The organism is Streptomyces sp. NPDC050997 (genome assembly GCF_040660135.1).
Taxonomy (GTDB): domain Bacteria; phylum Actinomycetota; class Actinomycetes; order Streptomycetales; family Streptomycetaceae; genus Streptomyces.
In genome coordinates this window covers 205347-262828 of the sequence record NZ_JBFAGK010000012.1, presented here as the reverse complement: position 1 = coordinate 262828, position 57482 = coordinate 205347, and the positions used below count along the sequence as shown (strand labels likewise).

Sequence of the window (57482 nt, the reverse complement as noted above, 5' to 3'; positions counted from 1 at the left end):
GGGAGGCGACCCGGCGGGAGGTAAAACCCTTAGGGCGGCGACCGGCGCGTTCGTCTGCTTCGAGGACGAAGCGGGTGTGACCGGCCGTCCGCCCAAGGGCCGCACCTGGGGCCGGCGCGGCATCACCCCGAGGGTCAAAGTCCCCGGTCGTAGCCGGGGACGGCTCTCGGTGGCCGGGCTGCTGTGCTACCGGCCCGGCCTGCCCGCCCGCCTGTGCTACCGGCTGCGCCGGCATACCGGCCGCAAGGGCGAGCGCCGCTCGCTCGGCGAGAGTGACTACATCCACCTGCTGGATGGCGCCCACCACCTGCTCAAGGCCCCGCTGATGGTGGTGTGGGACCGGCTGAGCACCCACATCTCCAAGGCGATGCAGGCGCTTGTGGCCGAGCGGGAATGGCTGACCGTGGTCCTGCTGCCCGGGTATGCGCCCGAGCTCAACCCGGTCGAGGGCCTGTGGGCGCACATCAAGCGCAGCCTGGCCAACCTCGCCGCCCGCACCCTCAGCGAGCTGGAGACTCTGCTGCGCAGGCGGCTCAATGCACTGCAGTACCGGCACAGCATCCTCGGCGGGTTCCTCGCCGGAACCGGCCTCGCCCTCGACGCATCGCCCTGACCAGTCGAAGTCGGATATTGGTGCGCACTCGGCCGGATGACAAGAGAGACTGGTGCAGTGAATCAGGTTCAGGAGATCGTGGGGCTGGTCGGCGGCGTGCTGGGCAAAGATGTGATCGGCACCTACCTCCACGGCTCCTGGGTGCTCGGTGGACTCAGGCCGGCCAGCGACGTGGACGTGCTGGTCGTCTCCCGGCGGCGAATGGACGAGCAGCATCGACGGACACTCCTCGGGGGACTGCTCCGGATCTCCGGCTCCCGAAACAAGGTACGCCCGGTCGAGCTCACCGTGGTCGTCCAGTCCGAGGTCCGGCCGTGGCGATACCCGCCGACTGGTGATTTCCTCTACGGCGAGTGGCTGCGCGCCGAGTACGAGGCCGGGGAGGTCCCCCAGCCGGAGCCGATGCCCGATCTGGCCCTGCTGATCACCATGGCGCTGACCGGCGACCACCCCCTCACTGGCCCGCGCCCGGCGCAGGTCCTGGACCCGGTTCCGCAGGCCGACCTGGTCCGGGCGAGCGTGGCGGGTATCCCCGGGCTGCTCGACGACCTGGACAGCGACACCCGCAACGTCCTGCTGACCTTCGCCCGCATCTGGACCACGCTCGCCACTGGCCAGATCAAGTCGAAGGACGCCGCCGCCGACTGGGCCCTCGCCCAGCTACCGCCCGAGCACCGCGCCGCGCTCCAGCACGCCAGGGAGCTCTATCTCAACTGCCCCTACTCCGAGGAGAGCTGGAGCAATGCATTGCAGGCGCAGGTGCGTCCGCATGTGGACCGCGTGCTCGCTGAGATCGACCGGCTGCGCACCCGAACCCCGAGGATGTGAGGGCCACGGCTTGAAGCGCCGGGAGCCAAACCTGACGGTTGCCCACCTGCGGACGGCCGAGCCCTCCAACACGGAGTGAGCCGCTCGGTGGCGACGACGTTGCACACTGCATACGACCAAGCAGGTCCATACTCAGCACAATGCGCACCTCGGCCCGGCCCTCAGCCAACCATCGTCACCCTCAAATGCCGAACTCAGTAGGTCAGCGGTCCAGTGCGGGCAGGTGGGCCAGGCCGGTGTCGAGTGCGATGAGGAACGAGCCGGAGCCGGAGCACTGTCGGTCGCTCGAACTAAGCTCCGAAGGGTGAGCACTCCCACCCCTGCCCCCCCGCCGTGAAGGACCAACGATGTGTGTTGCAGCCGTCTGCGACCCGATTAGCCAGTGGGGCGACGCCTGCGATCAGTGGTCAGCAGGTGCGCCCGACGTACCATGCGCCGCCGATTGAGCTGGCCGATCCCAGCCAGCTGACGCCAGGGCCCACGCATCGCTCGTAGTTGGGCCCCCATACCTCGACTTCGATGATCACGCGCGAGCCGTCGCTCGTGCAGTGGTTGTAGTACGCGTCACTGGAGGTCTCGTAGAACCCGCAGGGGTCGGCGGCCGCTGACGGCGCGGCGGCCGTGGACAGTCCGAGGATGAGGGTTACGGCACCGAGGACGGCCGGCAGGGAACGGCGAACGCTCATGGGGCAACTCCTTCTTGAGGACGCTATGGCCGCGCACTGGATGAGCAGCGCACACGCAGAGCGTTCCACTCCTCACCCTTGGTAGTAATTGATCTAGCTCGTACGAATGAAGGACTTCACCAGAACGGGTGCGAATGCGCCTGAGCTTGTCCTACCGTTTTAGGGCGGGCCAACTCCGGTCATTCGTAGGATCGGTGAGCCCGAGGGCTCCGGATATGGCAGTGAGCTTGTCGCCGCTTGATGGCTGAAATGACTTGGCCGCCCGGAGCCGTGACGGTCACAACCGCTCATTGGGATAAGCGACTTGATCGCTGTGCAGGACAACGTCGGCAAGGCCGTCCGCGGGATCACAGAACGAACAGCTGGCGGAGGCGACCATGTTCACGATCTGGGCCGGAGTCGACATCGGCAAAGAGCACCACCACTGCGTGGCACTCGATGCCCAAGGGGAACGACGGCTGTCGCGCCGCGTCGGCAACGACGAGCCCGCGCTGTTGGAGCTCATCCGCGATGTGCTCGCTCTCCCCGATCCGGGCGAGGTGTTGTGGGCAGTGGACACCAACCACGGCGGCGCCGCTCTGCTCATCGGGCTCCTGCTCGACCAAGGCCAGTCGATGGTCTACCTCACCGGCCTGACTGTCCACCGTGCCGCAGCCGGCTACCGCGGCCAGAGCAAGACCGACGCCAAGGACGCCCACGTCATCGCCGACCAGGCCCGCATGCGCCAGGACCTGGGACTCCTGCGGCCCGGTGACGGGGTGGCCGTCGACCTGCGCATCCTCACCAGCCGCCGCCTCGATCCCGTCAACGACCGCACTCGGCAGATCAACCGGCTGCGCGAGCAGCTCCTGGGCATCTTCCCGGCCCTGGAACGTACCTTGCCACGGAAGGGCCGGGGGTTGGTTGTGCTGCTGACCGGCTATCAGACGCCGGGCACGATCCGCCGCCTCGGTCGCTCTGGTTCCGCTTAGCAGCCGACACCGCCTACTGCTACCCGATCACGGTGGACGACGTCAGTGCTGTTGACCGTCACGCTCCGCCGCCGGTGGGTGCCGGTGTACCCGGGGGCGTGAAGGCGGCGAGCACCGTGGCGGTGATGTGGTCGGCGGCGCGGTCGGAGGTGAGGCGGCCAGCGCGGATCTCGTCCGCTGCGCTGTGCATGACCGCGTGCAGGACGTTGACCAGCCAGGCGATCGACAGGTCGGTGCGGAAGGCGCCCTCGGCGCGGCCGCGGGCGACCAGTGCCTCGACCCGGGCGGCGGGCCCGGCGTGCAGTTCGCGGATGCGTCCGGCGGAGAGTTCCCGTTGCGCGGCCGCGAGCAGTGCCCGTGCCTGGTCCACCAGGTGCCAGCCGGCCTCGATGTAGCGGGTCAGGGCGAGCCGCGGGTCACCGGTCATATCGACCGTGTCCAGGACCTCGTTGCCCCGGTCGATGGCGCGGCTCATCGCCGCGTCGACGACCTCCGCCCGGGAGGCGAAGTGCGCGTACAGCGTCACCCGGCCCACGCCCGCGGCCCGCGCGATCTCGCTCAGGCTCGCCTCCGGGTTTCGTCCGAGGCATTCGGCGGCGGCCTGCACGATCGCCTCGATGCTGCGCAGCGCGTCAGCGCGCTTGGTGGCCGTGGAGTTCTTGCTGCCCATACGCCCACGGTACCCCAGCAAGTCGTACAACACTGTTTGGCTTATACCCCCGGGGCGTATAACGTGAACACACCTGTACGACTTAACGGCGAGGGGTGAGCGTCATGAGCGACACGGAAACCACCACCACACGCGCACCGGATGGACCGCATCCGCTGCGCTGGACGGCCCTGAGCCTGCTGGGGCTGGCCCAGTTGATGCTGATCCTCGACATCACCGTCGTCGCGATCGCGCTCCCGGACATGGGCGTGGAACTGGACTTGGGCCGCGCGGCCCTGACCTGGGTGGTGAGCGGATACGCCCTCACGTTCGGGAGTCTGATGCTGCTCGGCGGCCGGGCCGCGGACCTGTTCGGGCCCAAGCGGGTCGTCCTGGCCGGGCTCGCGGTGTTCACCGTCGCGTCGCTGGCGGCCGGACTCGCGACCGGCGCCCCGCTGCTGCTCGCCGCACGCATCGCCCAGGGGGCGGGCGCCGCGATGCTCTCGCCCGCCGCACTGTCCGTGGTGGTGCGGCTGTTCGACGGCGACGAGCGCAACCGCGCGCTGGGCATCTGGTCGGCGCTCGGCGGCGGGGGCGCCGCCCTCGGGGTGCTGCTGGGCGGGCTGATCACGGCGGGTCCGGGCTGGGCCTGGGTCTTCTTCGTCAACGTCCCCGTCGGACTGGTCGTCCTCGTCGCGCTCGCCCGGATCCTGCCCGGCCTGCCGCGCGCGGCCACCGGCTCCCTCGACATACCCGGCGCCGCCCTCGTTGCCGCCGCGACCGGCGACCTCATCTACGCCCTGATCCGTGCCGGCGACCACGGCTGGCTCGACATCGTCACCGTGGCCCTGGTCGCCGCTTCGGCAGCCGGCTACGCGGTGTTCGCCCTCTGGCAACGCCGGGCGGCGGCACCGCTGATGGACCTGCGGCTGCTGGGCCGGCGCCCGGTGGTGGCGGGCACCTTCGTGATCGCTGTCACCACGGCGCTGATGGTGGGGGCCTTCTTCCTCGGCTCCTTCTACCTCCAGAACCGTCAGGGCCACGGTGCTTTGATGACCGGCGTGCTGTTCCTGCCGGTGGCGCTGCTGACCATGGCCGCCGCCGCAGCCGCCGGCCGTGTGATCGGCCGTCTGGGAGCACGGCTGCTGGCCGTGATCTCCCTGGCTGTCGCTGCCGCCGGGTTCCTCGTGCCGGTGCTGTGGTCCGGTACCGCCGTGATGGTCACCGGGGTGAGCGTCGCCGCGGCGGGACTGGGCGCTCTGTTCGTCGTCGCCTCCGCCACCGCGCTCGCCACCGTCGCACCCCACGAGGCCGGGGTGACGTCGGGGATCGTCAGCACCTTCCACGAGTTCGGCGCCTCGGCCGGTGCTGCGGCCGTCTCCAGCGCCGCCGCCACGAGCATCGCCGTCCACACCGGCGCCCGGACCGGCTCCGGCTTCGACGAGGCGTTCCTCGTCGCCACGGGCCTGGCCGCGGCCTCCGCCGTCATCGCCCTGTGGCTGATCCCCGCCAAGCAGCACTAGGACCAGGCCAGCAGAGACGGGCCGCGCCAGCACTCGACAGCCGCGGCGCAGCCGAAGCCGGAAGCCCGCCCCATGCACCCTGCCGGCCGCAGCACCGCAGCGACCCCACCCACAACACGGAGGCCCTGGATGAACTACAGCAAGCGCCGACTGCTGACGGCCGGCATCACCGCAACAGGTGTCGCAGCGGCACTGGCCGCAGCCCTCCTGCTCGGCAGCACGCAGCACGACGGAGACGACGGGCAGACCGGCCGGCAGGAAGCGGTCGCCGAACGCGGCCGGACCGTGATGCCCTTCGACCTCGAACAGACCACCCACCACTTCACCCCCACCGAGACCGGCGGCGTCCAGGACGTCGTCGCCGACCAGCCCGACGACGCCAAGCAGGTCAACCTCATACGCACCCACCTCCAACAGGAGGCCAAGGCGTTCGGCCAGGGAGACTTCGGCGACCTCGCCCAGATCCACGGCGACACCATGCCGGGCCTGGCAGAACTGGAAGGCGGCCACAAACGCATCGAGGTGCACTACCGGGAACGGCCCGACGGGGCCACCCTCACCTACACCACCGATGAGCCCGCCCTGGTCGACGCCCTGCATGACTGGTTCGAAGCACAGCTCAGCGACCACGGCGACCACGCCGAAACCGGCCACTGACCAACGAGCCGGGCACCGGAGCAGGCCGTCACCGCACATACCGCACGATCGGAAGTGGACAGCTTGAACGACCCGTACGAGTTGAGCGGGGGCGTGCCCTCCGTCGAGGTCTTCCGCCGCCTGCGCACCGACGCCGGCCTCTCGGACAAAGACCCGGAAGCGGTTGCGCTCGCCCTGCCCAACACCTGGCACGGGGTGGTCCTTCACCACGAGGGGGAGCCCATCGGCATGGGGCGCATCATCGGTGACGGCGGTACCGCGTTCCAGATCGTCGACATCTGCGTACATCCCGCGCACCAGGGGCGCGGCCTGGGCAAGCGCATCATGGCCGCGCTCACCGAGGAACTGGAGCGCCGGGCGCCCGCCACCGCCTATGTCTCGCTGATCGCGGATGGTCCCGCGCGCTTCCTCTACGAGAAGTTCGGCTTCGCCGACACCGCCGCGCACGACTCGATCGGCATGTACCGCGTGATGAACGGGCCCCCTGGGTTCAGCCGATCGCGGGCGGAGCCGTAGACGGAATTCCGCAGCCGTGACCGCGCCAAGCAAGTCGTGCGCTGCCGCCGCGCCCCAGCCACATCTTGCCGTCGCCGGACACGACTCCTCTCCTTCTCTGCGGTGGGTGCGGGTACACACCCCCACCCACTATCCATGGTTTCCTGAATTCATGATTCGCTGTACTGTCATGGGGTGCTGACCGTTGCCTCCGACATCGACGTGCTGGCCCGCTTCGGCCGCGCGCTCGCCGATCCCATCCGCTGCCGGATCCTGCTCGCCCTGCGCCAGGCCCCTGCCTACCCGGCCGACCTCGCCGACCAGCTCGGCATCTCCCGCACCCGGCTGTCCAACCACCTGGCCTGTCTTCGCGACTGCGGCCTGGTCGTCACCGTGCCCGACGGGCGCCGCACCCGCTACGAACTCGCCGACGAACGCCTCGGCCACGCCCTCGACGACCTGCGCGCCGCAGTGGTCGCGGTGGAGGCGGACAGGACGTGCCCGGACGCGGAGTCGAAGGGCTGCTGCTGATGACCGCGATATCCCTCGGGCCCTCCCCGAACCGCCGCGAGGCGCTCGCCCGCCGGATACGGCTGCTGGTCGCCGCGACGATCACCTACAACGTCATCGAGGCCATCGCGGCCCTGACCGCGGGCACGATCGCCTCGTCCACCGCACTGATCGGCTTCGGCCTTGACTCCGTCATCGAGGTCTCCTCCGCCGCCGCGGTCGCCTGGCAGTTCTCCACCCGAGATCATGCCGTCCGGGAAGCCCGGGAGCACAGGACGCTGCGGATCATCTCTCTCTCGTTCTTCGCGCTCGCCGCGTACGTGACCATCGACGCCGTCCGCGCCCTGGCCGGCACCGGCGAGGCGGACCGTTCCCTGCCGGGCATCGCGCTCGCCGCCCTCTCCCTGGCGGTGATGCCGTTCCTGTCCGCCGCCCAGCGGCGCGCCGGACACGAACTCGGCTCCGCCTCCGCGGTCGCCGACTCCAAACAGACCCTGCTGTGCACCTACCTCTCGGCCGTGCTCCTGGCCGGCCTGGTCCTCGACGCCGCCCTCGGCTGGTCCTGGGCCGACCCCGTCGCCGCCCTCGCCATCGCCGCCATCGCCGTCAAGGAAGGCCGCGACGCCTGGCAGGGCAAAGGCTGCTGCGCACCGACAACCGCCCCCACAGCTGCCCCGTTGAAGGACGACGCGGACGCGTGCGGCTGCCGGCCCGGCTGCGCCTGCTGCTCATGAACATCTCGTTGCAGGCCGTCACCACCACCGTCCGAGGCCCTGATACTGACCAGGCGATCGACAAGCGGGGGCAATGGTGGGCTGGACATTGGCGGGAGGGCTGGTTGCCGGCCTGCTGATCGCGACCGTGACCGCCCCGGTAGGCGTGTCCGGAGCCGTGTTCCTCCTCCCCATCCAGATGAGCGTCTTCGGCGTACCCAGTCCGGCCATCACCCCGACCAATCTGCTCTTCAACGTCGTCGCCGGACCCGGCGCCCTGTGGCGCTACCGCCGCGACGGCGCCCTGCGCGGCGACCTCGCCCGGCGCCTGATGCTGGGCACGCTGCCGGGCGTCGTCCTCGGCGCCGCCGTCCGCGTCTTCGCCCTCCCCGGCCCGGACGTCTTCCGGCTCCTGATCGCCGTCCTGCTGCTGCCGCTCGGCCTGTGGCTGTGCCTGCACGCCCTCACGGCGGCACACCACCGACCGCCACCCGCAGGAGAGTTGCCGCCGCGCACGCTCACCGGCCTCGCCCTGGCGGTCGGCGTCGTCGGCGGCATCGGCGGCGGCTCCCTGCTCGGCCCGATCCTCGTCGGGCGCGGCCTGCCCGTCGCCCGCGTCGCCCCGGCCGCGCTCGCCGCCACCTTCGCCACCTCCTTTGTCGGCGCCGCCGCCTACACGCTGCTGTCGCTCGCGAGCACCGGAGACGTCGCCCCCGACTGGTGGCTCGGCCTCGCCCGCGGCACCGGCGGACTGATCGGCGGTTACCTCGGCGCCCACCTCCAACCCCGCCTGCCCGAACGAGCCCTACGCCTCCTGCTCGGCACGCTCGCCGCGGCCCTCGGCGCCCTGTACGCAGCCCAGACCCTGACGTGAACCGGAGCGGTGCCTTCCTGCTGTGGAGCATTCTTGTCGGCGAGGCAGGCCCTCCCACCTGGTTTCCGGCTCGCCAGGCTCACGACGCCGTACGTGCCGACGCCGTCGAAGCTGCCGTACGCCCTGCGAGTTGGTCGGCCGACTCGTCGGCGACGTGTCGAAAGACCGGGATGCCGAGATCCACGGCGGTACTACGGCGGGTCTCATCCTGGCTCACGTCCACACCGACCACCGCTGCCGCTACGCCACCGTCCTCGCGCCCGACTGGCACCCCGATCAGGCAACCGAGTTCAACGGTGCCGTCTGGCCCTGCCTGAGCTCCGCCCTCTGGGCCCTGCGCACCACCACCAGCTTCGAAGACGCGATACGTGCGGCGATCGACCTCGGCGGTGACACGGACACCGTCGCCGCGGTGACCGGAGGCCTCGCGGGGGCGTACTACGGGCTGCATGCAATCCCCGCCCACTGGACCCAGCCACTCCATGCCCCCCTCCCAGGATTCAACGGACGCGTGCTGCACCTGGCAGATCTGCTCCACCTTGCACACCGCCTCGAAGAGGGCTGTTGATGAGACAGATGTGGCAGCCCGCATAAACGGCGAGCTGGTGGTGTGGGAGCGAGACCGGCTGGCGTTCGAGCGGCTTCAGCAGCCGCTCGCCCGACGCGGGGCCGGTGCGGTCGAGGCGCCGCGCCAGTGACCGGCTCACTACGTGGTCTTCGGCCTGGTCCACGCGAGGACGACTTGACCGGCTGGGCGTACGAGCAGCGGCTCAAGACGTCCGTCCGTGAAAAAGGCCCTCACCCCCTCCTCAACCGCCCAGCCGGCGGAACTACAGCTTCCCGGCAGAAGGTGCGGCGCCCTGGTTCACTGTCGCAGTTCGGACACGCCGCTCCCGGACAGTGCCGCACTCGCGGAGCTGGAGGTCGAATGGGCGTGACACCACGGCTTGCAGGTCGTTGAACCGATCGGACACACCAGTGCACAAAGAGACCCCGGAGTCATGGCCCGGGGTCTCGCACTGTGGGCGGTAGAAGACGTCCAACATGGTGCCCTGTCGGGCGCCTGTGGCCACCGCTTGATCTTCGTTTGTCCAGACAGCACGCGATGATCACCGGGTGGTCGTACCTGCCCCCGCACCGCCCCGGATCGGCACGATGGCTGGGATACATAGGGCAATGCGGTGGTCGATCCCGACACCTTCGATGGCAGAATGTCCGCTATGACGCACGATGGCAGGCTGAGGCTGCATCTGCAGCGTGTACTACCCGCACCGCGCCCGGTCGTATTCCGCGCGTTGACCGAGCCGCAGGAATTGGCCAAGTGGTGGGGCCCTGACGGGTTCACCACCCCGAGGGTGGAAAGCGACCTTCGGCCAGGAGGTGGCTACCGGATCGCGATGCAGCCTCCGGAAGGCGCCCTCTTCTACCTCGTGGGGGAATTCCTTGAGGTCGACCCTCCGGAACGCCTGTCCTACACCTTCCGGTGGGAGGATCCCGATCCCGACGATCGGGAGACAGTGGTAACGCTGTCGCTTCAAGATATCGGCGGTGCGTCGGCCGAGCTGGTCTGCGACCAGGGCGACTTCGCCACTGAGCCGCGCCAAGCTCTTCACGAGGAGGGCTGGACACAGGGGCTCAACAAGCTGGAGGAACTGATGTCGTCGGCTACCTCGGCCTGAGACCCGTGCCGTGGGAGGGGCCCTGCCGCCGACAGTGCTCGAATGACTCCGCGACACAACATCAGGTGCCCTCAACAGACCGTTTACGCAGAGCCTTCCCATGAGCCCGGTGCCCCGCCGCCTGGGGCCGAGGACCAGCAGTAACGGCAACACCGATGAAGTGGAGGGAATCGCCGCTATTTTCGCGACGTCTTCGGTGCAGTTGCCGGCCTCGATGAACAGCAGCGGCAGCCCGGCCTCCGGGGACGATGTCCGCCCACGCACCTCCCACGCCAGGGTTCTTCCACGTGCCCGTCGCCGGAAGGGCGACCTCAGTGGCGTAGGAGGTGATGGTGCCAATCCCGTCGGGTGCGTCGACACAGGCCTGGGCGGCGGCGACGGCTTCGGCCGGCTCACCGGACACCAGGTCCAGGTCGGGCTTCGGGCGGATCATCGCGATGACCGTCTCGTTGACAGCCATCGCGTGCGAGGCACCCGAGCGGCCCGCGCTCTTGGGCATGTCGCCCATCTCCTCCGGCCCCCGGTCCAACTCGAGTCCGGCGGCGGCCAGCCCGTCCTTGGTGAGCAGGCGCACCTCCTCTCCGCCTCGGGTGCGGCCGCCGTCGACGGACAGGCCGTGCCTGCGCAGATCGTTGAGCGCGCCGCGGTGGGAGCCCGTGCGCGCCTCCTTCCGCACAGCCGCCGTCTTCTTCGTGGTGTGCCGGTACGTCAGGTGCGGTGAGGACAACCGCTGGATCTGATCCGCCGTCGCAGCCTTGAGCACCCCGAGCACGCGAAGCACATCGGCGCGATGCCTGGTCGACGATCCCGCCTCGTTCGTCTTGCGCTTCGCCATCAGATGCGCCCTCCCGTGCGTCGCGACCGGCCACCGGCCGGGCGCCGGCCCCCGGCCGCAGAGGGCACCAGGCGCGCCCTGAACCCGATGATCGTCTCCACCACTGACACCCCACCCCCCACCTATTTCCCAGGGCTTGGTCAGTGAGAGGAGGAGAGAAGAGGGTTGTGACGACGCGCCACAGTCCCGAAAAGCCGTGGTGTGCAGGGCAAATAGGGCCAGCTCTCGTGCCGGGCACGGAAGTGGGTACGGCAGTGGGATCGCAAGCGCTGGCGGCAGGAGACTGCGGCGGCTCGCCCGGCCGACCAGCCCTGCCGGCGCTGGGCGTGCGACTGGCCGTTCGGCGGTGCGGGCAGGGTACGGCGGGCGCCTGTGGTCGGTCATCATCCGGTCTCTCCCTTGTGCGTTGGCGTCCTTCACCGGCCCTGTGAGGCCGGTGGCATGCCGTGCCCGCACGAGGGAGAGCCGCCCCGATGGCTCGGTGGCCGCTGCATGCCCCTCCTGCGAGCGCGTGACGGCCATCGTGAACGCCCACCCCTTGTCCGCGACCTGTTGGCGGGCGGTAGCGAGGTCGGTCTAGACATCTCAGGGGGCTAGGAGGTCAAGCTGGCTCCTCGGCAGTCGGCTTGTAGGCCAGGAAACTGGCGAACTTCCAGTTCAGTTTCTCGTCGGGTTCCTGTACCAGCTGAGCGGTGATGGTGAATTCGGCCTGGTTCAGCAGCTCAGCGAGCTGGTGTGTGGGCAGCCGATACGACGCGCAGGACACGGGGTGGCCGCCATAGGCGTGTGTCGGACGGCGGTGCTCACCGGTGCCTACGTGGCCAGCGAGGAGGAGATGTCCGCCGGGTGCCAGGGTGCGGTGGAACTCGGCGAACACGACCGGCAGCAGCTCCGGAGGTGTGTGGTGGGTGGAGTAGTACGCCAGGATGCCGCCGAGCGTGTCGTCTTCGATCTCCAGCGCGGTCATGGAGCCCACGGAGAAGCGCAGGTCCGGATAGGCGCTTCGGGCCAGTTCGATCACCTTGGGGGACACATCGATGCCGAACGCAGAAACCCCGAGTCCGGCCATGTGCGCCGTCACTCTTCCGGGTCCGCAGCCCGGGTCCGCGACCGGTCCTCGGCCGGATGCCTGCACCAGCTCGGCGAAGGCGGTCAGTATCGAGCGTGACAGGGGGTCCAGCTCAGACGGGGTCTTGACGAGGGAGGCGTAGTCGTCGGCCACGGTGTCGTATGACTCCCGGACCGCGGCAAGGTAGGAAGGCTCAGTCACGCGGTGAATCTAGACGGGTGCACTGACAGCGCCTGCGACCGATGGCCGGCTCACGCAGGTTCTTGAGGGAGTGGGCGAAGGCGTGTTGTTCGTCGAAGTACTGTCGGGTCTGGAGGCAGTGGTGGAGCTGGCCGAGGAAGCGGTTGAGCAGGTGGCGCTGGGCGGCGGCGTGCCAGTCTCCGTGCTCACGTCGGCGCCGGTAGTGGGCGTTGGCTCCGGGTGAGACCTGGAGGGCGGCGAAAGCCCAGAGGAAACCGGCGTTCATGAGGCGGTTGTTCTTGATAAAACGGCGGCCGCCGTAGCGTTTCTTGCCGGAGGCGCGGGTGATCGGTGCGGAGCCGGCGTAGGCCTTGAGGGCTCTGGCCTCGGCGAAACGGCTCCGGTCGTCGCCGATCTCGGCGAGGACGCGGGCGCCGAGCAGGGGGCCCAGGCCAGGGAAGCTGAGCAGGATCTCGCTGTCGGCGTGCTGGTGAAAGTCCTCCTCGACTGCCGCCGCGAGGTCGTCCGCGGCGTGGCAGGCGGCGTCCAGCTGCTTGAGCAGAGCCAGGAGCTGGTGGCCGAAGGCGTCCTCGACGGCCGGGAGATGGCGGGCGTACTCGGAGCGGAAGATGCCCCGCAGCCGCTCGGTTTCGGAGTCGAACGCGCGGGTGCGGCCGCTGCGCTTGAGGGCGGCGCGCAGCTGGGCGAGAGTAAGCTTCGCGGCCTTCGCCGGAGTCGGGGCCAGCGTGAGGATGCCGCGGGCGTCGGGCCGGGTCAGTCCGCCGTCCTTGCCCTGGAAGGCGTGCAGGGCGGCGGGGTAGTACTCGCGCAGCAGCGAGCGGACCTGATTGGCGACCTGCTGCCGGTTCCAGACAGCGTCCTGCTGGGCTCGGGCAAGCACGGTGATGGCCTGGGCGAGTTCGGAGTCGGTCGGCAGCGGCCGGTGGGCGTGCATGTCAGTGCGCAGGATGTTTGCCAGGACCAGGGCGTCGCCGGGGTCGGACTTCTTGCGGCTGACGCCGTGGCGGTCGCGGTAGCGGGCGGCGGCGAGCGGGTTGATCGCGAAGACCTTGCGGCTGCCGGTGCGCAGGACCGCGACCAGCAGGCCGTGGTTGGTCTCGATGGCCACCGGTATGGGGGTCTCGGGGCTGTCACCGTGTTCGGCCAGGAGGTCCAGCAGCTTCTTGTAGCCGGCCGCGTCGTCGCTGATGCGAGCTTTGGCGAGCAGGGTGCCGGTGTCGTCGACGAGGGCCATGTCGTGGTGGCGTTCCGCCCAGTCGATGCCGCAGAACACAGTCAAGCTGTCCTCCCAGATCCGTTCATTCATGCAGGTCACGAGCACATGCGGGTCACGCGGCGCCCTAATCCAAGGACTCGTCGGTCCGCCATCTCAGTAGCCGTTCGCGACACCAGCGCACCCCAGGGGCTCGATCTGTCGGCAGAACTCGCAGGCTCGCGGATGAAACAAGAGGGAGACCCTGGGGCGGGCTCGCACCGTGACGATCAACGTTCAGCCGGTCGCCGTGAGTTTCGCGGTGACCACGGAGGTACCGGGTGTGCCGCTCTAGACCGAGGCCTGCAACGGCCGGGGAAAACAACGGCATCAGCCCGGTACCCGCGTCACCACCACGAGGATCGCGGCGTGCGGTGGTTCCGTGGCGGCGCGAAGGCACCGGGCCTCGCCGCTCTAACGGGAGGCCTCGCGGGCCAGGCTGACTCCAGGCGTTGCCCGACGCCCACGTCACCGCCACGGAACCGCAGGCGGACAGCGACGCCGGTCTCAGAGCGGGCCTCAAGGACCGGAGAGGGCCAAGGCGTACTGCTGTCCGTTGCGAGCCGCCCTCCAGCCCCTTGCGGGGGGGGCCGGACCGAGCTGCTTACACCCTGGATTAGGAGAAACGCTCGCCCCTGGCGGCCCGCGCCAACTTGGACAAGGGGTACGTGGTCGCCCCAACCATGCCCCCTTGTCGAGCCGTGGTCGGGCTCGTGGTCTGGGTTCTAGTGGTCGTTGCAACACCTCAGCTCAGAGGTGGCAATGGACTTCGAGATTCGTGGTGGCCGGGGGCCTCAGGGGAACAGGCCGCTGGTCCGGGAATGGGAGGCATACTTCCCTCTTGTGGATCAAGGAATGGGGTATGCCGAGGCCGCCACGGCTCACGGCACGTCACGCGAATGGGTGCGCCTAAGCATGTCGGCGGTGTGCAGCAGTGTTGAACTTCTTATGGCAGACGCCCGTCTGCCATAGGGATCACAAAATCCCTCTCCGCCAACATCCTGGTGGTAGGCATGAAGCAAGAAATCGAACCGGTCCGCCTTGCTCCGGACGAGCTCAAGAGAGCGCAAGCGAGCGCGAAGGCGTCGCTCGTGCAACTCGAGTACATCGGCCAGCTCGTTTTCGAGAAGTTGGGGCGCCGAGCCGTGACGCTCGGGGAGAACGAGATCACTCAGATCCGTATCGACCCGAACTCCGGTGTCATCGCGTTCAGCACCGATGGCGACAGCACATTGGGATGCGTCCAGTACCGGGACCCGCCTGGTGTCTGTGAGCCCTGTCCTAAGTAGCTCAGGCCTCGCCCCGCTAGATCATTTAGCGGGGCGAAGTACTGTGCGGCGTTCGGTGCGCACCACCACCAGATCTGGTGCGCATGTACGCGCTGGTAACCGCGCCTCGGTGCGCACCAGATGCGCTCATGGCCGCGCGTTGGGGCTCTGGCCGGGGCCGGGCTGGTGCGGTTGGTGAGCGCGCTGGTCGTCCTCGCGCTCCGGGTGCGGTCCGCCGGTGTCCTCGCGGTCGGCGTAGCGGTCCATGGTGGCGCGGGCTCGGTCGGCTGCCGCGGTGAAGGCGTCCTGGAGGTGGCGTAGCCGTTCGGCAGTGAGATCGAGTGCTTCCACGTCCGTGCGGGACTCCTTCAGGGTCCGCAGCGCCGTCATGTCGAGCGCCCACCGGGGCTTGGAGTCGGCGTCGGTGTCCGGGAAGGGGATGAGGAGTTGCTCGGGCATCGCGGCCTGCTGGTGCGCCACGACGTCGTCGTACAGGGCGCGGCCGGTGCGGCGCGCGGCGCGCAGCCGGGTGCTGAGAACGGTGGAGGCGATGACCGCGCGCTGGTAGAGCAGCGGGACGCGCGAGATGTCCCACTCCCCCGGCTCCAGGGGCAGGCGGGGCGTGTCCTGGTCGCCGGGGTCGGCCAGGGGCCGGGGGCTCGGATCGGGTCGGCGTCCGGTGGGCGGCGGCGGGTGGGCAGGTCGGCCAGTAGCCAGCGAGCGGTGTAGAAGCGGTAGGCCGGCATGTGGCCGCGCAGCGTCTTCGGCTCGCTGATGTCCAGGCAGTGCGCGCCGATGGCGGCGTCCACGATTTTCTCGTCCAGGCCCGGCTCGCGGCGGCGTCCGCGCAGGACGAGAGCGAGATGACGATGGGCTTCGGAGAGCAGATGCCGGCGGTGGAAGAAGCCGTCCTTGTCCATCACGAACACCATCGCGGTGACGTCGACGGCCGCCAGGCCGACGTCGACCACAGCGGCGACCCGAGCCCGGATCGCCGCCGCCGCAGCACGGGCGCGCTCGAGGAGCGAGGTCACCACGTCGACGCCGACGGCCCGGATCGCGCTCGCCTTCCAGTCGGCGCGCAGCCGGGCGAGCGAGCGGGCGCGCGGCTTGGGCGGGCGGGTCTTCTTCGCCGCGATGCCGTTCAGGACGTCGCGGGTCCGTCCCGCGGCAGGTTTGTTGTCCGCGGACAACAAAGGCGGCGACAGGCATGCTGTCGCGGTGCGCGGTCTGGGCGGGTTCGGCGAGGACGCGCAGGCTATGGGGCTCGCCGACCTTGCCGTGCTTGCTGCACATCACCTGGCTGAGTGGACTGAGGCCGGTGTGTGGCCCCAACTGCACGCGGCCCTCCTGGCACGAACGTCGATGCCGTGCACACCGGTGAGTGCTGGGCGGCGGCCGGTGCCGTCCGGTGACACGGCAGCAGGCGCTGGAGGCGCTGTGACAGCAGGTGCCCGCCTGCGTCTGCTGCCGACCGGACACGGCCCTCGGCATCCTGGCTAGTAGCTGTCGTAGCTGGGCTTGCCGTTCGGCCGGTAGACGCCGACGATGGTGCCGCCCTTCGTCGTCGAGACGCTGACCGGCTCCAGCGCAGTGGGGATCGCTCCGTCGGCGAACAGCCGCTTGCCGGTGCCGATGATCACCGGATGGATGGTCAGCCGGTACTCGTCGACGAGGCCGTGCCGCATGAGGGTCTGGGCGAGGTCGCCGCTGCCGACGACGTTGATCTTGCCGCCGTCGGACGCCTTCAGCTTGCGTACGGCATCGACGATGTCGCCCTCCAGCACCGTGGAGTTCTGCCAGTCGACGGACGTCAGGGTCCGAGACGCCACGTACTTGTGCATGCTGTTCATACGATGGGTGAATGGGTTGTCGGGATCGGCGGTCGGCCAGTACGACGCGAAGATCTCGTACGTCTTGCGGCCGAGCAGCATCGCGTCGGAGTGCTCGTACCAACCGGCGATGGCCGTGCCGACCTCGTCGTCGGCCACCGGCTTCTGCCAGCCGCCGTGCTCAAAGCCGCTCTCAGCGTCCTCGTCCGGGCCGCCCGGCGCCTGCATGACGCCGTCCAGCGTCAGGAACGTGCAAACGGTGATCTCGCGCATGGTGCGCTCCTTTCGTTGACGGGTAGACCGCGCAACCGCCAAAAACTCATCGGCGGAACTTCCGCGGCGCAGCACTGGAGCGGCCTGTCCCCCCGGCCGAGAGCATGTCGCCCGTGGCGTTGAGGTACTGACGTCATGGGGGCTTCGGGCCGAGGTGGGTGAGCACGTCTTTGACCGATGGGGGTATATGGCCGGTCGGGATGAGGATCGCGTGTTCGACCTGAACTCCGCGTTCGGTGACCCGGGGGTCCGCGCTGTGTTTGCCGCCATGGGCGGCAAGGGCACCTACCGCATCGTCGACGACCTCGATACCGACGCGTTGCGCCGTGACCCGAAACCGGTGGTCGGCTTCAGCGACATCACCCACCTCCACCTCGCCCTATGGGCTCGATGCCGCTTGGCCTGCCTGCACGGCCCCTTCCCCAACGCGAGCGACGAATGGTGCGGGCCGGCATCGGCCGAGGCCGTTCGCCGCGCGCTGATGACCACTGATCCCGTCGTCATCCACCGGGACACCAGCCAGGCCAGTGCGGCCGTCACCGTCGAGGGCACCGCGAGCGGTGTCCTGGTCGGCGGCAACCTTGGCGCGATCAGCACCGAGGCCGGCGCCGGTCTGCCGAGCCTGAAGGGGGCGATCCTCTTTCTGGAACACCAGCGAGGCACAGGGTTGGGGGAGGTCGACCGCGCGCTGACCCAGCTGACCCGGACCGGGGCTCTGGACGGGTTGCACGGGGTCGCGCTCGGCCAGTTCCTCGGCTTCGACCGGGATGCCGATGACCCGGCCCTGGGGGGCTGGGGCATCGCCGACGTCCTGCGTGACCGGCTGACTCGCCTGGGCGTTCCTGTCCTCGGCGGGCTCCCTGCCGGACACGGCTCACACCCTCCCACCATCCCGCTCGGCACTCAGGCCACCATCAGCACAGCCGAAGGAACCCTGACAGTTCAGCCGGCCGTCGCCTGACCGTCGGCTGCCTTACCCGGCAGGACCGTGTGGTCGCCGGGGGCTCGTCGGCTCCGGAGCCGCCACTCTCAGTGACGAGGTGGGTGGTGGTCCCTGGTCCATCTGTCCCAGGGGACCGGTCTGTGCCGTTGTCCTTCCGCGATAGCGCCGGGTCACACTGGGCCGAGACGAAGGCTCACGTGACTCCCGAACTCATCGACGTTGATCATGCAAGGGAGCCTTGCAGCGGCTCCCGAAGTCGCGTCGGAACGACTCCAGGACTACAAGACTCGGCACGCGGTCGAGTGCGGCATCAATCGTCTGAAAAGGGCACCGCGCCGTGGCCACGAGGTACAGCAACTCGCGGTCCGCTACGAGTAGACCGTCCTCGTAGCGGCCCTCAAACGAGTCGCTGTGACCAGCACATTCGCTACACGCTCCAGGCCTCGGTGCCGAGGGTTCTTCCGGGTCCGCAACGGCGAACGCCTCCACGCGGTCTTCAACGAGCTCAAGCCCCAGCGCCGGCTGTCCCCCGCTGCGGATGAAATTCGCCAGTCTGTTGCGCGATCACCGGAAACACCCCGTTGAAGCCGGGTGGTCTGCAGTGGTCTGCAGTGGAAGGCGCTCCCCCATAGGACCAGCGTGCGTCAGGCGTACGGAGCGGGCGAGGCGGCCGGGCGGAGCAGCGGCGTCGGCCCTCGGTCCTCGTTCCGGCCGGGGGCGGCAGGTTGTATATGTGTCGACTTCTTCACAGCCCAAAGGGTTGGCCTGAAACCGCCTGCTCGCTATCGTTCACGGACTTCACTCAATCGTTCAGTGAACGAATAGCGACAGGGAAGGTCGGTTCATGTCCGACATCCACCAGCCGGGGCGCCGCTCGGTGCTCGCCGCGGGCACCGCCGGTGCGGCCTCGCTCGGCGCGTCCTGGCTGCTGTCCGGCTGTTCGGGCGCCACCGCCGCCCCCGCCCTGCCGACCGCCGCCCTGCCCGGTCTGCCCGACCGCGGCGGCACCCTGCGGATCGCCCGTCCGCCCGCCTCCGACGCCGAGACCCTCGACCCGGCAAGCTCCCTGTCCGCCTACGAGTACCTGGGCGCCCTCTACAACCGGCTGGTCCGCATCGGCCCGGACGGCCGGCCGGCTCCCGACCTCGCCGAGTCCTGGGAACCGGACAGCACCGCGCGCACCTGGACCTTCCGGCTCCGCAAGGGCGTCACCTTCCACAACGGCCGGGCCTTCACCTCCGCCGACGCCGCCTACACGCTGCGTCACATCCTCGACAAGGCGACGGCATCACCGCAGGCCGGCGTCCTCGCCCCGCTCGTCGACCCCGGGCGGCTGCGCACGCCCGACTCCCACACCCTCGTGGTGCCGCTGAAGACCGCGAACGCCGAGTTCCCGAGCCTGCTCACGCACTACAACTGCTACGTCGTCCCCGAGGGCAGCGGGAAGTCGATCGGCCGCACCGGCATCGGCACCGGCCCCTTCAGGCTGGAGTCCTTCGCACCGGCCGGCCCCGGACGCGTCACCGCGTACAAGGACCACTGGGCGGGCCGCCCCGTGCTCGACGCGATCGCCTTCTACTCGGTCGCGGACATGTCCGCCCGCTCGGGCGCCCTGCTCGCCGGGCAGGTCGACCTGCTGTCGCAGACCAACCTGGACTTCGCCACCGCCCGCGTCGTGGCCGCCTCCGACCGCGCCACCATCGCCCGGGTGAAGAACGGCCAGTGGTACGTGCTGCCGATGCTCACCACCGACAAGCCCTTCACCGACGTCCGCGTCCGTCGGGCCATGAAGCTCGCCTACGACCCCGAACACGTCGTGAAGGCCGCACTGCAGGGCGCGGGCACGGCCGGCTGGGACAACCCGGTCCCGCCGGACGACCCGGCGCACATCCCCGCACACCCCGCACACGATCCCGAGCAGGCGCGGTACCTGCTGAAGAAGGCGGGCCACGAGCACCTGGCCGTCGACCTCTACACCTCCGCGTACGACCCCCTGTTCACCCCCATGGCGCTCGCCTACCAGGAGTCGGCGAAGCGGGCGGGCATCCGGATCCGCGTCAAGACGGCGTCGGCGGACTCGTACTACACACAGATCTGGATGAAGCAGCCGCTGATGGCCACCTACTGGTACACCGGCCGGCCCGTCGATCAGCTCTTCAACCAGATCTTCCGCAGCGGCTCCTCGTACAACGAGACCGCCTGGTCCGACAAGGGCTTCGACGCCCTGCTCGACCGGGCGCGTGCCGAGACCGACGACACCAGGCGCCGTGAGCTGTACGGACAGGCGCAGACCTGGGTGATCGACAAGGGCGGCGCGATGACCCCGATGTTCGCCGACCGGCTCGTGGGCATCTCGCGCAAGGTGCGCGGGTACGCCGAGCACGGCTTCGAGTTCGACTACCTCGGCATCGGCCTGAAGGGGGCCTGACCATGCTCTCCTTCATCGCCCGCCGGACCGTGGCAGCGCTCGGCACGCTGCTGCTCTCCTCGCTGCTGGTCTTCCTCGCCGTCCAGGCCCTGCCCGGCGACGTCGCCACCCAGGTCCTCGGCAAGGACGCGACCCCGCAGGCGGTGGCCGAACTGCGCGGCAGTCTCGGCCTCGACCGGCCCGCCTGGGAACGCTATGCCGACTGGATCCGGGGCGCCCTGCACGGCGACTTCGGCACGTCCCTCGTCTCCGGGAAGTCGGTCGGCGGTGAAGTCGCCCAGTACCTGGGCAACTCCGCGCTGATCGCCCTGATCACGATCCTGTTCGCGGTGACCGGTTCGCTGCTGCTGGGCATCGTCGCCGGGCTCTACCGCGACCGCTGGCCCGACCACCTCATCTCGACGGTCAGCCTCGTCGGCATGAGCGTCCCCGAGTTCGTCGTGGCCACCGTCCTCGTGCTGTGCTTCTCGGTCGCGCTGCCGTGGTTCCCCGCGGTCGTCCTCTACGGCCCCGACGCCACGGTGGGCCAGCTCCTGCCCGCCGTCTGGCTCCCGGCCCTCGCCCTGGCGGTGGTGATGGCCGCCTACATCGTCCGCATGGCCCGCACCTCGGTGATCGACGTGATGGCGAGCGAGTACGTCACAACCGCCCGCCTCAAGGGCCTGTCCACCTGGCGGGTCGTCACCCGGCACGCCCTGCCGAGCGCCCTGCTGCCGGTCCTGCACGTGATCGCGCTCAATGTGGCGTGGCTGCTGGGCGGGGTCGCCGTCGTGGAGAACGTCTTCAACTATCCGGGCATCGGCAAGCTGATGCTCTCCTCGGTGCAGAACCGGGACCTGCCCGTCATCCAGGCCATCGCCATGATCAGCGCCGTCGTCTACGTCGTGTGCAACCTCGCCGCCGACCTCGGCGCCATGGCCCTCAACCCCAGGCTCCGCACCCGAGGGAGGACCCGATGACCACGCTCGACACCGCCCGGGCCGACGCCCCGGCCCCGCGCGCCGCCCGTGCGTGGCGCACCCTGCGCTCCTCGCGTACGGCCGTCGTCGGGCTCGCGATCGTCGCCGTCCACGTCGTGATCGCGCTGCTGGCCCCGCTGCTCACCTCCTACGACCCGATCGCGGGCAACGCCTCGCAGGCCTTGCTCGGTCCGGGCGGGGCGCACTGGGCGGGCAGCGACCAGTACGGCCGCGACGTCCTCGCGCGCGTCCTGTACGGCGGCCGGTACGCGCTCGGGGTGTCCGTCGCCGCCACCGTGGTGAGCGTCGCCCTCGGCACGGTCATCGGCTGCGCGACCGCCCTGCGCGGCGGCTGGTTCGACGACCTGATCGGGCGGGTGCTGGACGCCGTGCTGGCCATTCCGGCGGTGCTGGCGCTGCTCGTTGTCGTGACCGCGCTCGGCACCGGCCCTGCGGTCATCGTTCTCGCCGTCGCCGTCGTCTTCGTCCCGCAGGTGGTGCGGGTCGTGCGCGGGGCCGCCCTCGCGGTGGTGCCGGCCGACTACGTGACCGCCGCCCGGGCCCGCGGGGAAGGCACCTGGCCGATCCTGCGGCGGGAGGTCCTGCCGAACATCGTCGACGTGGTGTGCGTCGAGTTCGCGATGCGTGCCTCCTGGGTCGTGCTGCTGATCTCCTCGCTGTCCTTCCTCGGCTTCGGCGCCGACCCGCCGACGCCCGACTGGGGCCTGATGGTCGCCGAGAACCGCACCGCCATCACCGTCGTGCCGATGGCGAGCGTGGCGCCGATCATCGCCCTGGCCACGCTCGTGATCGGACTCAACCTCGCGGCCGACGGCCTCTCCAAAGCCTGGGGCGTCGACCGGATCAGGGAGGGCTTGTGATGACCCCGCTCGTCCGCGTCAACTCCCTGTCCGTGGCCTACCGCTCCGGCGCTCGCCGGATACCCGTGGTGCACGAGGTGTCGCTTCAGGCCGCCGCGGGGCAGACACTGGCGCTGGTCGGCGAGTCCGGCAGCGGCAAGTCGACCCTCGCCGCGGCCCTGCTCGGGCATCTGCGGCACGGCTCCCACGTCACCGGCGGTTCGGTGACAGTGGACGGCCGGGACGTCTTCGACCTGTCCGCACCCGAGCTGCGGCGGCTGCGCGGCCGGACGGTCGCCATGGTCGCCCAGAACGCGGGCCAGGCACTGACCCCCTCCATGCGCGTCGGCCGGCAGATCGCCGAGGCGGGCGGCGACATCCCCGTCACCGACCTGCTCGACCAGGTCCGGCTGCCGCGCCCCGCCGAGCTGGCCCGCCGCTATCCGCACGAGCTGTCCGGCGGCCAGCAGCAGCGCGTCGCCCTCGCCATGGCCATCGCCGCCCGCCCCAAGGTGCTGGTCCTCGACGAGCCGACGACCGGCCTTGACGTCGTCACCCAGCGGGGCGTGCTGGACCTGATCGCCGCCCTGCGCGACGAACTCGGCCTGGCCGCCGTGCTGGTGAGCCACGACCTGGGCGTCGTCGCACACCTGGCCGACGACGTGTGTGTGCTCAAGTCGGGCCGCGTGGTGGAGTCGGCGCCCACCCGGCAGTTGTTCGCGCTGCCCGAACAGCCGTACACGAAGCGGCTGTTGGCGAGCGTGCCCCGGCTGGACGACGCCGGTCTCGCTCTCGTGCGGGAGACCGGCGAGCGCGAGATCCGCCCCAGGGCCGTCGTGCCCGAGGACGCGCCGGTCGCCGTCTCGGCCCGTGACGTCACCGTCGACTACGGCAGCTCCCGTGCCGTGCACGGTGTCTCCTTCGAGGTCCGGCGCGGTGAGGTCCTCGCCCTCGTCGGCGAGTCCGGCAGCGGCAAGTCCACGCTGGCCTGGACCCTGGCAGGGCTGCGCACACCGTCCGGCGGCACCATGACCCACGAGTCGGGCGACCTGGCCCGGCCCGCGCAGCGGCGGCCGATGTCCCTGCGGCGGCGGGTGCAGCTCGTCTTCCAGAACGCGGACACCTCGCTCAACCCCCGGCGCTCGGTCGGCGACGCCATCCGGCGCCCGCTGCGGTACTTCGGCACCGCCGGCGGCCGGGCCGAGTCGGCCGAGCGCGCCCGGCGGCTCATCGCCGACGTACGCCTGGACCCGGACCTCGCCGACCGGCTGCCCGCCCAGCTCTCCGGCGGCCAGCGGCAGCGCATCGGCATCGCACGGGCGCTGGCGGGCGAACCGGACGTCCTCATCGCCGACGAGATCACCACCGCGCTGGATGTCTCCGTCCAGGCCGACGTGCTGCACCTGGTCGACGACCTGCGCCGGGAACGCGACCTGGCCTGCCTGTTCATCAGCCACGACCTGGCCGTCGTCCGCGGCATCGCGGACCGCGTCGTCGTCCTGCGCGACGGTGTCGTGGTCGAGGAGGGCCCGACCCAAGCCGTCTTCTCGGACCCCCGGCACCCCTACACGCGCCAGCTGATGGCGGCCGCCCTCGAACCCGACCCCGACGCACAGCCTCCCGTGGAGGCAGCCCCCGACTGGACCGACGCCGCCCAGGAGGGCGAGGTGTGGACCGACCACGCAGACGGCCACCGGACGCGCCGCTGGCGGCCCGCCGACACCACCCGGGACACCCCGGACTCCCCCTCCGCTCCGATCGCCGAGGGAGTTACGTGAAGTACCGCGACCGGTTCGAGCACCAGGTCGTCCGCGAGGACGTGTGGATCCCCACCCGGGACGGCACGACCCGCCTGCACGCCCGTATCTGGCGCCCGGCCGACGCCGACGCGTCCCCCGTGCCCGCACTGCTCGAGTACCTGCCGTACCGCAAGAGCGACTGGACCGCCCCGCGCGACGCCCAGCGCCACCCCTGGTACGCCGGTCACGGCTACGCCTCGGTCCGGGTCGACATCCGCGGCCACGGCGACAGCGAGGGCACACCCGGCGACGAGTACGACGCCCAGGAACTCGCCGACGGCGTCGACGTCGTCAACTGGCTTGCCGCACAACCCTGGTGCACCGGCAAGGTCGGCATGTTCGGCATCTCCTGGGGCGGCTTCAACTCCCTCCAGATCGCCGCGCTGGCCCCCGAACCGCTCAAGGCGATCGTCACCGTCTGCTCCACCGACGACCGCTACGACAACGACGTCCACTACACGGGCGGTGCCGTCCTCGGCATCGACATGCTCGCGTGGGCCGGCACCATGCTCGCCTTCACCGCGCGCCCGCCGGACCCCGCGAACGTCGGCGCCAACCGCTGGCTGCCCCTGTGGCGCGAGCGCCTCGACGCGCTCGAACCCTTCCTGCACACCTGGCTGGAGCACCAGCAGCGGGACGACTACTGGCGGCACGGCAGCGTCTGCGAGGACTACGGCGCGATCGACGCGGCCGTGCTCGCGGTCGGCGGCTGGAACGACCCGTACCGGGACACCGTGCTGCGGCTCGTGGAGCACCTCCCCGCCGAACAGGTGCGGGGCATCATCGGCCCCTGGTCGCACCAGTACCCCGACCGCGGACTGCCGCCCGGCCCGGCCATCGGGTTCCTGCAGGAGACACTGCGCTGGTGGGACCAGCACCTCAAGGGCATCGACACCGGGGTCATGACGGAGCCGCTGCTGCGCGCCTGGCTGAGCGACCCCGTACCGCCCGCCCCGTCCCACGAGGAGCTGCCCGGCCGCTGGGTGAGCGACACCAAGTGGCCCAGCCCGGACGTCACATGGGACACCCGCCCGCTCGGCACCGGCCGTGACCCGGTCCTCGTACGCTCTCCGCAGCACACCGGCCTCGACGCCGGCCGCTTCTTCCCGTTCGGCAACGCCGCCGACCTGCCGCCCGACCAGCGCGAGGAGGACGGCCGTTCGGTCTGCTTCGACTCCGCGCCCCTCGACCGGCGCGTCGAGATCCTCGGCCGCCCACGCGTCCGCCTCCGCCTCGACAGCGCCACCCCCCGGGCCCATGTCATCGCCCGCCTGTGCGACGTCGCTCCCGACGGCTCGTCCACACTCGTCACCCGGGGCGTGCTCAACCTGCTCAGCAGGCAGGGCCGTGAACACGCCGTCGAGTGGACTCCGGGGACGTACGAGGACGTCGAGTTGGAGCTCAACGGCATCGGCTACGCCTTCCCGCCCGGCCACCGCATCCGCGTCGCCGTCTCCGACACGTACTGGCCCTGGGTGTGGCCGCACGGCGAACGTGGGGCGCTGCACGTCGTCCCGGCCGACAGCGCCGTCCTGCTGCCCGTGCGCGAGGCCGCCGACCAGGCCCGCGTCCGCTTCGAGGAACCGGAGCAGGCGCCGCCGCTGCCCATCAGCCACGACACACCCGCGCACCCCCGCCCCGAGCGGCTGGTCACCCACGACGTGGCCAAGGGCGAGTGGACCCTGGACGTCGACCCCGGATACGGGGGCTCCCGCACGTACCCGGACGGGCTGCGCTACGAGGAGAGCGCCCGCGAGACCTACACCATCCGCACCGACGACCCGCTGTCGGCGCGTGCCGTCTCCGAATGGCACATCCGGCTGCGACGCGGGGACGACTGGGACGCTGAGATCATGACGCGGACAGAGCTGCGCGCCACGGCCGCCGAGTTCATCATGGACAGCCGTATCGAAGCGCGGGGGAACGGAGAGACAGTGGCCGAGCGCGCATGGCACCGCACCACCCCGAGGACCTCGGGATGACCGCCGCCGAGCAGCCGCGGTCCGGCGCGAAAGGCCCCCGCCGGGCCGTCGCCGCCCGCGACCGGACCCGGCAGCCCACCGAGGTACGCCGACGCCTCATCATCGACGCGGCCGTCCCACTGATCGCGGAACGCGGCTACACCTCGGTCGGCGTGCGCGACGTGGCAGCGGCCGCCGGAGTGTCCGTCGGCACCGTCACCTACCACTTCGACAGCGTGCAGGAGATCCTCTCCGAGGCCATGGTGCTGCACATCGAGCGCTACTACACGGCGCTCAGCGAAGCCGCCGAACACGCGACCAGCGGCGCCGAGGCACTCAGACTGCTCATCGACGCACTGTTCACCGACGACACCGACCGCCACTGGCGGATGTGGTTCGAATACTGGCACGCCGGCGAGCAGGGCACCGACGCAGCCTTCACACGAGGACAGGCCGACCGGTACACGGCCTGGCACAGGCAGATCCACGCCCTCGCCGAACGAGGCCAGGCCGACGGCGAGTTCAGCTGCGACGACCTCGACGGCTTCACAGCCCGCTTCGCCGCCCTCGCCGACGGCCTCGCCCTGCAACGACTACGCCAGGCACCTCCGCTGACCACACAAGAAGCACGGCACCACCTCAACCAGTTCATCCAGCGGGAACTCGTTCCGCGACCACCCGCAAGATGACGCCCGCGGCCGTGGCGGTGCGGTCGAGGCCGTGCGCTCGAGGCGCGGACGACGAGCTCGACCGGCGGCCCTCCCCAGCGACCGCCGAAGGACCGGCACACCGGCGGCATCACAGCCAGCCGCGTCACCAACCTGTCCGGTCAGCACACCTGGGGCCTGTCCTGTAGGTCGGTCGGGCGGTCCGCCGTGACCAGCCACGACGTGCTGAGCAGCCGGACTGTGCCGTCCGCTGCCTCCTGGGCGCGCAGATGGTCCGTCAGGGTGCGGCGGGCGCGGGATCGCGTGGCCGCGTCGGCCTGTTCCATCAGGTGGCGGCCGGGGCCGGTGCCCAGCAGGAACGCCGCCGCGTCCTCGGCTCCGTGTCCCCATGTCCCGTACACCTGCGCCTGGTTGATGCTGATGCCGGTGAATCCGGCCGCGGCGAGCACTTCGCGGATGCGGTCCGGGGCGGCCAGGGAGAACATGCCGGGCAGCCCCGGCCGCCCGAAGTCGCCGACAGGCAGGAAGTCGCGCAGCGACGCCATCGCCGCAACCCAGCCGTTGAGGGTGGCATCGGCCGGGCAGACGAACGCCAGGTGCCCGCCGGGCCGCAGTGCCCGGCCGACGTTGCCGAAGGCCGCTTCCGGGTCGGCGAAGAACATCACCCCGAAGCGGCTGACCGCCGCGTCGAACGAGCCCTCCTCGAAGGGGTACACCTGGGTGTCGCCTTGCACGAAGGAGGCGTTCGTGACGCCCTCCCGCTCCGCGCGGGCCCGCGCCTCGGCCAGCATCGGGCCGGACAGATCGAGGCCGAGCGCGTTGCCGCGGGGCACTCTGAGCGCGGCGAGGCGCGTGGTCTGCCCTGAGCCGCAGCCAAGGTCGAGGACTCGGTGGCCCCCTGTGATCCCGGCGGCATCGAGCAGTGGCTCGTCGAAGCCCTCGTTCACGGCGTTCCAGCGGTCCTGGTTGCGGGCCCAGTGGGAGCCTTCTGGGCCGTTCCATGCCTGTGCCTGCTCGGTGTTGACAACGTCCGGCACGGGGCCTCCTGTGGTGAGCAACGGATAATGGGCATGCGCCCAAACAGTATGGGCGCATGCCCAAACTGGCAATCCCCGCTACCATCAACGGAGTTGTGCCCCTTGAGGGCGACACAGGCAGAACGGAAGAGAGGCCCATGTCACCGCGCGGAGTGGCGACGCCGGACGTACGCGAGCGGCTGTTCGCGGCGGCCGAGCGCGTCGTGGAGAGGGACGGGCCCGGCGCGCTCACCAGCCGGGCCGTCACCACCGAGGCGGGCTGCGCAAAGGGACTGTTGCACGCGCACTTCGCGGGGCTCGACGAGTTCGTGGCCGAGCTCTGCCTTGACCGGTTCGCGCGGACGGCGGCGAAGGCGCAGGCGCTGTCGCGGCTCGCCGGGCATGGCACGGTGGCGGGGAACCTCGACGCCGTCACCCTCGCGCTGTTCGACTCCGCCGGCCCGGCTCTCTCGGGCCTGGCGATGAGCCGACCGGCCACCACGCGGCGAATCCGTGAGGCCCTGGAAGGCGGGGCGCCCGGCCTCACCGTGATCGAGGAGGCCATCGCCCTCTATCTGGCGGCCGAACAGAGGCTCGGCCGGGTGGCGGAGACCGTCGACCCGAGCATTGCGGCCCTTGCCATCGTCGGCACCGCCCACCACCTCCTGATGACCAGCTGGCCGGGCACACCTGACCCACGGCCCCCCATGACGCGCCTGGTGGCCACGATGGTGGGCGGCTGAGGACTGCCGGGCCGGTCCTCATCGGAGCCACGGCGGACACGTGTCGTGTCACGGGCCGGTGGTGCCAGGCGTCTTCACTCCCGCCCTGGGGCACGTCATCCGCCCGCGGCGTCCTCGGCCTCCTCGGCCTCCCAGCGCAGCAGGTCGCCCGGCTGGCACCTGAGCACCTCGCAGAGCGCGGCGAGCGTCGCGAAGCGCACCGCCTTGGCGCGGCCGTTCTTGAGTACCGCGAGGTTGGCGGGCGTGATCCCTACGCGGTCCGCGAGCTCGCCCACGGACATCTTCCGCCGGGCCAGCATCACGTCGATGTCGACGGCGATCGGCATCAGATCACCTCGTCCAACTCTGCCTGCATCTGCGCCGCTTCGACGTCGCGCGCGACGGCCTGGACGAGCAGCATCCGCAGCACGAGCACGATGAGCGCGACCCCCAGGATGGCCACGCCAACCCCGCCCATGATGACGGTGACGCCCGGGTCCTCCCGCTGGCCCGGCGCATTGATGACCGTCACCGCGAACCACACGAGGGCAGCCGCCACGAACGCGCCGATCACGCCGTCCACGTACCGGAAGGCGGCGTGGGAGAACACGGTTCCGCGTCGCACCATCGTCACCAGCCGCCATACGCAGACCAGGGCGACCTGGACCGACACCATGCCCAGGATCGTGATCACGCGCAGCGGGGTCAGCGGGAGCGACCCGTCCTCCGGGTCACTCCCGCTGACCAACGCCCACACCATCAACGCCTGCACGAACACCGTGCCGGCGAGCACCACCACGAGCACGGCGCGCAGCGCACGCACTGTCAGCTTTCCCACGACCCATCCTTCCATCGAGTTACGATGGGAATCTATCGAAATTCGATAGGCTGGACAAGAGCTGGGATGCCCCCCAGGGCATGGCGATTAAACGAACCGCCTTGGGGTGTTCCGACCCTGCGCCGATCGGGCTCTTCGTAGATCAGCCTGGGTCGGCTCGCCTGTCGGCGTGCGGGGCTGTCGCGGGTAGTTCCACAGTGATGCGGATCCCGCCGGCAGAGCGCGGGGTGAGGGTGAGTTCTCCGTCGTGCGCGTGGGTGATGGTCTTGACGATTGCCAGGCCGAGCCCGACGCCTGCGTGGTCGGCGTGTATGCGCTCGGTGCCGCGCTGGAATGGTTCGGTGAGTGTCGAGGCCAGCTCCGGAGTGAGCTGCTCGCCGGTGTTCTCGACAGTGAGCACCACAGTCTTGGGGCAGACGTCGGTATTGACCCATACGGTGCCCTGTTCAGGCAGGTTGTGGACGATCGCGTTGTGCACGAGGTTAGTGGTCAGCTGCAGCAGGAGCGCCTGCGATCCGAACGTGGGAGTGATGTCGCCGGAGGTCTCGATGGTGACGCCGTGCTTTTCCGCGAGGGGCAGAAGTGTTTCGGTGGCGTCTTCTACGAGAAGGGACAGGTCGACAGGTTCCCGGGTGAAAGACCTCTGGTTGGCGTGGCTGAGCAGGAGCAGTGCTTCAGTGAGGTTGATCGCTCGGGTGTTGACGGCGTGGAGGCGGTCGATGACTTCGCCGGCGTGGTGGTTCGGATCGGTGCGGGCCACGTCGAGAAGCGTCTTCGAGATCGCCAGCGGGGTGCGCAACTCGTGAGAGGCGTTGGCTGCGAATCTCTGCTGTTCGGCGACGTGTGCTTCCAGCCGTGCGAGCATCGTGTCGAAGGCGTCGGCGAGTTCGCGGAACTCATCTTTGCGGCCTGGTATCCGGATTCGGTGGGACAATGATCCGTTCGTGGCCATGCGGGTGGCGTCCGTGATCCGAGTCAGCGGGGCGAGCATGCGGCCGGCGAGGATCCATCCCCCCAGGAGACCGAATCCCAGCAGGAACGCCATTGCCGCGACTGCCGCTGGGGCGAAGGTGCGCAGGAGGAGTTGGCGGTTGGGATTCTCGTGGAGAAGTCGACGGTCCCAATCGTCGGGTACGTATTGCAGGAGGAACACCCACACGGCGGCGAGCAGCAAGGTACCCGCAAGCATGAGGAACCCGGCGTAGCTGAGGGTGAGTTTGAGGCGAACGCTCAACCCGGGCGCCCTATCCACGCCGGCCTCTCTCGTGTCCGGCCTCTGGTCGCGTGTCGATGCGGTAGCCGACGCCTGGCACGGTGGCGATGATCCAGGGTTCGCCGAGGCGTTTGCGCAGTGCCGAGACGGTGATGCGCACGGCGTTGGTGAACGGGTCGGCGTTCTCATCCCACGCCCGTTCCAGGAGTTCCTCGGCGCTGACGACACCGCCATCGGCGGCGACGAGGACTTCGAGCACGGCGAACTGCTTCCTGGTCAGCGCGACGTAGCGGCAGTCCCGGTAGACCTCGCGGCGGAACGGATCCAGACGCAGGCCTGCGATCTCTCGCACGGGTGGCCTGTTGTGGGCGCGCCTGCGGTCGAGTGCTCTGAGCCTGAGCACAAGCTCCCGGAGCTCGAACGGCTTCGTCAGGTAGTCGTCGGCGCCGAGTTCGAACCCGGAGACCTTGTCGTCGAGACGGTCGGCCGCGGTGAGCATGAGGATCGGCATGCCGCTGCCGGAGTCGACGATGCGTTTGGCGATCTCGTCACCGGACGGTCCGGGGACGTCGCGGTCGAGGACGGCGACGTCGTAGGCGTTGATGCTCAGCACTTCCAGAGCGGTGTCACCGTCACCGGCGATATCGGCCGCGATCGCTTCCAGCCGTAGGCCATCGCGGATGGCTTCTGCCAGATAGGGCTCGTCCTCGACGATCAGCACACGCATGCTCCGAGGCTACGAGCCGACGCATATCGCCGGCATATCGAAAACCAGATACGTGCCGGCAACACCGCGCTGCCTTGACTGGCGGTATGACTCGAACCCCACCATTGTCACGAGCACCGACCCGCCGGCATCGGCACGAACACCGACCCGCCGGATTCGCCGGCTCCTCGTCGTCGTCGGCCTGCTGGTCGTCCCGGCAGTGATCACCGCAGCCCTCGGCCACCAGGTGGCGAAGTCCTCGTCCTCCTCGGCCGCATTACGTCCCCGACGGCGTGACGGTCTTCGATGACGCGATTCCGGCTGTGGCCAAGCTCGATCCAGGTCTGCTCAAGGCCCTCCGCCAGGCTGCAACGGCTGCCGCCGGCGGCGGAGTCGAGTTCTACGTCACCAGCAGCCGGCGTTCCCCGGCGTACCAGAATCAGCTTCTTCGCCAGGCAGTCTCCACGTACGGATCCGAACATGCGGCCGCCCGATGGGTGGCCAGCGCGGCGACGTCTCCTCACGTGTCGGGGGACGCAGTCGACATCGAGCACTCCGATGCGACGGCGTGGCTGCCCAACCACGTTGCCGAGTACGGGCTGTGCCAGATCTACCGCAACGAACCCTGGCACTACGAACTGCGCACCCATGCGACCGATCGTCGCTGCCCGCGTACGTATGCCGACCCCACCCATGACCCGAGGATGCAGCAGTGACCAGCAGCGAGCGAGGCCAGACGATGGCGCAGGTCGACACAGCGGAGACCGGACAGGCCGGCGCCGGCCGCCAGGACACCGGCGCCGATACCCAGCCCGCGGGCATCCGCCGGGACACCGGCGCCCGGAGCTGGAGCGCGAGCATCCGCCGGGCGATCCGCGTCGGCTCCCGGCCCGGGCCCTGGAAGCGCGGCCTGGTGCTCGCGGCGCTGGCGCTGCTGCTCGGCCTGCTCATGCTGCTGCACGCGAAGATCCCGAACCGGACCACGAACCTCGGCAGCCTGGTGGAGACCTTCCTGCCGTGGTTCGGCCTGTTCATCCCGGTGCTGCTGGCCGGGGCGCTCTGGCGCCGCTCCGCCTCCGCGGTGGCCGCGCTGCTGCTGCCGGTCACGGTGTGGCTGAACCTCTTCGGCGGGCTGCTCATCGACAAGTCCCACCCGGGCAGCGACCTCACCGTGGCCAGCCACAACGTCGGCGCCGACAACCCCGACCCGGTCGGCACCGCCCACGACCTGGCCGCCTCCGGTGCGGATGTGCTGGCACTGGAGGAGCTGGCCCAGCAGGCCAGGGGCATGTACGAGAAGGAGTTGGCGAAGGCGTATCCGTACCACACGGTCCAGGGCACGGTGGGGCTGTGGAGCAAGCTGCCGCTGTCGGACACCCGGCCGGTCGACATCGCGACGGACTACGGGCCGCTGGCGGACACCAAGCCGGTCGACGTCAAGATGGCCTACAACCGCGCGCTGCGCACCACGGTGGCCACGGACCACGGGCCGTTGGCGGTGTATGTGGCCCACCTGGGGTCCGCACGAGTGAACCTCAGGGCGGGCTTTTGGACGGACTCGCGGGACAGAAACGCGCAGGCGCTCGGCAAGGCCATCGCCGCCGAGCAGAATGAGCGGGTGGTGCTGCTCGGGGACCTGAACGGCGCCATGGACGACCGCGCGTTCGCCGACATTACCTCGCAGCTGCGCTCGGCCCAGGACGCGGCCGGGAACGGCTTCGGCTTCAGCTGGCCGGCAAAGTTTCCAGTGGTGCGGATCGACCAGATCCTGGTCCGCGGCGTGAAGCCGGAGAGCTCGTGGTCGCTGCCGGCCACGGGCAGTGACCACCTGCCGGTGGCGGCCGGAATCAGCTGGTGAACACCGCACAAAGGCTGGCGCTCCACCTGCCGCATATGCCACTTGTCGTCAACACGCCGGTGATCCACGACATACCTGCCGAGCCCAACTGGGCGGACGTCCTCACCGACGCATTGGTGGAGTGTCGGTATTCGAGAGTTGCAGTATTCGGCCGCGCAGGGCGAGTAGCCCCGCACTTGGCCGACTTGGTTACGTCAGCGGTGACAAGGCGTACAGCTCTCGCCGCAACGGGCACTGTCCGCGCGAAGACGCCGTGTGCGGTGGCTCGCCGGGTTGCCGCGCCGGCGTGCACGTGATCGCCATCGCCTCGCCCCGGCACCAGGACCCGCTGCGGGTCCAGGTTGGGGCCGTCGTCCACTTCGGCGAAGGCGTCGAAGCCGGTTTCAGGGGGGGCCGTCGGGACGCCGGCGGTGTTCCTCGACTTGCACGGAGGGGACTACGTGCGCCTTGCTGTTGGCCTCGGGGTTTCCTCGGGGCGGATCAACACCATCGACTACGAGGCCGCCGCCGCACACGGGACGCGGTCTGACGCGAGTGCTGAGGGCTCCACGCAACCGTGTGCACTTGGACCTGCTCACCGCGGACTCGGAGGCCGAGATCCGGCGGCTGACCGCGTTGGGCGCGACCGTTCAGGCCAGACATACGGACAATGTCGTGCTGACCGACCCCGAGGACAACGGATTCTGCCTGTCCGCGACAGACCTAGGCAGCCGCTGGATATAGGGACTGGTCACGCCCGCAGCCCGTCCACCGCCGTGTCGATCGCAGCCAGCGCCGCGCTCTGATCGAGACCCGCCCTCGATACGAGCGACAGGCCCTGGACGATGTAGAGCAGGAGCTGTGCCTGGGCCTCGGGGGAGGAGTTGGCCGTGACCTCGCCGGCGGTCTGGGCACGGCGGAGCGCGTCGGTGACGATCTCGGTGAAGCGGCGGTACGAGCGGGTCACGACCTCCGTGGCCTCACTGTCCTGGGGGACGAGTTCGGCAGTGGTGTTGCCAACCAGGCAGCCCTGCGGCACGCCCACGTCGGAGATCAGTTCGTCCAGCCGCGCCGGGTGGGTCAGGATCTCGCGCAGGGCCGGCAGGAGCGGGGCGGTGTCGAGCGCGGTGGTCAGGTGCCGCTCGTACACCTCCCAGTAGAGCCTGACGGCATCCAGGTAGAAGCGGCGCTTGTCACCGAACGCTCCATAGAGGCTGCCGCGCTCGACGGCCAACGCGTCGACCAGGTCCTGGACCGACGTCGCCCCGTATCCCCGGGACCAGAACAGTTCGAGTGCGCGCGCCAGCGTCTGTTCCTTGTCGAACTCGCGGGGGCGTCCGGTTCGTGCCACGCGACCAAGACTACGACTTCTTGACTCAGCGTTCAAGAAGTCGTAACTTCTGCTGCGTTACTTCTTGAACAGATGCACAGAAGTCGCTCGGCCAACGGCCGGCGTGAAGGGCGAAGAAATGGAATTCGCAGGCAAGACGGCACTCGTCACCGGGTCCGGCGCCATCGGCGGGCTGGGGCACGCGACGGCCGAGGTGCTGGCCGCGGGCGGGGCCGATCTGATCCTCACCGGCAGCGACGCCGAGCGCGGTGCCCAGGTGGTGGCGGACATACGCGCGGCCGGTGGCGGCTCCTTGGCCGGAACCGTGCGGTTCGTCGTCGCCGACCTGTCCGACCCCGCGGCTGTGCGGCAACTGGCCGACAGCGCCGGAACCGTCGACATCCTGATCAACAACGCGAGTGTGATGACGTTCGCCCCGACCCTCGGGCAGGACCTCGCGAACTACGACGCCGCCTTCGCCGTAAACGTGCGCGCGCCGTTCCTGCTCACCGCGCTGTTCGCGGAGAAGATGGCGGCGGGCGGCGGCGGCAGCATCGTCAACATCAGCTCCACCGCGGCCGGCCTCGGCATGCCGGGCATGGCCGTCTACGGCGCCACCAAGGCGGCGCTCGAATCGCTGACCCGTACCTGGGCGGCGGAGTTCGCCGAGTCGAACGTGCGGGTCAACGCCGTGGCCCCAGGACCGATGCGCACTTCCAAGGTGGTCGCGGCGATGGGCCCGGACATGGGCGGCATGGGTCTGACCACCGCGCTCAAGCGCACGTCGGACCCGGCCGAAGTGGCCCAGGTGGTCGCCTTCCTGGCCGGTGACCGCGCCAGCTACGTAACCGGAGCGATCGTGGCCGCCGATGGCGGCCGGACCGCGATCTGAGGAGATCAGAACAGTGAATCGTCTTGCAGGGAAGCACGCACTGATCACCGGAGGAACGAGCGGCATCGGCCTGGAAACGGCCCGCCAGTTCCTCGCCGAAGGCGCGACCGTCGCCATCACCGGCCGCTCCCGGGAAAGGCTGGACGAGGCAGCCCGCCAACTGGAAGGCCCGCTGCTGACCATCGCCAGCGACGCCGGCGACGTACCAGGCCAGGCAGCACTCGCGGCACGGCTGCGGGCGGAGTGGCCGAAGCTCGACATCCTGATGAGCAACGCCGCCGACGTCACCCACCTACCACTCGACGCATGGACCGAGGAAGCGTTCGACAGGCTCGTCGCGACCAATCTCAAGTCGCCGTTCTTCCTGATCAGGGACCTGCTGCCACTCTTCTCGCAGCAGTCCTCGGTTATCCTCGTCGGTTCGGTCTCCGCGTACATAGGACACGAGAACGCGACGGTCTACGGCGCGGCCAAGGCGGGGCTGCTCTCCTACACGCGCGGTCTGACCTACGAGCTGAAGGACCGGGGCATCCGCGTCAACGGGCTGAGCCCGGGGCCGACCGTCACCAACGCGTTCGCCTCCCTCGGCCCCGAACGCCAGGCCGCCCTCTATGAGGAACTCCGGCAGACCGTACCCCTCCACCGCCTGGGTACCGCCACGGAGCTGGCGAAGGCGGCCGTGTACCTCGCCTCGGATGAGTCCGCTTACACCGCGGGCACGGTGCTGCGGGTTGATGGGGGGATCGGGGAGCTGGCGTATTGAGCAGCCTGAACAGCCCCGGTTCGAGTGATCCGCCGGGCACACTGCCTAGCCCCGCGGGGCGGCCCGTCGCGCAGCCAAGTAGTCGGACCAGTTCCCGCCGGCGAGGGTGGCCCAGCGTTCGGCTGTCTTGGGGTGGATGCCGAGCAGGTCGGCGATGACCATGGGCGGCAGGTCCACCAGAGCTTCCATCATGGCGGTGTTCCGTGCTGCGCGGGCGGGCAGACCGTGGTGTCTCAGGGTGTCGGCGAGGCCGAGGGGGTTGCGCGGGCGTCCAGGGCTGTGACCGGGCAAGAGGTATCTGCACCCGGCCGGGTTGCTGTGTCGGGGGCTGTGCTGGAGCTGATCGTCAATGAGGCGGGCGAGCTTCGGCGGGAGCACGAAGGGGTGGTGGTTGACCGTCAGGTAGGTATGTCTCTGGTCGTGGCGAAGGTGGTCGTCGGTGAGTTCGACGATGCGGGTCACGGGGAGGGCGTAGAGGCGAACGAGAGCAGCCGCGACGCGGACCTCCAGGGGCAACGCCGTGTCGTTGAAGCAGCGCAGCAGCTCTTTTCGGTGTAGGAAGCCGGCCGGTGGGGCGAGGATACGGTCGTATCTGCGGCGTAGCGAGCCGCGGAAGCGGTGCGGCACCGGGTCGTCCAGCGGCTCGGCGTCCCGGACGATGCCGTGGACGTCGCCGACCGGGAGCGTGGCGGCCACGCCTCGAACCCGGCCGGGTCGGTGGGCGGGTGGTCGCCGAGCATCCCGGCGAGGGTGACGTGCCAGCGGTCGCCCTCCAGGGTGATCGCACCGCCGCCGCGCCGGCCGGGCATGGTGGAGACAACGACCGCGAGGTCACCGTCGAGGTGGTCCGGGCGGCGGCGCTAGGTGCGGGAGGCGTAACCGAGGTCGACGTCGACGCGCTCCTCCGCGGGCCGCTGGTGGCCGAGCTCGGCCAGCCAGTCGGGGGCCCGGGAGGCGCGTACCGTCGCGTCCACGACCAGGTCGGCGTGGAGCGCCTCGCCCCCGTCGGCGGCCGTCTCGGCGCGCTCGGCGCGCTCGGCGCGCTCGGCGCGCTCGGCGCAAAGGCGTACGCCGGTGATCCGGCGGGCTTCGGCCGGATCGTCCGCCAGCAGGCCGGTCGCCGCGCGGCCGGTGAGCAGCTCGACGCCCGGCAGGGCGACGGTGCGTTCGCGGATCGCGTTCTCCAGCAGGGGCCTGCCTGCCGGCGAGCAGCGTGGTCAGCCCGGTGGACATCGGGTGGACGCGCAGCCCTGAGAGGTACCAGCGCGACTCGCGCAGCACCTCGGTGGTGGGCGCGCCCGCCGCCGCGAGCTGCTCGGTCAGCCCCGGGTAGAGCTCCTCCATGATCTGCCGGCCGCGCTCCATCAGCCCGTGCAGATGCCTGCCCTGGGGAGCGCCCCTGCGCTGGCCGGTGCCTGAGATGTCGTCACGTTCGACGAGTACGACCCGGTCGAAGGAGGCCGCGAGCACCCGGGTGGCCAGCAGCCCGGCGATACTCGCGCCGATCACGACCGCACGGCGTTCCGACATGCTCCGCCCTTTCTCTCTCGCAGAAGTCCGGTGTGGGGGCAGGACCAAATCTCGCCGGACGTGCGGCGGAGAAGCAATGTGCTCGGGGCTTTGCCTATCGCGTCATTGGCAGGTGGGCACGAAACTGTTTTGTCGGCACGGATTCAGGGCGAATTCATCTGGCGCCAGGATGGTGACCCGCATCGATCGGCCCGGGGTTCCCCGGATCCCCAGGCTTTCGCGGCAACCGGCGGGAGATGACTCCTGAAGTGAACACTGCGACCGACAGCGACGAAATGCCGGGCCGGCCCTCCGCGACCGATGTCGCGATGGCCGAGCTCTTTCTTCCCACTCATCGTGCCGACCCTTATACGCCGGCCCGGAAACTGCGGGAGGCCGGTCCGGTGCACCGCACCCCGCTGGGTCTGCACCTGCTGACGCGCTACGCGGAGTGCGCCTCGGTCCTCCCGAGCAACGACTGGAGCCACGCCGACGAGGCGGGGTCAGCTGCACCCGAGCGTCTCGGCCGAGGAGGCGGCTCAGGAACTGCCCACCTCGTTCCTGTGGATGGCCCCGCCGGACCACACGCGGCTGCGCACACTGGTGTCCAAGGCGTTCACCCCGCGCACCGTGGCGAGCCTGCGCCCGCGGATCGAGCAGTTGGTCACCGACCTGGTCGACGCGGCTCTCGAGGCCGGGGAGTTCGACCTGTTCGACCTGATCGCCTACCCGCTCCCGCTCACGGTGGTGTGCGAGCTCGTCGGAGTGCCGGCGGCGGACCACAAGGCGGCGCAGAAGTGGTCGCAGGACCTCGCCCGCGGCTTCGCCCCGGACGTCCTGATGACCCCGCAGACGCAGGCCGCGCGCAGCACCGCGTCGCGCGAGTTCATGCGCTACTTCCGCGAGCTGATCGACAAGCGTCGCACCGCGCCCGCGGACGACCTGCTCAGCGCGCTGGCCGCGGTGGAGGACCGCGGTGATGTGCTGACCGAGACGGAGCTGCTCACCACGTGTGTCACCACGCTGGTGGCCGGGCACGAGACGACCGTCAATCTGGTCGGCAGCGGCCTGCTGGCGCTGATGCGCGACCCGGGCGAGATGGCGCGCCTGCGCGAGCACCCGGAGTACGTGCCCAGCGCGGTGGACGAGCTGCTGCGGTACGAGCCTCCGGTGCAGCTGACCACCCGGTCCGCCAAGCGGGCGATGACGCTCGGGGGGCAGCGGATCGAGGAGGGCGTCCGCTCGGTCGCGCTGGACGACGGCGAGCTGCGCTGCGAGGCGAGCACCGTGCACGTGGGGCGGCGTACCGCGACCGCACAGGCGCACGTCTACAACGCCGAGGACAAGCTGGTCGCGCACGGCACCTGCACCTGCCTGGTGCAGTCCTTCGACTGAGGAAGAGGGGCTGATGTCCGAAGTCACCATGGTATGGGCCGACTTCGGCGGAGTGCTCACCCCGCCGGTCGACACCGCGCTGCGGCACGTGGCCGACGCGGCCGGGATGCCGGTGAGCGAACTACTGGCCGGAATTCGCCGGTTGGCGGACCGGGACGGAGTGGATCTGCTGGAGCTGCTCGAACGGGGCCGGATCTCACAGCGCGAGTGGGGCCGCCGGCTGACGGCCGAGCTTGCTCCGGCGTGGGTTCCGCGCATCGATCTGGGGGATTTCGGCGACTACTGGTACGCGGACCGGCCGCTCAACAGGCCGCTCTACGAGACGCTGACCGGGCTGCGCCGACGGGGGTTCCGGCTCGGCATGCTGACCAACAGCGTGCGCGAATGGGAGGTGCACCGGGCCGCGATGATCCCTGATCAGACGGTGTTCGACAGGGTGATCAAGTCGCATGAGACCGGCCTGCGCAAGCCGGATCCGGAGATCTACCGGCTCGCGGAGGAGGCGTTCGGCGTCGCCCCGCGGGAGTGCCTGCTCATCGACGACACGGAGATCAACTGCGCGGCCGCGGCCGACCGCGGCTGGCGGACCGTACGTCACGTGGACAACGGCACGACCCTGGCGGTGCTGGGCGAGCTGCTCGGCTGAACCATCCAGGGGCTGAAGGGGGCCGGGGGGTGGCACCCGGTGCCAGGTTGCCCGGCTCCATCCAGGTGCGATTCACCGCAGGTTTGCCCGGGTCCGTGAGCATGTCGGCCATACCTGGCGTGCGGAGGCCCGCGATGGAATTCAGACACCTTGTGTCCTTCCTGGCGATCGCTGAGGAGCTGCACTTCGGCCGTGCGGCCACGAAGCTTCACCTGACCCAACCCTCACTCAGCCAACAGCTCCAGCGACTGGAGAAAACCCTAGGGGTGGAGCTGGTGGCCCGGACGTCGCACGAAGTGCGGCTGACCCAGGCCGGACGGGCATTCGAGATGCAGGCCCGGACGATCGTCGCCCAAGTCGACAAGGCGGCCCTGACCGCACGCGAAGCCGCGGCCGGGCGGACCGGCACGATCAACGTCGGCTACAACTTCCCGGCCGGGCAGCACGTTCTGCCCACGACACTGGCGAAGATGAGCGCCGACTTCCCTGATGTCACCGTCGGGATGTGCGAGAAGCGGACCGGTCCGCAGCTGCACGCGCTCGCGGCGGGCGCCCTGGACATCGCGTTGGTGTACGGACACCCGGTCACCTCCGAGTTCCGCTACCGGCGGCTGCTCCAGGTGCCGCTGGTCGCGGTGGTCGGCCAGGGGCACCGGTGGGCCGGACGCCCCGGCGTGCCGTTCGCCGAGGTGGCACACCATCCGTGCATCCTCTTCGCCCGCGACCAGTGCCCCGCCATGTACGACGCGATCCTGGCGTCGGCCCAGCGCTGCGGGATCTCGCTCAACGTCGCACACACGCTGAACGACCCGGGCGCGACGGCGATCGTGGTGTCCATCAAGCCGCTGGTCGGTTTCGCCTCGATGTCCCGCGGGCTGTCCGTCGGTTCGAACGCGGGCGGGACGCGCCCGGCCGTGGTGCAGCTGTACGACCCGGTGCCGATGATCGACCTGTGCGCGGTCTGGCGGGCCTCGGACGAGAGCCCGTTGGTCGAGGCCTTTCTGGACTGCATGGAGGCGGTCAGACCGTTCGACTGCCCCGCCCCCGCCGCCCGGGCCGAATCGAAGCTGCTGCGATAGGCAGCGCCAACCGTCCGTTCAGAAATTACCCGTTGCCGGTCCCCGGCGGGTAGTCGAGTATTTTTCCATGTGACGACAGTTTCTTATTCCAAGAATGGTCTCGATCTCCCCGACGAACATGGCCTGTTCCACGTTCTCGACCGTGCGGCAACCGCGGACCCGGATCGTATCGCGTTGGCCACAAAGAATGAAACCGGCTGGCAACACATCAGTATCCGCGAATTCACGGAACAGGTGAATTCTGTGGCCCGCGCGCTGCTGGCGCACGGCGTGGAGTTCGGCGACCGCGTCGCGGTGCTCGGCCGCAACTCCTACGAGTGGGTGCTCGCCGACTTCGCCGTCCTCAGCATCGGGGCGGTCACCGTCCCGGTCTACCCCACCGCCTCCGAGTACCAGATGCGGCACGTGCTCACCGACTCGGGGGCGTCCTGGTACTTCGCCGAGACGCCTCAGGACCGGGACCGGCTCGAGGCCGCCGGCGCCACCGGGGTGTGGCTGATGGCCGAGGTGCACCAGTGGGAGGTCGCCGGACGCGAGAACGAGCTCCGGGAGAGCCGGCACCGGGTCCGCGCCGACGACCTGGCGACGATCGTCTACACCAGCGGCACCACCGGGCCGCCCAAGGGCTGCATGCTCACCCACCGCAATATGTACGCGTCCTCCGCCAACACCGTGGAGCAGACCGGGTGGCTGTTTCGCCGCGCCGCCGAGGACCCGTCGGCGGGCCAGGCGTCCACGCTGCTCGCCCTGCCGCTGGCCCACGTCTTCGGCCGGACCATCCTGCTGTCCTGCCTGTGCGGCGGCACCCGCACCGGCCTGGTGCCCGGGATCCCCGAACTGCTCGCCGAACTACCGGTCTTCAAGCCTTCCTTCCTGGCCCTGGTGCCCTACGCGCTGGAGAAGATCCGCAAGCGCAGCCGCGCCCTGGTCGACCCCGCCGCGGAGGAGACCGCCATCGCGGTGGGCCTCGCCGACGCCCACGGGACGAGCGTCGACGCCGCGGTCGCCGAGGCGTACCAGGCCCTGGACCGGGACACGTTCGAGCGGCTGCGGGAGAGCTTCGGCGGAGCTTTCCGCTACGTCATCGCGGGCGGGGCGTCGCTCGACGAGACCACCGCGGCCTTCTACGAAGGAGTCGGCGTGACCATACTCAACTGCTACGGGCTGACCGAGGCGGCGACCGCGGTCACCGTCAACGCGCCGGGCACCAACCGGATGGGCACGGTCGGCAGGCCGATCCCGGGCACCGCCGTCGGCATAGCCGAGGACGGGGAGGTGCTCGTGCGCGGCGGCAACGTCTCGCCCGGCTACTGGCCGTCGGAGCGGCAGAAGGCCACCGGCGCCGCGGCGACCGAGCAGCCGTGGCTGCACACCGGCGACCTCGGCCGGCTCGACGAGGACGGCTATCTGGTCATCACCGGGCGGGCCAAGGAAATCCTGGTGACCAGTGGCGGAAAGAACATCTCCCCCACCCCGCTCGAGGACCGGATCCGGCTGCACCCGCTGGTGAGCAACTGCATGGTCGTCGGGGAGAACCGCAGCTATGTGACCGCGCTGGTCACCGTGGACCGCACGGCGATGGCGAAGTGGAACGCCGACCACGGCCTCGACCTCGACGGGGCCGGGTGGACCGAGCACCCCGCGCTGCTCGCGGAGATCGAGACGGCGATCGAGGACGCCAACTCCCTGGTGTCCCGCGCCGAGTCCATCCGGCGCTTCAGGGTCGTCGAGGGCGACTTCACGGTGGAGTCCGGACTGCTGACCCCTTCGATGAAACTACGCAGGGCGGCCATCGAGAAATCATTCGCGGCCGATGTCACCGCGCTCTACTGACCGGCGATTCGGGACCGATCTGGCCATCCGGTAAACCGCACCGCAACACCAGGCCACCGGATCAACCCCTTTAATTTCAGGGGCGTTTCCTATTCCCGTCTTCATTGCTCCGGCTAATCGAATGATGGGTTTCCATTGTTGATGTTGACCGCATTTTGCGGCGGTCGACAGAATCGCTTGTGCCGACTTCATCTCAGGAGCGAGATCACATGTATGACGTCATTGTCGTGGGTGCCCGCTGCGCCGGTTCACCACTGGCCATGCTGCTCGCCCGCCAGGGTCACCGCGTCCTGGTACTGGACCGGTCCACGTTCCCCAGCGACACCATCTCCACCCACTACATCCACCAGGCGGGGCTCTCCCGGCTTCAGGCATGGGGTCTGCTCGACCGTGTGATCGCCAGCGGCGTGCCGCCGATCCGGGAGCTCAACTTCTCGTACACCGGGATCGACATCGTCGGGTTCGCCGACCCGATCGACGGCATCGACGCCGTCTACTGCCCGCGGCGCACGGTACTCGACGCCATCCTGGTCGACGCCGCCCGCGAGGCGGGTGCCGAGGTGATCGAGGGGTTCACCGTCACCGACGTGCTGTTCGCCGACGACCGTGTGGTCGGCGTCAAGGCCCGCGAGAACGACGGCCCCGAGCGCGAGTTCCACGCCTCCTTCGTGGTCGGCGCCGACGGCCGCAACTCCGTCGTCGCGGACAAGGTGGGCGCCGAGATCTACCGCAGCGTCCCCGCCGCCTGCTTCGTCTACTACTCGTACTTCGAGGGTCTCGACTGGGGCATGCACCACAACACCTCCTTCGCCGAGCAGCAGATCGGCACCTGGCCGACCAACGACGGGCGGAACCTGCTGGCCGTCATGCGGAAGAACGACCGCTTCCGCGACTTCCGGCGCGATGTGGAAGGCAGCTTCCAGGAGGTCTACGACCAGGTCGCCCCTCAGCTCGGCGAGCAGCTGCGGGACAGCGGCGCGCGCACCGAGAACTTCCGGCCGATGCGCTACCCGGACAACTACTACCGCACCTCACACGGCCCGGGCTGGGCGCTGGTCGGCGACGCCGGTTACCACAAGGACCCGTTCACCGGCTGGGGCATCACCGACGCGTTCAAGTACGGCGAGCTGCTCGCCGAGCAGCTGCACCTCGGGCTGTCCGGTCAGCGGTCGACGGATGACGCGGTCGCTGAGTACGCCAAGTTGCGCGACGTGCAGAGCAACGGCACGTTCGAGCTGACCTGCACGCTGTCCGAACTGTCCCTGACCCCGTACTACGACTCGGTGTTCCGCGCGGCCGCCCAGAGCCCCAAGTACTCCGCGCAGTTCCTCGGCCTCATCGCGGGCGGGGTCCACGGCGACGAGTTCTTCTCCACCGCCAACCTCGAAGCACTCTACGAGGAAGTCGGCTTCCCGCAGGACAAGCGCCTGCTCACCCAGAGCTGACGGGCACCTCCACCCACCTGGCCGGGTTCCCGGCCGGACGATCGAGAGGACATCCCATGCCGGCGATCCGGTTCACCGTGCTCGGCGACAGCTTCGTGGAAGGCAGAGGAGATCCCGCGCCCGGTGACGGGTTCCGCGGCTGGGTCTCCCGGTTCGCCGACTGGCTGAACCTGCCGCGCGCAGCCCTGCTCAACCTCGGCGTGCACGGCGCGACCACGCAGGATGTGGTGGACGGCCAGCTGCGCCGCGCGCTGGTCAACAAGGCCCCGGTGACCGGGGTCATCGTCGGGGTGAACGACCTGATCGGCGACTACGACCAGGTGCGCTTCCGGCGCAATCTGCACACCGTCTTCAGCTCGCTGGCAGGCGCGGACACCACCGTGCTGACCGCCGGCTACCCGGACATCCCCGGGAACCTTCAGCTCCCGGACCTTTTCCGCAACCAGATGCGCGAGCGCTTCGCCGAGGCGAACGCGGCACTGTACGAGGTCACTCGGGCCACCGGCACCCTCTGCCTGGGCCTGGACCGGCTGCCGGAGTGGCGCGAGCCCGCGCTCTGGTCCGAGGACGGCCTGCACCCCAGCCCGCTCGGCCACCAGCGCTTCGCCGATTCCATGGCCGACCTGTTCTCCCGCGCCACCGGCATGACCGCCCTGAACGCCGCCTGATCACGGCCGTAACGCACTTTTCTCGGAAGGAAAGACATGAGCGAGGAGTTGGCCGACCGGAGGCTGGCCCGCACCCCGATCGCCATCGTCGGCACATCGGGGCTCTTCCCGATGGCGCGCAACCATCACGAGTACTGGCAGAACGTCGTCGACGGGACCGACTGCACCCAGGAGGTGCCGGAATCGCGCTGGCGTCTGGACGACTACTACGACGCCGACCCTGACGCACCGGACAAGACCTACTCGCGGCGCGGCGCGTTCCTGCCGGACGTGGACTTCAACCCGCTGGAGTTCGGGCTGCCGCCCAACCAGCTCGAAGTCACCAGCACCATGCAGACCCTCAGCCTCGGCGTGGCGCGCGACCTGCTGCGCGACGCGGGCGCCTCGGAGTCCAGCTGGTACGACGCCTCCCGGACCGGCGTGGTGCTGGGCACCACGGGCCCGGTGCCGCTGATGCACCCGCTCGCCGCGCGGCTGTCCACCCCGGTGCTCAAGGAGGTGGTGCGCAGCTGTGGGCTGACCGCACAGGATGCCTCCGAGATCGCCGAGAAGTACGTCAAGGCGTTCGCGCCGTGGCAGGAGAACTCCTTCCCCGGCCTGTTGGCGAACGTTGTCGCCGGGCGGGTGGCGAACCGCCTCGGCCTCGGCGGCATGAACACCACGGTCGACGCGGCGTGCGCCGCCTCGCTGGCGGCGATCCGGCTCTCGGTGGCCGAACTGGTCGACGGCCGGGCCGACATGATGCTCACCGGCGGGGTGGACACCGAGAACACCATCTTCATCTACATGTGTTTCTCCAAGGTCGGGGCGCTGTCGAAGAGCGACCGGATCAGCCCGTTCTCCGACGAGGCGGACGGCACCCTGCTCGGCGAGGGCATCGGGATGGTCGCCCTGCGCCGCCTGGACGACGCCGTGCGGGACGAAAACCGGATCTACGCGGTGATCCGGGGCATCGGCTCGTCCAGCGACGGCCGGTCGAAGAGCATCTACGCCCCGCGGGCCGAGGGCCAGCGGGTCGCTCTGGACCGCGCGTACGCCGACGCCGAGTGCTCCCCCGCGTCGGTCGAGCTGTTCGAGGCGCACGCCACCGGCACCTCCGTCGGCGACCGCACCGAGCTGAGCGCCCTGAGCGACCTGCTGCGCGACGCCTCCGAGGAGCAGCACTTCGCCGCGCTGGGCAGTGTGAAGTCGCAGATCGGGCACACCAAGGGCGCGGCCGGCACGGCGAGCCTGATGAAGCTCGCCTTCGCGCTGCATCACAAGGTGTTGCCGAGCACCATCAACGTCGACGAGCCGAACAAGGCCGTCGACTTCCGCCGCCGGGCCGCGCCCGATGTGAAGGTCGGCCGCGCTGTTCGCCGGGCAGGGCAGCCAGTATCTCGACATGGGGCTCGACGCGGCGCTGAACATCCCTGTCGTCGCGGGCGCCTTCGACGAGGCCAACGCGTGCTTCTCCGGCGCGGAGACCAGGCTCGGCAAGGTGGTCTTCCCGCCGCCCGTGTTCGACGCCGAGCTGCGCCAGCGTCAGGAGGCGTCGCTGCGCCGCACCGAGCACGCCCAGCCCGCGATCGGCGCGCTGTCGGCCGGTCAGTTCCGCTACCTCGGCGAACTCGGCCTGTCCTGCTCGGCGTTCGCCGGGCACAGCTTCGGCGAACTGACCGCGCTGTGGGCCTCCGCTGCGCTGTCCGACGAGGACTACTTCACGCTCGCCCGGGCGCGCGGCGCTGCCATGGCTCCGGTGGGCGACGAGGACAGCGGCACGATGGCGGCTGTGCAGCTCGGCCGCGAGCAGGTCAGCGAGCTGCTCAAGGACTTCCCCGACGTGGTGATCTGCAACAACAACGCCCCCGACCAGGTGGTCGTCGGCGGTCCCACCGAGGATGTCGAGCGGCTGGTCGAGGCCTGCGCCGGCCAGGAGGTCACCGCGCGGCTGCTGCCGGTCTCCGCGGCGTTCCACACCCACTATGTCGGGCACGCGGTGGACGCGTTCCGACCGGCCGTGGAGGCCGCGCGCGTCGGCGAGCCGACCGTGCCGGTGCACGCCACCACCCCCGGTGCCGCGTACGGCGCGGACGCCGAGGCCAACGCGGAGACTCTGGTCCGGCAGCTGCTGGAGCCGGTGGACTTCGTGGCCGCGCTGCGGTCGATGCGCGAGGCCGGGGTCAACGTCTTCGTCGAGTTCGGGCCCAAGCAGGTGCTGACCCAGCTGGTGCGCCGCACCCTCGGCGACGAGGTGCACGCCTTCGCCACCGACGGCGGTCCGCTCGGCGACAGCGACACGGCGCTGAAGCAGGCCGCGGTGCGGCTCGCGGTGCTCGGCGTCCCGCTGTCCGAGATCAACCGGTACGCCGAGCCGCCGGCCGAGCCCGCCGCGCCCGGCGGCATGACCATCTCTCTGTCGGCGCCCGAGTACGTACCCGAGGAGCGCGCCACTGCGTACCGGGAGTCGCTGGAGAGCGGCTACCGGGTTCCGGCCCCGATGGCCGAGCCGTCCGTCACGGCCGCTGTTGAACCGTCACCGGCCGACGGGGCGCCGGTGTCGAACGGGGACGCGCGACCGCTGCCCGCGAGCAGCGCGTCGAGCACCCGTGTGTCCGTCCCCGTCACACCTACCGTCGCGTCAGTGGAGACCACCGTGCACAGCCCAGTCGAACAGCATCTCGCGCTGCACACCCTTTACCTCGAAAGCCAGTTGCAGGTGGCGGACCAGGTGGCCGGCGCGTTGCGGCAGCCCGCCCAGCCGCACACCTCGGAGGCCATCACCGCCGTCGCCCAGCAGAGCGTCGCCATCGGCCGGGCCCACGCCCGGGCGAGCGAGATCCTGGCCACCCTGGCGGAGCTGGACGCCGGAGTACCCAACGGCGCGTACGCTGCCGCGCCGCGGGCCGTGCCGGCCGGCGCCGTCGACGCGGAGTTCCCCGAGCTGCTCGGCGCGCCCACGCCGCCCGAGCTCGCCGTCGCCGCCCCGGCCCCCGTCCCTACTCCTGCTCCGGTCCCTGCTCCGGTGCCTGCTCCGGCTCCGGCCCCCGCTCCGGTCGCCTTCCCCGAGCCCGCACCGGCCCCCGTTCCGGCCGCTGCCGAACTGTCGGTGAATGGCGGCTCCGTCGGCATCGATGACGTACGCACCGTGCTCGTCGACGTGATCGCGCAGAAGACCGGCTACCCGGCGAACATGATCGACCCGACCATGGACCTCGAAGCCGACCTCGGCGTCGACTCCATCAAGCGGGTCCAGGTGCTGGGCTCCATCCAGGAGCGGATCCCGGGCGTGCCGGAGATCCGGCTGGAACAGCTCGGGGAGTTGCGAACAGTCGATCAGATCGCCGACTACCTGGCCGGAGCGGGTGATGTCGACCCAAAAGGCCGTGACGCCGGGGCGCGCGCGCCCCGGCACGTCGTCGAACTCGTGGGCCTGCCCGCGGTCGACGTGATCGAGCGGCCCTACCCGGCGGAGCCGGTCGCGGTCCTCTTCGACGAAGGGGGTGCCGACGGCGACGCGCTGGCCGCCGCCCTGGAGGACCAGGGCTGGACGGTCCGCAGGGCGGCACCGACCGCCGCAGCCGCCGCCGACGCGCTGGCGGACCGCGTCGACCTGTGCGTCACGCTGGTCGACGCGGCCGAGGACTGGGAGGCGGCGCGGCGGCGGCTGACCGGCGCGATCCTGATCGCCGGTCGCGCCGCCGACGCGCTGAACCCCGCTGAGGGACGGGCCGGGTTCGTCACCGTCACCCGGCTCGACGGCGGTCTCGGCCTGCACGGGCGGCGCGGCGCGGTCGCGTCCCTGGTGGGCGGTGTCGGCGGGGTCGTGAAGACCCTGGCGGCCGAGCGGCCCGCGCTGTTCTGCCGGGCGATCGACATCGACCCGGCCCGGTCCGAGGCCGAGTTCACCGCCGCGGCGCTCACCGAGATCCGCGACGCGGCCCGGGACACCCTCGAGGTGGGAGTCGACGAGCGCGGGGCCCGCTGGACGGTGGTGCCCGGCAGGCACGGCGAGGCTCGCCGCGTCAGCACGGTGGACTCAGGCGGCGACCTCGGGGCCACCGCGCTGACCGCGGCGGATCTGCTGTTGGTCACCGGCGGCGCCCGGGGCGTGACCGCCGAGTGCGTCCGCGCGCTCGCCGAGCACGCGCCCGCCCGCTTCCTGCTGCTCGGCCGCACCGGGCTGGAGCCCGAGCCGGACTGGGCTGCCGGTGTCGCCGACGCCGACCTCAAGCCCGCGGTGATCGCCGCTCTCGCCGCGGAAGGCGGCCGGCCCGCCCCGCGCGAGGTGCAGCGGGCGCACGGCGGGCTGCTCGCCCAGCGGGAGATCCGCGCCACGCTGGCCGCTTTGGGCGACCGCGGTGAGTACCTCGCCGTCGACACCACCGACCAGGCTGCCGTCCGCACGGCGCTGGAGGGGCACCGAGACCGGATCACGGGCGTGGTGCACGGCGCCGGTGTGCTCGCCGACGCGCTGCTGCCCGACAAGACGCCGGAGCAGATCGAGCGGGTTCTCGCGCCCAAGCTCGACGGGCTGCGCCATGTGCTCGACGCTCTGGACGGCGCCACTCTGCGCCACCTGGTGCTGTTCACCTCGGTGGCGGGCCTGCTCGGCAACCCGGGACAGGCCGACTACGCCGCGGCGAACGAGGCGCTGTGCCGGTTCGCGGCCGGGTGGCGGCACGCGCATCCCGAGGCGCGGGTCACCGCCGTCGACTGGGGCGCCTGGGACGCGGGGATGGTCACTCCCGATCTGCGCGAGCTGTTCACCGCCCGGGGCATCCCGCTGCTCGACCCCCGGGTCGGCGCGCGGGCGTTCGTCGAGGAGTTCACCGAGCCGCCCTCCGCGGAGGTGTGCGTGCTGGTCGGTGAGAACACCGCCCTCGGCGGCCGGCAGTCCGTCGCCGCCCCGGCGTTCGCCGCCCACCGGGACATCGCCGGCATCGAAGCCGACGAGGTCATCCAGGCGCACCGGATCGGCGGCCGGCCGGTACTCCCCGCCACCTTCGGGCTCGGCTGGCTGATCGGCGTCGTGGAGCGGGCCCACCCGGGCCTGCGGGTCGTGCGGGCCCTGGACTTCCAGGTGCACAAGGGCATCGTCTTCGACGGGGCGCAGCACGGCGGTTACCGCGTCGAGGCCGAGGCCGGGGCCCCGGACGGCGACGAGGTGCTCGTACGGGCCGCGGTGCGCGGCCGGTCGGCCGCCGGCCCCCTGGTCTCGCACTACGCGGGGACGTTCCTGCTCTCGGCCCGGACGCCGAAGGCGCCGGTCATCGACGTCCCGCCGGTCACCGAGGGGCCCGAGGACGCTCTGGAGATCTACCGCGAGGCCACCCAGTTCCACGCGCCGCGCCTCCAGGGCATGCGCCGGGTGCTCGACCGCTCGGCGGACCGCATGGTGCTGCTGTGCCGCCTCGCCGACGCGGACGTGGCCGGCGGGGCGTACCACGGGCGGCTGCACAGCCCGGTCCTCGCGGACGTCCTGCTCCAGGGCCCGCCGGTGCTGGGCAAGGAGCTGCTCGGCGGCGCCTGTCTGCCGCTGGGCATCGGCCGGGCCGAGTGGTTCGCACCGCTGCCCGACGACGAGCCGTTCGTCCTGGTGCTGGACGAGGCGCGGCAGGCGGCCGGCGCGGTCACGGTGACCGCCACCGCGGCCACGGCTGACGGCCGGGAGCTGTGTCGCTTCGCCGACGTCACCGTCGTGTCCACCAGGGACATGACGGACAAGTTCCGTGAGTCGGTACGGCTGTGGCACCAGCCGGCCGGCCGGGAGGAGACGAGCGCGTCATGACCGAAGTCCTGGAGTTCGTGGGCGAGCCGTTCGACGCGGTCGCCTGGACCACTCCCCCGCCCGAGCCCGGCCCCGCGGCCCTGCTCGAACCGGCTTCACCCCGCCCCCACGAGGTGGCCCTGCGGGCCGTCCCGGCCCCGGCGCAGGGCGCGCCGCCGGCGGCCTCCACCCTCGCCGAGCTGCGAACGGCGCTGGTCAGTGCCCACTCGGGCGCGCTTCGCGCGCAGGCTGCGCTCCAGCGCCGGCTGCTGCGCCTGCCCGGCGGGTATGCCACTTCCGGGGTGCTGGTCCGGGTGTCCGACGAGGCGGCGTTCAAGCCCCTGGCCCGTTCCGCGGTCACCCGGCTGGGCACAACGGAGCTGCGACGGCTGGCCGTCGGCGACATCGCGGGTGTCTTCGGCGCCCGGTACGACCAGGAGGACTGCAACCCCGATGTCCGCCTGGCGGCCGGTGCGGAGCTCGCGCTGGCCGAGGTGACGGCTCTTCAGCTGCGCGGCGGCGCGGGCAGCCGCGGCCGCGTACTGGCGCGCCGCGTTCCGGGCGCCGATCCGGTCGACGCGGCCGTGCAGGCGGCCCAGGTGTTCGCCCTGTACACCGGTTTGCATCTGTGCCTCGCAGACGCACGGTTCGTCCGCGTCGACCCGCAGGTCACGCGGATCGAGCAGTCGGCGCAAGCGGACGGCGACGACGTCGTCGAGGTCGAGGTGGAGTGGATCGACCTGGTGCCCAGGCCCGGCCTGCGGGTGCGCGCCCGCTGCGGCGGGACGCTGATGACCGACGTCGCCCTCGCCCTGCACGAGAGGCCCGGGGTGCCGGTCGGCCCCGAGCGCGGCGGCGTCCCCGCCAGATGGCTGGGCCGCACCAGCTCCCTCGGCGAGCATGTGCTGCTGAGCGAGTTCCAGCTCGCCCACCTCGCCCGGGGCGACCAGGGCATCGCGCTCGGCCCTGAGTTCGCCCACTACTCCGGCATCAAGGCGACCCGGATTCCCACCGGCGGGCTGCTGCTCGTCGACCGGGTCGTCGCTCTCCAGGGCGAGCGCGGCAAGCTCGACAGCGCGACGTACCAGACCGAGTACGACTCCCCCGCCGACTCCTGGTACTACGCGGACACCGCCAACGCGTCCATGCCGAACTGCGTCTACATGGAGACCTCCCTCCAGTCGGCGCTGCTGATCGGCTACCACCTCGGCGCCACGCTGAGCAGGCCGGACGAGACACAGAGCCTGCGCAACCTCGGCGGCACGGCCACCGTGCTGCGCGAGGTCGACCTGCGGGACACCACCATCCGGCAGGACTCGGCGCTGTTGGGCACCACCGACATGCCCGGCTCGACGCTCCAGAGCTTCACCTACACGCTCACCGCGGACGGCGAGCCGTTCTATGCCGGGGAGACCCTGTTCGGCTACTTCAGCGAACAGGCGCTGGCGAACCAGACCGGTCTCGACGCGGGCCGCTCGGTGCCCACCTGGCTGGAGCAGAACCCCGGTCCCGAGGTGCGCACCATCGACGTGGCCGCCCGGCGCGCCGCCCCGGCCGCACCGCTCTGCTCCCGCGACCACCTCTCGCTGCTGGACGAATTGACCGTGGTGGACGGCGGCGGTCAGTACGGCAAGGGCTATCTGCACGCCGAGCGGACGATCGACCCGCAGGACTGGTTCTTCGCCCGCCACTTCCACCTGGACCCGGTGATCCCCGGCTCGCTCGGGGTCGAGACGGTCATCCAGGCGATGCAGGAGTGGCTGCTGGACTCCGGGCTCGCCGAGGGCATGCGCGACCCGGGCTTCGTACTGCCGGTCGGTGTGCCGTTCACCTGGAAGTACCGGGGCCAGTTCCTGCCCACCGACGGCAGTTCCACGCTGGAGGTGCACGTCAAGGAGGTCCAGCGCAAGTCCGGGCGGCTGCGCCTCACCGCGGACGCCAGCATGTGGAAGCCGGGGCTGCGCATCTACGAACTCACCGACATCGCCATCGAACTGCGCGAGAACGGAGCGGCACCGTGGTGACACCGACCGACCGGGAGACGGGCACCGCCCGGGACTCCGAGGCGATCTACCGCGAGCTGAATCTGCTGGACCGTCCGGTCTTCGTCGTGCGCGACGAGCTGGGCGTCGGTGTCACCACCGACGCCCGGCTCGCCCGCCGGGCACAGGTGCTGGCCTCCGTGCCGGCCCTGCCGCCTCAGGCGCTCGGCGACCCGGCGTTCCGCGCCGCGCACGGGGTCGGCCAGGCCTACCACGGCGGCGCCATGGCCAATGGCATCGCGTCGGCCGACATGGTGATCGCCCTGGCCAGGGCCGGTTTCCTCGGCTCGTTCGGCGCGGCCGGGGTGCTGACCGACAAGGTCGACACGGCGCTCGGCCGGATCGCAGAGGCGGTGCCGGGCGCCCCGTACGCCGTCAACCTGATCCACAGCCCGAGCGAGCCGGCCATGGAGCGGGCCGTGGTGGAGCTGTGCCTGCGTCACCAGGTGCGCTGTGTAGAGGCGTCGGCGTTCCTCGATCTGACGCCGCACGTGGTGCACTACCGCGCCGCCGGTCTTTCCCTGGACGCGGAGGGCCGGGTGGTGGCCGCCAACCGGATCATCGCCAAGGTCTCCAGGGCCGAGGTGGCCGAGCGGTTCCTGCGCCCGGCGCCCGAGGGTATGGTGCGTTCCCTCGCTGAGTCCGGCGCGATCACTGCGGACCAGGCCGAACTGGCTCTGCGGGTGCCGATGGCGGACGACATCACCGCCGAGGCGGACTCCGGCGGCCACACCGACCGGCGCCCGCTGGTGGTGCTGCTGCCGGAGATCATCGCGCTGCGCGACCGGATCCAGCGCGAGCTGGCCTACCCGCGCCCGGTGCGCATCGGTGCGGCGGGCGGCATCGGCACTCCGGCCGCGGCCGCGGCCGCGTTCGCGCTCGGCGCCGCGTATGTCGTCACCGGCTCGGTCAACCAGGCCTGCGTCGAGACCGACCAGTCCCCGGCGGCGAAGGACCTGCTCGCCGCCGCCGGGGTGGCGGACTGCGTCATGGCCCCGTCCGCCGACATGTTCGAGATGGGGGTGGACGTCCAGGTGCTCCAGCGGGGCACGATGTTCCCCGGCCGGGCGCGCAGGCTGTACGAGGCGTACCGGACGCACGACTCGATCGAGTCCATCGCGGAGAGCGAGCGGGCCGATCTGGAGAAGCGGGTCTTCCAGCGACCGCTGGACGAGGTGTGGGAGGACTGCACGCGGTTCTTCACCGAGCGCGACCCGGAGCAGATCGAGCGTGCGCGGTGCAACCCCAAGCGCCGCATGGCGCTGGTGTTCCGCTGGTACCTGGGGCTGTCCTCGGGGTGGAGCATCCGCGGTGTGCCCGAGCGGATGGCGGACTATCAGATCTGGTGCGGGCCCGCCATGGGCGCGTTCAACCAGTGGGTAGCGGACACGCACCTCGCCGCGCCCGCCAACCGCGCCGTCGCCGAGGTCGCCACGCACCTCATGCGCGGCGCCGCCTTCACGGCCCGGGCGGGCCAGCTGCGCCTGGCCGGCGTACGGCTGCCGGCCGACTGTGCGACGTATGTGCCGGCGCCCCTGTCCGACGGCGACCAGGAGGACCTGCGATGACGGCGACCCTCTCGGCCGGGCCCGCGGCCTGGCTGGTGTGCGGCCGGTGCTCGGCGATGCTGTACGGCAAGCGGTACGCGCGCGGTGCGCGGGTCTGCCCGGAGTGCGGCTGGCACGGTCCGCTCACCGCCGCCGAGCGCCTCGAACAGCTGCTGGATCCGGAGTCGACGCGCCTGCTGGACACCGCCGTGTCCGACAGCGACCCGCTGGAGTTCACGGACAGCCGCCCGTACGCGGACCGGCTGCGGGACGCCCGGGCGAAAACCGGCATGCCGGACGCGGTGCTGTGCGCCCGGGGCCTCGTCGAGGGCAACCCCGTGGTGGTCGCGGCGATGGACTTCCGCTTCCTCGGCGGCAGCCTGGGCGCCAACGTAGGCGAGGCGGTCACCCAGGCGTGCGAGATCGCCCTGCGCGAGCGTACGCCGCTGCTCCTGGTGACTGCCTCTGGCGGGGCCCGGATGCAGGAGGGCATCGTCTCGCTGATGCAGATGGCCAAGACCAGCCAGGCGCTGGGCCAGCTGGACGAGGCGGGGATCCTGACCATCACGCTGATCAGCGATCCGACGTTCGGCGGCGTGGCCGCGTCGTACGCGACGCTGACCGACGTCATCGTGGCCGAGCCGGGCGCCCGGCTCGGCTTCGCCGGGCCCCGGGTGATCGAGCAGACCATCCGTCAGACGCTGCCGCCCGGCTTCCAGACCGCCGAGTTCCTGCTGGAGCACGGCGTGGTCGACATGATCGTGCCGAGGGTGGAGCTGCGCTCCGCCCTCGGACAGCTGCTGTCGGTCGCGAGCCGACAGCCCGACGGCGTACCGCACGAGCGGTCGGCCGAGCGGATCGCGGTGATCCGCGACCCGGCCATGCTGCCGGAGCGCGACCCGTGGGAATGCGTGCAGGCGGCCCGGCGGCTGGGGCGCCCCACCACCCTGGACTACATCGGGCTGCTGCTGGCGGACTTCACCGAGCTGCACGGCGACCGCGCCTACGCCGACTGTCCCGCGCTGGTGGCCGGTCTCGGCCGCCTCGAGGGGACGTCGGTCGTCGTCATCGGCACGCAGAAGGGGCACAACGCGCGGGATCTGGCCGCGCGCAACTACGGCATGCCGACCCCGGCGGGCTATCGCAAGGCCGCACGTGTCATGCGGCTCGCCGCCAAGCTCGGACTCCCGGTGGTCACCTTCGTCGACACCGCGGGGGCCTATCCCGGCATCGAGGCGGAGGAGCACGGCCAGTCGGTGGCCATCGCGGAGAACCTCAAGCTGATGGCAGGGCTGCCGGTTCCGGTGGTGGCCGTGGTGACCGGCGAGGGCGGCAGCGGTGGCGCGCTGGCGCTGGCCTTCGCCGACCGCGTGCTGATGTGCGCCAACGCGGTCTACTCGGTGATCAGCGCCGAGGGCTGCGCCTCGATCCTGTGGAAGGACCCCGCGGCGGCGCCTCAGGCCGCCGCCGCGCTGCGGGTGGACGCCCGTTCCCTGCTGGCCCTGGGCATCGTGGACGGCGTGGTCCGCGAGCCCGGCGACGGCGCGGAGACCGATCACCTGGCCGCCGCCGGCGCCTTGCGTGACGCGCTGGCCGACGGCCTGGCCGGGCTGCTCCCGCTGGACCAGATGACCCTGGTGACCGCTCGGCGCGCCCGGTTCCGCCGGTTCGGCGCCGACACATCGGTAGTGCTGGACGAGGATCCCGTCGAGAAGGAGGACGCACGATGAGCGTGGCGACCAACGGCGGCGAGGGCGGCACCGCCTTCGTCACGGCACAGGATGTGGACCGGGTGGTCGGTGTGCTGTGCGAGCAGGCGGTGGCACTGTCCGCGCGGGAGGCCCGGGCACCCAGTCTGGTGCGGGTCACCGCGGGCGATCTGTCCGTGCAGGTGGAGTGGCGGGAGGCGGCCTCGTCGTCAGCTGTGACCTCCGTCGTGCCCGCCGTGGTGCCCGCCGTGGTGCTGCCACCCGCCGCCCCGGCGGCCGCGGTGGAGGAGGAACTGCCCACGGCGCCACGGCAGGACGACGGCCACCGGGTGTGCGCCCACACCGTCGGGGTGTTCTACCACGCCGCCGAACCGGGGGCGGAGCCCTTCGTCGTGGAGGGCGATGTGGTGGAGCCCGGCCGCCAGGTGGGCCTCATCGAGGCGATGAAGCTGATGATCCCCGTGGAGGCCGACCAGGGCGGCCGCGTCGCCGCGATCCTGGTGACGGACGGCGCGGCGGTCGAGCACGGCCAGCCGCTGATCGTGCTCGAGCCGCAGTCATGATCAAGAAGGTGCTGATCGCCAACCGGGGCGAGATCGCGCTCCGGATCGCCCGCACCTGCCGCGAGATGGGCATCGGCACGGTGGCGGCGCACTCGGCGGCCGACCGCGACTCCGCGGTCGTGCGGTTCGCCGACCAGTCCGTGCAGATCGGCCCCGGCCCGGCGAAGACGAGCTATCTGTACATACCCGCGGTGATCGAGGCGGCCAGGACCACCGGGGCGGACGCCGTCCACCCCGGGTACGGCTTCCTCTCCGAGAACCCGGACTTCGCCGAGGTGTGCGAGGCGGAGGGAATCACCTTTGTCGGCGCTCCGGCCACGGTCATGGAGCAGTTGGGCGACAAGGCGAGCGCACGGGCCATCATGACCGAGGCAGGTCTGCCGCTGCTCCCCGGCAGCCGCCGGCCACTGGAGGGTGACGAGGCGTCGGAGCTCGCCGACCGCATCGGCTATCCCGTCATCCTCAAGGCGGTGGCGGGCGGCGGAGGCCGGGGGATCAGTGTGGTCCGCGACCCCGCCGACTTCGCCGAGGCGTGGCTGCGGACAAGGGCCGGCGCCCAGGCCGTGTTCGGCGACGGCCGCCTGTACGTCGAGCGGTTCCTGGACTCGGCGCGGCATGTGGAGATCCAGGTGCTGGCCGACACCCACGGCAATGTGGTGCATCTCGGCGCCCGCGACTGCTCGTTGCAGCGGCGTCAGCAGAAGCTCGTCGAGGAGTCCCCGGCGCCCGGGCTGCCCGCCGAACTGCTGGACGAGATGGCCGCCGCGGCGGTGCGTGGTGCCCGCGCCGCGGGGTACGTCGGCGCGGGCACCTTCGAGTTCCTCGTCGACCCGGCGGGCGGGTTCTACTTCATGGAGGTCAACTGCCGGTTGCAGGTCGAACATCCGGTGACCGAGATGGTCACCGGGGTGGACCTGGTCGCCGAGCAGCTGCGTGTCGCGGCGGGCGAGCCGCTCGGCTTCGGGCAGGAGGACGTCATGCCGCGCGGCGTGTCGATCGAGTGCCGGATCAACGCCGAGGACCCGGCGCGGGACTTCGCGCCGACCCCGGGACGGCTCGCCGAGTGCGTGCTGCCCTCGGGCCCGTTCGTCCGTGTCGACACGCATGTGGGGCCCGGCTACCAGGTTCCGCCGCTGTACGACTCACTGCTGGCGAAGGTGATCGTCTGGGCCCCGGACCGGGACACGGCGATCGCGCGCATGCGCCGGGCGCTCGCCGAGACCCGCGTCGGGGGCCCCGGCGTGGCCACCACCACGGAGTTCCTCTCCGATGTCCTGGACCACCCGCGCTTCCGCGCGGTCGAGCACGACACCCGGTTCCTCGAGACGCTGACGCTCTGAAGCCCACAATGCCGACGGGGCGGGAGCTACGCCGCGCGTAGCTCCCGCCCCCCCGGCAATGTGGGCGAACATGTGTGACGAGCGGTCGAACACG

The 57482-nt window shown here is 70.7% G+C and carries 50 protein-coding genes and 5 pseudogenes (2 of these 55 cut by a window edge); 40 read left to right on the top strand and 15 right to left on the bottom strand.

Annotation, left to right across the window (positions count from 1 at the left end; translation table 11 throughout):
• Positions 1 to 80, top strand: partial view of a winged helix-turn-helix domain-containing protein gene (locus tag AB0H86_RS27040; RefSeq protein WP_362443889.1) — the final stretch only. The gene continues 142 nt to the left of window position 1, outside the view; only the last 80 of its 222 coding nucleotides appear in the window; its start codon lies beyond the left edge, outside the window; the stop codon is at positions 78 to 80.
• Positions 1 to 613 carry the 3' portion of a transposase gene (locus tag AB0H86_RS27035; RefSeq protein ID WP_362443886.1) on the top strand. It extends 5 nt beyond the left edge of the window, so only the last 613 of its 618 coding nucleotides appear in the window; its start codon lies off the left edge, out of view; it ends in the stop codon at positions 611 to 613. Before AB0H86_RS27040 ends, AB0H86_RS27035 begins: the two co-directional genes overlap by 85 nt.
• A 57-nt stretch (positions 614 to 670) precedes the next feature.
• Entirely contained in the window at positions 671 to 1441 is a 771-nt protein-coding gene (locus AB0H86_RS27030) for an aminoglycoside adenylyltransferase family protein (protein ID WP_362443883.1), read from the top strand.
• 407 nt (positions 1442 to 1848) lie between these two features.
• Here the strand turns inward: AB0H86_RS27030 and AB0H86_RS27025 are convergent, their stop codons facing one another.
• On the bottom strand, positions 1849 to 2127 hold the full coding sequence (locus AB0H86_RS27025; RefSeq protein WP_362443880.1) for a DUF6355 family natural product biosynthesis protein: 279 nt from the start codon (positions 2125 to 2127) through the stop codon (positions 1849 to 1851).
• Positions 2128 to 2504: 377 nt separating this feature from the next.
• Between AB0H86_RS27025 and AB0H86_RS27020 the strand changes: the two are divergent.
• Positions 2505 to 3080 (top strand): annotated as a pseudogene (locus AB0H86_RS27020) (IS110 family transposase); the annotation flags it as partial.
• Between the two features lie 76 nt (positions 3081 to 3156).
• Here AB0H86_RS27020 and AB0H86_RS27015 read toward each other — a convergent pair.
• Complete coding sequence (locus AB0H86_RS27015; protein ID WP_362443877.1) at positions 3157 to 3768, bottom strand: TetR/AcrR family transcriptional regulator; 612 nt, start codon at positions 3766 to 3768, stop codon at positions 3157 to 3159.
• Between the two features lie 104 nt (positions 3769 to 3872).
• Here AB0H86_RS27015 and AB0H86_RS27010 point away from each other — a divergent pair, with 104 nt between their 5' ends.
• The 8 genes and pseudogenes from AB0H86_RS27010 to AB0H86_RS26975 all read left to right on the top strand — a co-directional run bounded on the left by AB0H86_RS27010 (position 3873) and on the right by AB0H86_RS26975 (position 10198).
• Positions 3873 to 5270: an MFS transporter gene (locus tag AB0H86_RS27010; RefSeq protein ID WP_362443874.1), complete on the top strand. Its 1398-nt coding sequence runs from the start codon at positions 3873 to 3875 to the stop codon at positions 5268 to 5270.
• A gap of 129 nt (positions 5271 to 5399) precedes the next feature.
• Positions 5400 to 5927 (top strand): aspartate carbamoyltransferase, encoded by a 528-nt coding sequence (locus AB0H86_RS27005; RefSeq protein ID WP_362443871.1) that lies wholly within the window; start codon positions 5400 to 5402, stop codon positions 5925 to 5927.
• A 54-nt stretch (positions 5928 to 5981) separates the two neighbouring features.
• Positions 5982 to 6443, top strand: coding sequence for a GNAT family N-acetyltransferase (locus tag AB0H86_RS27000; RefSeq protein ID WP_362443869.1), 462 nt, complete (start codon positions 5982 to 5984; stop codon positions 6441 to 6443).
• Between the two features lie 174 nt (positions 6444 to 6617).
• Positions 6618 to 6953: a metalloregulator ArsR/SmtB family transcription factor gene (locus AB0H86_RS26995; protein ID WP_362443867.1), complete on the top strand. Its 336-nt coding sequence runs from the start codon at positions 6618 to 6620 to the stop codon at positions 6951 to 6953.
• Entirely contained in the window at positions 6953 to 7666 is a 714-nt protein-coding gene (locus tag AB0H86_RS26990; RefSeq protein ID WP_362443936.1) for a cation transporter, read from the top strand. The genes AB0H86_RS26995 and AB0H86_RS26990 overlap by 1 nt, the downstream gene beginning before the upstream one ends.
• A gap of 73 nt (positions 7667 to 7739) precedes the next feature.
• A complete protein-coding gene (locus tag AB0H86_RS26985) occupies positions 7740 to 8519 on the top strand; it encodes a sulfite exporter TauE/SafE family protein (protein WP_362443864.1) in 780 nt (259 codons plus the stop codon).
• Between the two features lie 205 nt (positions 8520 to 8724).
• Positions 8725 to 9087: pseudogene (locus AB0H86_RS26980) on the top strand (ADP-ribosylglycohydrolase family protein); the annotation flags it as partial.
• 613 nt (positions 9088 to 9700) lie between these two features.
• Positions 9701 to 10198, top strand: coding sequence for an SRPBCC domain-containing protein (locus AB0H86_RS26975; RefSeq protein ID WP_362443862.1), 498 nt, complete (start codon positions 9701 to 9703; stop codon positions 10196 to 10198).
• 61 nt (positions 10199 to 10259) lie between these two features.
• On the opposite strand, the gene AB0H86_RS26970 is transcribed toward AB0H86_RS26975, so the two are convergent.
• The 3 genes from AB0H86_RS26970 to AB0H86_RS26960 form a co-directional block, all read right to left on the bottom strand.
• Entirely contained in the window at positions 10260 to 11033 is a 774-nt protein-coding gene (locus tag AB0H86_RS26970; RefSeq protein WP_362443859.1) for a hypothetical protein, read from the bottom strand.
• A gap of 601 nt (positions 11034 to 11634) precedes the next feature.
• On the bottom strand, positions 11635 to 12303 hold the full coding sequence (locus tag AB0H86_RS26965) for a class I SAM-dependent methyltransferase (protein WP_362443856.1): 669 nt from the start codon (positions 12301 to 12303) through the stop codon (positions 11635 to 11637).
• A complete protein-coding gene (locus tag AB0H86_RS26960; protein WP_362443933.1) occupies positions 12296 to 13597 on the bottom strand; it encodes an IS110 family transposase in 1302 nt (433 codons plus the stop codon). Before AB0H86_RS26960 ends, AB0H86_RS26965 begins: the two co-directional genes overlap by 8 nt.
• A gap of 971 nt (positions 13598 to 14568) precedes the next feature.
• Between AB0H86_RS26960 and AB0H86_RS26955 the strand changes: the two genes are divergently transcribed.
• Positions 14569 to 14844: a hypothetical protein gene (locus AB0H86_RS26955; protein WP_362443853.1), complete on the top strand. Its 276-nt coding sequence runs from the start codon at positions 14569 to 14571 to the stop codon at positions 14842 to 14844.
• A 126-nt stretch (positions 14845 to 14970) separates the two neighbouring features.
• Here AB0H86_RS26955 and AB0H86_RS26950 read toward each other — a convergent pair whose 3' ends face one another.
• From AB0H86_RS26950 to AB0H86_RS26940, 3 genes are all read right to left on the bottom strand, one after another.
• Entirely contained in the window at positions 14971 to 15282 is a 312-nt protein-coding gene (locus AB0H86_RS26950; RefSeq protein WP_362443851.1) for a hypothetical protein, read from the bottom strand.
• Positions 15210 to 16016, bottom strand: a complete 807-nt coding sequence (locus AB0H86_RS26945; RefSeq protein WP_362443848.1) for a hypothetical protein — start codon at positions 16014 to 16016, stop codon at positions 15210 to 15212. The genes AB0H86_RS26950 and AB0H86_RS26945 overlap by 73 nt, the downstream gene beginning before the upstream one ends.
• A gap of 306 nt (positions 16017 to 16322) precedes the next feature.
• On the bottom strand, positions 16323 to 16928 hold the full coding sequence (locus tag AB0H86_RS26940) for a dihydrofolate reductase family protein (protein ID WP_362443845.1): 606 nt from the start codon (positions 16926 to 16928) through the stop codon (positions 16323 to 16325).
• Between the two features lie 109 nt (positions 16929 to 17037).
• On the opposite strand from AB0H86_RS26940, the pseudogene AB0H86_RS26935 reads away from it, so the two are divergent.
• From AB0H86_RS26935 to AB0H86_RS26900, 8 genes and pseudogenes are all read left to right on the top strand, one after another.
• Positions 17038 to 17331 (top strand): annotated as a pseudogene (locus AB0H86_RS26935) (LD-carboxypeptidase); the annotation flags it as partial.
• 78 nt (positions 17332 to 17409) lie between these two features.
• On the top strand, positions 17410 to 17889 hold the full coding sequence (locus AB0H86_RS26930) for a hypothetical protein (protein WP_362443931.1): 480 nt from the start codon (positions 17410 to 17412) through the stop codon (positions 17887 to 17889).
• Positions 17890 to 18715: 826 nt separating this feature from the next.
• Positions 18716 to 20299 (top strand): ABC transporter substrate-binding protein, encoded by a 1584-nt coding sequence (locus tag AB0H86_RS26925; RefSeq protein ID WP_362443842.1) that lies wholly within the window; start codon positions 18716 to 18718, stop codon positions 20297 to 20299.
• Between the two features lie 2 nt (positions 20300 to 20301).
• Positions 20302 to 21258 carry an ABC transporter permease gene (locus AB0H86_RS26920; RefSeq protein WP_362443839.1) on the top strand — a complete coding sequence of 319 codons (957 nt, stop codon included), beginning with the start codon at positions 20302 to 20304 and terminating at the stop codon, positions 21256 to 21258.
• Positions 21255 to 22139 (top strand): ABC transporter permease, encoded by an 885-nt coding sequence (locus AB0H86_RS26915; RefSeq protein ID WP_362443836.1) that lies wholly within the window; start codon positions 21255 to 21257, stop codon positions 22137 to 22139. The genes AB0H86_RS26920 and AB0H86_RS26915 overlap by 4 nt, the downstream gene beginning before the upstream one ends.
• Positions 22139 to 23896: an ABC transporter ATP-binding protein gene (locus AB0H86_RS26910; RefSeq protein WP_362443834.1), complete on the top strand. Its 1758-nt coding sequence runs from the start codon at positions 22139 to 22141 to the stop codon at positions 23894 to 23896. Before AB0H86_RS26915 ends, AB0H86_RS26910 begins: the two co-directional genes overlap by 1 nt.
• Positions 23893 to 25899 carry a CocE/NonD family hydrolase gene (locus tag AB0H86_RS26905; RefSeq protein WP_362443831.1) on the top strand — a complete coding sequence of 669 codons (2007 nt, stop codon included), beginning with the start codon at positions 23893 to 23895 and terminating at the stop codon, positions 25897 to 25899. Before AB0H86_RS26910 ends, AB0H86_RS26905 begins: the two co-directional genes overlap by 4 nt.
• Positions 25896 to 26567 (top strand): TetR family transcriptional regulator C-terminal domain-containing protein, encoded by a 672-nt coding sequence (locus AB0H86_RS26900; protein ID WP_362443828.1) that lies wholly within the window; start codon positions 25896 to 25898, stop codon positions 26565 to 26567. Before AB0H86_RS26905 ends, AB0H86_RS26900 begins: the two co-directional genes overlap by 4 nt.
• 140 nt (positions 26568 to 26707) lie before the next feature.
• On the opposite strand, the gene AB0H86_RS26895 is transcribed toward AB0H86_RS26900, so the two are convergent.
• Positions 26708 to 27583, bottom strand: coding sequence for a methyltransferase domain-containing protein (locus AB0H86_RS26895; RefSeq protein WP_362443825.1), 876 nt, complete (start codon positions 27581 to 27583; stop codon positions 26708 to 26710).
• Positions 27584 to 27720: 137 nt separating this feature from the next.
• On the opposite strand from AB0H86_RS26895, the gene AB0H86_RS26890 reads away from it, so the two are divergent.
• Positions 27721 to 28305, top strand: a complete 585-nt coding sequence (locus AB0H86_RS26890; protein ID WP_362443822.1) for a TetR/AcrR family transcriptional regulator — start codon at positions 27721 to 27723, stop codon at positions 28303 to 28305.
• A gap of 95 nt (positions 28306 to 28400) precedes the next feature.
• Here AB0H86_RS26890 and AB0H86_RS26885 read toward each other — a convergent pair whose 3' ends face one another.
• From AB0H86_RS26885 to AB0H86_RS26870, 4 genes are all read right to left on the bottom strand, one after another.
• Entirely contained in the window at positions 28401 to 28631 is a 231-nt protein-coding gene (locus AB0H86_RS26885) for a helix-turn-helix transcriptional regulator (protein ID WP_362443819.1), read from the bottom strand.
• Positions 28631 to 29122 carry a DUF2975 domain-containing protein gene (locus AB0H86_RS26880; RefSeq protein ID WP_362443816.1) on the bottom strand — a complete coding sequence of 164 codons (492 nt, stop codon included), beginning with the start codon at positions 29120 to 29122 and terminating at the stop codon, positions 28631 to 28633. The genes AB0H86_RS26885 and AB0H86_RS26880 overlap by 1 nt, the downstream gene beginning before the upstream one ends.
• A 142-nt stretch (positions 29123 to 29264) precedes the next feature.
• Complete coding sequence (locus AB0H86_RS26875) at positions 29265 to 30356, bottom strand: HAMP domain-containing sensor histidine kinase (RefSeq protein WP_362443813.1); 1092 nt, start codon at positions 30354 to 30356, stop codon at positions 29265 to 29267.
• Between the two features lie 10 nt (positions 30357 to 30366).
• Positions 30367 to 31062, bottom strand: coding sequence for a response regulator transcription factor (locus AB0H86_RS26870; RefSeq protein ID WP_362443810.1), 696 nt, complete (start codon positions 31060 to 31062; stop codon positions 30367 to 30369).
• A 103-nt stretch (positions 31063 to 31165) separates the two neighbouring features.
• Between AB0H86_RS26870 and AB0H86_RS26865 the strand changes: the two are divergent.
• The 3 genes and pseudogenes from AB0H86_RS26865 to AB0H86_RS26855 all read left to right on the top strand — a co-directional run bounded on the left by AB0H86_RS26865 (position 31166) and on the right by AB0H86_RS26855 (position 33622).
• Positions 31166 to 31757: pseudogene (locus tag AB0H86_RS26865) on the top strand (D-alanyl-D-alanine carboxypeptidase family protein).
• Entirely contained in the window at positions 31754 to 32899 is a 1146-nt protein-coding gene (locus AB0H86_RS26860; protein ID WP_362443807.1) for an endonuclease/exonuclease/phosphatase family protein, read from the top strand. The pseudogene AB0H86_RS26865 and the gene AB0H86_RS26860 overlap by 4 nt, the downstream one beginning before the upstream one ends.
• 255 nt (positions 32900 to 33154) lie before the next feature.
• Positions 33155 to 33622 (top strand): VOC family protein, encoded by a 468-nt coding sequence (locus tag AB0H86_RS26855; protein ID WP_362443805.1) that lies wholly within the window; start codon positions 33155 to 33157, stop codon positions 33620 to 33622.
• Between the two features lie 7 nt (positions 33623 to 33629).
• Here the strand turns inward: AB0H86_RS26855 and AB0H86_RS26850 are convergent, their stop codons facing one another.
• On the bottom strand, positions 33630 to 34229 hold the full coding sequence (locus AB0H86_RS26850; RefSeq protein WP_362443802.1) for a TetR/AcrR family transcriptional regulator: 600 nt from the start codon (positions 34227 to 34229) through the stop codon (positions 33630 to 33632).
• 118 nt (positions 34230 to 34347) lie between these two features.
• Between AB0H86_RS26850 and AB0H86_RS26845 the strand changes: the two genes are divergently transcribed.
• Together AB0H86_RS26845 and AB0H86_RS26840 are read left to right on the top strand one after the other, a co-directional pair.
• On the top strand, positions 34348 to 35100 hold the full coding sequence (locus tag AB0H86_RS26845) for an SDR family oxidoreductase (protein WP_362443799.1): 753 nt from the start codon (positions 34348 to 34350) through the stop codon (positions 35098 to 35100).
• Between the two features lie 13 nt (positions 35101 to 35113).
• Entirely contained in the window at positions 35114 to 35863 is a 750-nt protein-coding gene (locus tag AB0H86_RS26840; protein ID WP_362443796.1) for an SDR family oxidoreductase, read from the top strand.
• 45 nt (positions 35864 to 35908) lie between these two features.
• Here AB0H86_RS26840 and AB0H86_RS26835 read toward each other — a convergent pair whose 3' ends face one another.
• Entirely contained in the window at positions 35909 to 36559 is a 651-nt protein-coding gene (locus AB0H86_RS26835) for a hypothetical protein (protein ID WP_362443794.1), read from the bottom strand.
• 1380 nt (positions 36560 to 37939) lie between these two features.
• On the opposite strand from AB0H86_RS26835, the gene AB0H86_RS26830 reads away from it, so the two are divergent.
• The 13 genes and pseudogenes from AB0H86_RS26830 (at position 37940) to AB0H86_RS26770 (ending at position 57388) form a co-directional block, all read left to right on the top strand.
• The gene (locus tag AB0H86_RS26830; protein WP_362443792.1) at positions 37940 to 38767 is read left to right on the top strand and encodes a cytochrome P450; all 828 of its coding nucleotides are present in this window, start codon (positions 37940 to 37942) and stop codon (positions 38765 to 38767) included.
• A gap of 13 nt (positions 38768 to 38780) precedes the next feature.
• Positions 38781 to 39413, top strand: coding sequence for an HAD family phosphatase (locus AB0H86_RS26825; protein WP_362443789.1), 633 nt, complete (start codon positions 38781 to 38783; stop codon positions 39411 to 39413).
• Between the two features lie 134 nt (positions 39414 to 39547).
• Positions 39548 to 40492, top strand: coding sequence for a LysR family transcriptional regulator (locus AB0H86_RS26820; RefSeq protein WP_362443787.1), 945 nt, complete (start codon positions 39548 to 39550; stop codon positions 40490 to 40492).
• Between the two features lie 69 nt (positions 40493 to 40561).
• Positions 40562 to 42325 carry an AMP-dependent synthetase/ligase gene (locus AB0H86_RS26815; protein ID WP_362443784.1) on the top strand — a complete coding sequence of 588 codons (1764 nt, stop codon included), beginning with the start codon at positions 40562 to 40564 and terminating at the stop codon, positions 42323 to 42325.
• 209 nt (positions 42326 to 42534) lie between these two features.
• Entirely contained in the window at positions 42535 to 43770 is a 1236-nt protein-coding gene (locus AB0H86_RS26810) for an NAD(P)/FAD-dependent oxidoreductase (RefSeq protein WP_362443781.1), read from the top strand.
• Between the two features lie 56 nt (positions 43771 to 43826).
• Positions 43827 to 44438 carry an SGNH/GDSL hydrolase family protein gene (locus AB0H86_RS26805; RefSeq protein WP_362443778.1) on the top strand — a complete coding sequence of 204 codons (612 nt, stop codon included), beginning with the start codon at positions 43827 to 43829 and terminating at the stop codon, positions 44436 to 44438.
• 36 nt (positions 44439 to 44474) lie between these two features.
• Positions 44475 to 45665 (top strand): annotated as a pseudogene (locus tag AB0H86_RS26800) (beta-ketoacyl synthase N-terminal-like domain-containing protein); the annotation flags it as partial.
• A 157-nt stretch (positions 45666 to 45822) separates the two neighbouring features.
• Positions 45823 to 50208 (top strand): SDR family NAD(P)-dependent oxidoreductase, encoded by a 4386-nt coding sequence (locus tag AB0H86_RS26795; protein ID WP_362443775.1) that lies wholly within the window; start codon positions 45823 to 45825, stop codon positions 50206 to 50208.
• Positions 50205 to 52211 carry a beta-hydroxydecanoyl-ACP dehydratase gene (locus AB0H86_RS26790; RefSeq protein WP_362443772.1) on the top strand — a complete coding sequence of 669 codons (2007 nt, stop codon included), beginning with the start codon at positions 50205 to 50207 and terminating at the stop codon, positions 52209 to 52211. The genes AB0H86_RS26795 and AB0H86_RS26790 overlap by 4 nt, the downstream gene beginning before the upstream one ends.
• On the top strand, positions 52205 to 53797 hold the full coding sequence (locus tag AB0H86_RS26785) for a PfaD family polyunsaturated fatty acid/polyketide biosynthesis protein (protein ID WP_362443769.1): 1593 nt from the start codon (positions 52205 to 52207) through the stop codon (positions 53795 to 53797). The genes AB0H86_RS26790 and AB0H86_RS26785 overlap by 7 nt, the downstream gene beginning before the upstream one ends.
• Positions 53794 to 55506 (top strand): acetyl-CoA carboxylase, carboxyltransferase subunit beta, encoded by a 1713-nt coding sequence (gene accD / locus AB0H86_RS26780; protein WP_362443766.1) that lies wholly within the window; start codon positions 53794 to 53796, stop codon positions 55504 to 55506. Before AB0H86_RS26785 ends, accD begins: the two co-directional genes overlap by 4 nt.
• Entirely contained in the window at positions 55503 to 56048 is a 546-nt protein-coding gene (locus AB0H86_RS26775) for a biotin/lipoyl-containing protein (RefSeq protein WP_362443763.1), read from the top strand. The genes accD and AB0H86_RS26775 overlap by 4 nt, the downstream gene beginning before the upstream one ends.
• A complete protein-coding gene (locus AB0H86_RS26770) occupies positions 56045 to 57388 on the top strand; it encodes an acetyl-CoA carboxylase biotin carboxylase subunit (protein ID WP_362443761.1) in 1344 nt (447 codons plus the stop codon). Before AB0H86_RS26775 ends, AB0H86_RS26770 begins: the two co-directional genes overlap by 4 nt.
• Positions 57389 to 57482 lie beyond the last annotated feature (94 nt).

Bases quoted from the DNA above. Each gene is read 5' to 3' on its own strand.
- AB0H86_RS27025 (WP_362443880.1), bottom strand. From the start codon at position 2,127: ATGAGCGTTCGCCGTTCCCTGCCGGCCGTCCTCGGTGCCGTAACCCTC.
- AB0H86_RS27015 (WP_362443877.1), bottom strand. From the start codon at position 3,768: ATGGGCAGCAAGAACTCCACGGCCACCAAGCGCGCTGACGCGCTGCGC.
- AB0H86_RS27010 (WP_362443874.1), top strand. From the start codon at position 3,873: ATGAGCGACACGGAAACCACCACCACACGCGCACCGGATGGACCGCAT.
- AB0H86_RS27005 (WP_362443871.1), top strand. From the start codon at position 5,400: ATGAACTACAGCAAGCGCCGACTGCTGACGGCCGGCATCACCGCAACA.
- AB0H86_RS26990 (WP_362443936.1), top strand. From the start codon at position 6,953: ATGACCGCGATATCCCTCGGGCCCTCCCCGAACCGCCGCGAGGCGCTC.
- AB0H86_RS26985 (WP_362443864.1), top strand. From the start codon at position 7,740: ATGGTGGGCTGGACATTGGCGGGAGGGCTGGTTGCCGGCCTGCTGATC.
- AB0H86_RS26970 (WP_362443859.1), bottom strand. From the start codon at position 11,033: ATGGCGAAGCGCAAGACGAACGAGGCGGGATCGTCGACCAGGCATCGC.
- AB0H86_RS26955 (WP_362443853.1), top strand. From the start codon at position 14,569: ATGAAGCAAGAAATCGAACCGGTCCGCCTTGCTCCGGACGAGCTCAAG.
- AB0H86_RS26950 (WP_362443851.1), bottom strand. From the start codon at position 15,282: ATGCCCGAGCAACTCCTCATCCCCTTCCCGGACACCGACGCCGACTCC.
- AB0H86_RS26940 (WP_362443845.1), bottom strand. From the start codon at position 16,928: ATGCGCGAGATCACCGTTTGCACGTTCCTGACGCTGGACGGCGTCATG.
- AB0H86_RS26930 (WP_362443931.1), top strand. From the start codon at position 17,410: ATGACCACTGATCCCGTCGTCATCCACCGGGACACCAGCCAGGCCAGT.
- AB0H86_RS26925 (WP_362443842.1), top strand. From the start codon at position 18,716: ATGTCCGACATCCACCAGCCGGGGCGCCGCTCGGTGCTCGCCGCGGGC.
- AB0H86_RS26920 (WP_362443839.1), top strand. From the start codon at position 20,302: ATGCTCTCCTTCATCGCCCGCCGGACCGTGGCAGCGCTCGGCACGCTG.
- AB0H86_RS26915 (WP_362443836.1), top strand. From the start codon at position 21,255: ATGACCACGCTCGACACCGCCCGGGCCGACGCCCCGGCCCCGCGCGCC.
- AB0H86_RS26910 (WP_362443834.1), top strand. From the start codon at position 22,139: ATGACCCCGCTCGTCCGCGTCAACTCCCTGTCCGTGGCCTACCGCTCC.
- AB0H86_RS26900 (WP_362443828.1), top strand. From the start codon at position 25,896: ATGACCGCCGCCGAGCAGCCGCGGTCCGGCGCGAAAGGCCCCCGCCGG.
- AB0H86_RS26890 (WP_362443822.1), top strand. From the start codon at position 27,721: ATGTCACCGCGCGGAGTGGCGACGCCGGACGTACGCGAGCGGCTGTTC.
- AB0H86_RS26885 (WP_362443819.1), bottom strand. From the start codon at position 28,631: ATGCCGATCGCCGTCGACATCGACGTGATGCTGGCCCGGCGGAAGATG.
- AB0H86_RS26870 (WP_362443810.1), bottom strand. From the start codon at position 31,062: ATGCGTGTGCTGATCGTCGAGGACGAGCCCTATCTGGCAGAAGCCATC.
- AB0H86_RS26845 (WP_362443799.1), top strand. From the start codon at position 34,348: ATGGAATTCGCAGGCAAGACGGCACTCGTCACCGGGTCCGGCGCCATC.
- AB0H86_RS26830 (WP_362443792.1), top strand. From the start codon at position 37,940: ATGGCCCCGCCGGACCACACGCGGCTGCGCACACTGGTGTCCAAGGCG.
- AB0H86_RS26825 (WP_362443789.1), top strand. From the start codon at position 38,781: ATGTCCGAAGTCACCATGGTATGGGCCGACTTCGGCGGAGTGCTCACC.
- AB0H86_RS26820 (WP_362443787.1), top strand. From the start codon at position 39,548: ATGGAATTCAGACACCTTGTGTCCTTCCTGGCGATCGCTGAGGAGCTG.
- AB0H86_RS26810 (WP_362443781.1), top strand. From the start codon at position 42,535: ATGTATGACGTCATTGTCGTGGGTGCCCGCTGCGCCGGTTCACCACTG.
- AB0H86_RS26805 (WP_362443778.1), top strand. From the start codon at position 43,827: ATGCCGGCGATCCGGTTCACCGTGCTCGGCGACAGCTTCGTGGAAGGC.
- AB0H86_RS26795 (WP_362443775.1), top strand. From the start codon at position 45,823: ATGGGGCTCGACGCGGCGCTGAACATCCCTGTCGTCGCGGGCGCCTTC.
- AB0H86_RS26790 (WP_362443772.1), top strand. From the start codon at position 50,205: ATGACCGAAGTCCTGGAGTTCGTGGGCGAGCCGTTCGACGCGGTCGCC.
- accD (WP_362443766.1), top strand. From the start codon at position 53,794: ATGACGGCGACCCTCTCGGCCGGGCCCGCGGCCTGGCTGGTGTGCGGC.
- AB0H86_RS26775 (WP_362443763.1), top strand. From the start codon at position 55,503: ATGAGCGTGGCGACCAACGGCGGCGAGGGCGGCACCGCCTTCGTCACG.
- AB0H86_RS26770 (WP_362443761.1), top strand. From the start codon at position 56,045: ATGATCAAGAAGGTGCTGATCGCCAACCGGGGCGAGATCGCGCTCCGG.